Here is a 50,657-nt window from a genome sequence, read left to right on the forward strand (position 1 = left end):
CATCTGACGACGTTTACCGGTATTTTTACCCGCATCGCCTTTTTTGGCTTTTTCGCGCGCGGTTTTCCCTTCATTACGCGGCGCACGTTCGCTGGAGATCAAGCTGAAGTCGATCTTACGCTCGTCCATGTTGACTGCTTCCACGCGAACTTCCACGCGATCGCCCAGGCGATACATCTGGCCGCTGGATTCCCCCGTCAGGCGCTGCCCAACCTGGTCGAAACGATAGTAGTCGTTATCCAGAGAGGAGACATGCACCAGACCGTCGATAAACAGTTCATCAAGACGGACAAAGAAACCAAATCCGGTCACGCTGGCAATCACGCCTTTGAAGACATTACCCACCTGGTCCAGCATGAAGTCGCACTTCAGCCAGTCAGAGACATCACGCGTGGCTTCATCAGCACGGCGCTCGGCCATCGAACAGTGCTGACCCAGTTGCAGCATCTCTTCCATCGAATAATGGTAGCCACCGGTTTCCGTGGTGTTGCCCTTATGGCCCTGCTCCTGCGCCAGCAGATACTTAATCGCCCGGTGCAAGGAGAGATCCGGGTAACGACGGATCGGTGAAGTAAAGTGTGCATAAGATTGCAGCGCCAGGCCAAAGTGACCACGGTTTTCCGGATCATAAATCGCCTGCTTCATCGAACGCAGCAGCATGGTTTGCAGCATTTCTGCGTCAGGACGGTCAGCAATCGACTCCAGCAGTTCAGCGTAATCACGCGGCTCAGGTTTGTTGCCACCAGGCAGCTCCAGCCCCAGCTCTGACAGGACGGAACGGAACGAGTTAATCGCTTCGGTCGTCGGCTTATCGTGAATACGGAACAGCGCTGGCTCTTTGGCTTTCTCAACGAATCGTGCCGCGGAGATGTTCGCCATGATCATGCACTCTTCAATCAGCTTGTGCGCGTCGTTACGCTGCGTCTGCTCGATACGCTCAATACGGCGTTCAGCATTGAAGATAAACTTCGCCTCTTCACTTTCAAACGAGATACCGCCACGCTCTTCACGGGCCTTATCCAGCACTTTGTAGAGGTTATGCAGCTCTTCAATGTGTTTAACCAGCGGTGCGTACTGCTCACGCAGCTCCTGGTCGCCTTGCAGCATATGCCAGACCTTGGTGTAGGTCAGACGTGCGTGGGAACTCATGACCGCTTCGTAGAATTTAAAGCCGGTTAAACGGCCTTTCGACGAAATGGTCATTTCACAGACCATACACAACCTGTCCACCTGCGGGTTGAGTGAACACAATCCGTTGGACAGCACTTCCGGCAGCATCGGAACAACCTGCGACGGGAAGTAAACGGATGTGCCACGGCTACGCGCTTCCTGGTCCAGCGGAGTCGGCGGGCGAACGTAATAGCTTACGTCAGCAATCGCCACCCATAAACGCCAACCACCGCCGCGTTTCTTCTCGCAATAAACCGCATCGTCGAAGTCACGCGCATCTTCGCCATCGATAGTCACCAGCGGCAGGGAGCGCAGATCGACACGTCCTACTTTCGCCTCTTCCGGCACTTCTTCTTTCAGCCCGGCGACCTGTTTCTCAACCGCCTGCGGCCAGATATATGGGATTTCATGAGTACGCAGGGCCATATCAACGGCCATGCTGGTTCCCATGTTGTCACCCAGCACTTCAACAATTTTACCCACCGCTTTAGTGCGGCGAGTTGGACGCTGGGTCAGTTCAACGACAACCACAAAGCCCATACGAGCGCCCATTACCTCTTCCGGCGGGATCAGAATATCGAAGCTCAGGCGGCTGTCGTCTGGGACGACAAATCCAACACCAGCGTCGGTGAAGTAGCGGCCGACAATCTGGCTGGTTTTCGGCACCAGTACGCGCACAATACGCGCTTCGCGGCGACCTTTACGGTCCGCGCCCAACGGCTGCGCCAGCACCTGATCGCCATGAATGCAGGTTTTCATTTGCTCGCTGGACAGATACAGGTCATCTTTGCGGCCTTCAACGCGCAGAAAGCCGTAGCCATCACGGTGGCCAATAACGGTACCTTTCAGCAGGTCGAGACGCTCCGGCAGCGCATAGCATTGACGACGGGTGAAGACCAGTTGTCCGTCACGCTCCATCGCGCGCAGGCGACGACGCAGCGCTTCTTGCTGCTCTTCACCTTCAATATTGAGTTCAGCGGCCAGCTCATCGCGGTTGGCCGGCTTTTCACGTTTAGTTAAATGTTCGAGGATAAATTCCCGGCTCGGGATAGGATTCGCGTATTTTTCTGCTTCGCGTTCCTGGAAAGGATCTTGTGACATGTCGGTTCCTCCGTCATCATCGCTGCTGGCGGGAGTCGTTACTCCACCAGCAATAATTTATAAAGCGGTTGATTCTTTTCAACCAAATCAGCAAGTGTGTAGTTGTCCAGTTCCGTGAGAAAACTTTGCACTGCTTTAGAAAGCGCCTGTTTGAGTCGACAGGCCGGGGTAATATGGCAAAACTCGCTGCTACAGTTGACCAACGATAAGGGTTCCAGCTCGCGAACCACATCACCAATACCAATATCCTTAGCGGGTTTACCCAGGCGGATACCGCCATTTTTTCCTCGAATAGCAGTAACAAAGCCCGCCCGGCTAAGTTGATTGATTATTTTGACCATATGATTACGGGACACGCCGTAGACTTCTGTCACCTCAGAAATACTGGTCATACGTCCTTCGGGAAGTGACGCCATGTAGATTAGCGCACGTAATCCGTAATCGGTGAAACTTGTTAACTGCACATCAACCTCAGGAAAAGGGATAAAACGGATATACCTGGTAGTATTAATTACATTGATGATAAACCAGCCACCAGCCAGGTCGCTAATTTATTTCAGTTCGGGAAGGAAAAAAGCGAGGAACTTACGTGATTTTAAGCCGGATTCTGATGCAAAGCACCTTATCCGGCATAAATTAGTGCAAGCGCAGCGCCGTTTGACGCTACGCTATAACCAGAATTATGCGTCGAACGGGTCGCGCAGGATCATGGTTTCAGTACGGTCTGGGCCAGTTGAGATAATATCAATCGGCACACCGGTCAGTTCTTCAATACGCTTGATGTAGTTCAGCGCTGCCTGCGGCAGACCGCTACGTTCCTTCACGCCGAAGGTGGATTCAGACCAACCCGGCATGGTTTCGTAAATCGGCTCGATACCTTTCCAGTCGTCAGCTGCCAGCGGAGTAGTCGTTACTTCGCGGCCGTCCGGCATACGGTAAGCAACACAGATTTTCACCTCTTTCAAACCGTCCAGTACGTCCAGTTTGGTCAGGCAGAAGCCAGACAGGGAGTTAATCTGTACTGCACGGCGTACAGCAACGGAATCCAGCCAACCGGTACGACGACGACGACCGGTGGTCGCGCCATACTCGTTACCTTGTTTGCACAGGAACTCGCCAACGTCATCAAACAGCTCAGTCGGGAACGGACCCGCACCTACACGAGTAGAGTAAGCTTTGATGATACCCAGAACGTAGTCCACATAACGTGGGCCCAGGCCGGAGCCGGTTGCCACGCCACCTGCGGTGGTGTTGGAGGACGTTACGTACGGATAGGTACCGTGGTCGATATCCAGCAGCGTACCCTGCGCACCTTCAAACATGACGAAATCGCCACGCTTACGCGCCTGGTCCAGCAGATCGGAAACATCAACAACCATTGAGGTCAGGATGTCGGCGATAGCCATCACATCATCCAGCACTTTCTGGTAGTCAACTGCTTCAACTTTATAGAAATTCACCAGCTGGAAGTTGTGATATTCCATCACTTCTTTCAGTTTTTCAGCGAAAGTTGCTTTATCAAACAGATCGCCAACACGCAGACCGCGACGAGCTACTTTGTCTTCATAAGCCGGACCGATACCACGACCGGTAGTACCGATCGCTTTCTCGCCACGCGCTTTCTCACGAGCGTTATCCAACGCAACGTGATAATCAAGGATCAGCGGACAAGCTTCAGACAGCAGCAGGCGCTCGCGAACCGGGATACCACGATCTTCCAGTCCTTTCATTTCTTTCATCAGCGCGGACGGAGACAGAACAACACCGTTACCGATGATGCTGATTACGTTTTCGCGAAGAATGCCTGATGGAATAAGATGGAGGACGGTTTTTTCACCGTTGATTACGAGAGTATGGCCTGCGTTGTGACCACCCTGGTAGCGCACAACATATTTAGCCCGTTCAGTCAGAAGATCGACGATCTTCCCTTTACCTTCGTCACCCCATTGGGTGCCCAGTACGACGACGTTGTTACCCATTTTTCAAAATCACCGTTTGCTTAAAAATGGATTCTACCACCGCTTTTTCAGATATACAGCACTTTTTGCATGCGAAAATCCGCAAATTAGTCTACTTAATGATCAGCCAATCGTTTTCCTCAACATGTAGTAGACCACAACGCCCGCAACCACAAGACCTCCACCAAAACGACGCAAAATATTTTCGGGAAGTTGCGCCATTGCAGAGATCATTTTCTTCCATGCGCTGGGATAAAGCATCGGACCCAGCCCTTCCAGCACCAAAACCAGCGCGAGCGCCAGCAAAATTGTTGAATTCATCCATCGCCCTTATATAAAAAGAAAACCACCGCATCCCTGGAGATGCCGGTGGTTTTGCTGCTTTAAAACCGCTGGAACGCGATTAGCGTGTCGCGGTATTTGGTGTCTTCATGTAGCGGAAGAAATCGCTGTCCGGGCTCATGACCATCACGTCCTGATTCCCTTCAAAGCTCTTCTCGTAAGCACGCAGGCTACGGATAAAGGCGTAGAAGTCCGGATCCTGACTGAACGCATCGGCAAACAGCTTAGCGGCTTCTGCATCGCCTTCACCGCGCATAATACGGCCCTGACGCTCAGATTCTGCCAGCGTTTTAGTGACTTCATAGTCAGCCGTTGCACGCAGTTTTTCCGCCTCTTCCTGGCCTTGTGAACGATGGCGACGCGCTACCGCTTCACGCTCAGCGCGCATACGGTTGTAGATAGCCTCGGACACTTCAGCAGGCAGGTTGATTTGCTTAATACGCACGTCAACTACTTCGATGCCCAATGCTGCCATACTGTTCGGGTTGATGACCGGTACTTTACCGTTCGTTTCAGCCTGAACACGTTCAGCCGCTTCGGCAATCGCGCTATCTGCTGCCGGAGTCGCCACTTCATCTTCCGTGCCAGCAGAACCGGAGTTCAGCGCGTCACGAACTTCCAGGGTCAGACGACCGCGGGAATCGGTAACGATGTCCTTCACGTCCAGACGACCAATTTCAGAACGCAGACGGTCAGAGAACTTACGTTTCAGCAGGACTTCCGCCTGAGAAACATCGCCACCGCCCGTTGCCAGGTAGTAACGGCTAAAGTCACTGATGCGCCACTTGATGTAGGAGTCAACGATCAGGTCTTTCTTCTCTTTGGTAACAAAGCGATCGGCCTGGTTGTCCATGGTCTGAATACGCGCATCCAGCATCTTCACAGATTCAATAAACGGAATCTTGAAGTGCAGGCCTGGTGCAACGACCAGCGGCTTGTTTTCATCGTCACGCAGAACTTTACCAAAGCGCAGAGTAATACCGCGCTCGCCTTCTTTGACCACAAAGACAGACATGAACAGAACTACCAGAACGATGATGATAATCGCAATAACTGACTTACGCATCGTTATTCCCCCTGACGCTGGTAGTCGTTACGCTGCGCATTCGCGCGGCGTTGGTCCATAATATCGCCCTGACTGGTGGACGATGTGTTGCTTGCTCCAGTGCTGGAAGTCGTTGCTGGCGGCAGACGCAGCAGGTTTGAACTGCTGTCAGTCTTTGCTGCTGGTGCACTACCACCTTTCAGCATTTGATCCAGCGGCAGAACCATCAAATTGCTGCCTTTATCGTTAACCAGGACTTTGCGGGTATTGCTCAGCACTTTTTCCATGGTTTCGATATACAGACGCTCGCGGGTAATTTGCGGTGCGGCTTTATATTCCGGCAGAATTTTTGCGAAGCGAGCCACTTCACCCTGTGCTTCCAGGATTGTCTGAGTCTTATACGCACGCGCTTCTTCCAGAATACGCTGCGCCTGGCCGTTTGCACGCGGCTGAACTTCGTTGGTGTACGCTTCCGCTTCACGGATGTACTGCTGTTCGTTTTCACGTGCTGCGATAGCATCGTCAAACGCGGCTTTTACTTCTTCCGGCGGACGTGCAGCCTGGAAGTTGACGTCCAGCAGAGTGATACCCATGTTGTACGGACGGATCGTTTCTTCCAGTTCGCGTTGGGTATCGCTACGAATAACGGTACGACCTTCGGTCAAGATACGGTCCATGGTGTATTTACCGATAACCCCACGCAGGGCACTGTCGGTAGCCTGACGCAGACTGTCATCCGCGCTGGTTACGCTAAACAGGTAACGCTGCGGATCGGTCACGCGGTACTGTACGTTCATTTCGACGCGCACGACGTTTTCGTCAGAGGTCAGCATGACGCCGGATGCGGCAAGTTCACGCACGGCTTCAACGTTGACCGGTGTCACTTCGTCGACAAAGGTCGGTTTCCAGTTCAGACCCGGTTCAACCAAATGGCTGAATTTACCGAAGCGTGTCACCACGCCGCGTTCCGCTTCTTTAATGGTATAGAAACCGCTGGCCGCCCAGATAATGACGATAGCGGCCGCTGCGATAGTAAAGACTCGACCGCCCAGTTGCGGACGCGGGCCTTGCGATGAACTACCGCCGCCAGAGCCAGTACCTTTACCGCCACCCAGACCACCGAGCTTTTTACTCAGTTTGCGGAAGATATCGTCCAGATCGGGAGGTCCCTGCTCGCGACCACCTTTGTTTCCATTTCCCTCAGGGTTGCCGCCAGGTTTGCTGCTTCCCCAGGGGTCGCGGTCTTGTCCGTTATTACCGGGCTGATTCCACGCCATTTTTGTGCTCCATATTTGTTATGCGATGCTATACCTGCGTCTTTTGCGCTGCCGTTGCGTTGGCTGCGTCCCTCAACGCCAGTCACATAGTTGACTATGCTCCTGGAGATTTCAGGACTTGCCGCCTTCCTGCCGCACAAAATCCACAAGGTATAGAGGCGAAAAAATCTTCAGGCCATATCCGTCAGATCAGACAACATAGTCTTCCAGTGCCGGTTCTTGTTTACAGAGGCGACGCCAGTCTACGATCGGCATACGAACCTGCAGACCTACGCTGCCGTCCTCCTCCATCCACTCTTTTTCTATTGCCTGAAGTTGATAAAACCGGCTTCTCAAACGCCCTTCCTGCGGCGGCAAACGCAACGTATGCTGCGCCACCTCACCGGAAAGTCGCTCAGTCAAAGCCTGAAAAAGTTGTGGTATACCAATCCCCGTTTGCGCTGATACCCAAACGCGAATGGGTTTATTCTCTTCATCTCTGTCGATACGCGGCTCAAAGTCATCCAACATATCGATTTTATTCATCACCAGCAGGGTCGGGATCTCATGCGCATCGATCTCTTCGAGCACCGTGTCGACGGCCTCAATGTTTTCCTGCACACGAAAATCTGCTGCATCAATAACGTGCAGCAACAATGTCGCCTGACGTGTTTCCTGCAAGGTGGCCTTAAACGCCGCCACCAGGTCGTGCGGCAAATGACGGATAAACCCAACGGTATCCGCCAGCACGGTCTCACCCACGTCCGCCACGTCTATTCTGCGTAGCGTCGGGTCCAGGGTCGCAAACAGCTGATCCGCTGCGTAGACCCGGGCTTCGGTGATCTGGTTGAACAGGGTGGATTTTCCGGCGTTGGTATATCCCACCAGTGATACGGTTGGGACATCCGCTTTCTTGCGCGACTGTCGCCCCTGCTCACGTTGCTTTTCAACTTTTTCCAGGCGCGACTGTATCTGCAAAATGCGATTACGCAGCAAACGACGGTCGGTTTCGAGCTGGGTTTCACCCGGACCGCGCAAACCAATCCCGCCCTTTTGCCGTTCAAGGTGAGTCCAGCCACGGACCAGACGCGTAGCCATATGGCGCAACTGCGCCAGCTCAACCTGCAACTTACCCTCATGGGTTCGCGCACGCTGGGCAAAAATATCTAAAATGAGACCAGTCCTGTCGATAACAAGACACTGGCACAACTGTTCCAGGTTACGTTCCTGGGCAGGGCTTAGAGCATGATCAAAAATCACCACCGCAGCGCCAGTCGCTTTTACGGCTTCGGCAATTTCGATTGCCTTACCTTCACCAACAAAATACTTCGGGTGCGGTGCTTTACGGCTCCCGGTAATCACCTGCATTGCTTCGACACCGGCGGAAGAAACCAGAGATTCAAACTCCTGGAGGTCTTCCATATCTTTGTCTTGCGAAAAATAGATGTGTACCAGTACCGCCTGCTCACCGGCATCATAACGGTCAAACAAGCGTCAACCCCTTAATATAAATCAACGGGGAACACAGGATCGCTGGCTCCCCGTATGTAAAACAGCTAATAACCTTATTCGGTTTCTTCGCTGTCCTGTTGCGCAGATGAACCTTGCGCGTTGCTACCGTGATGGTAGTTGCTGCCTGTGCCGCCGGTGGCATTATTGCTGTGATGAGAAACCGGACGAGACGGGACAACAGTAGAAATCGCGTGCTTATAAACCATCTGGCTGACCGTGTTTTTCAACAGGATCACGAACTGATCAAAAGACTCGATTTGACCTTGCAGCTTAATACCATTCACCAAATAAATAGAAACTGGAACACGTTCCCGACGCAGTGCGTTCAGGAACGGATCTTGTAAAGATTGCCCCTTAGCCATTCTCTCTTTTCCTTATATGCTTATTTGTACTTTGAACCTTTCGATTCTGAAAAATTGCGCACGATACGTTTCAATTGTACACATTCAGTTCGCGATAGCACCAACAACCTGTAATACTTCGTTTCGCGCCTGGTCAGGCTTTTCACTGTCAAGCCAGTGCACCCCTTCCCAACCACGCAACCAGGTTACCTGTCGCTTCGCCAACTGCCTCGTGGCGCAAACACCTCTATAAACCATTTCATCGTATGAAATTTCACCTTCAATGTATGACCACATCTGGCGATACCCTACACAACGAATGGAAGGCAAATCCGTATGCAAATCTCCACGGGCAAAAAGCGCCCGGACTTCTGCTTCAAAACCTGAAGCTAACATCTGATGAAAACGCTGCTCAATTCGCTGATGGAGCAGTTCACGGCTCGCCGGGGCGATTGCAAACTGATGCACCTGATACGGCAAAGCATCTCCTGACGTTTGCGTCAGCTCCGTTAAAGTTTTACCCGAAATGAAAAAAACTTCCAGTGCCCGGGAAAGTCTTTGCGGATCATTTGGATGAATACGCGCCGCTGCCACGGGATCGATGTCCTGAAGCTGTCGGTGTAACGCGTCCCAACCCTGCTCTGCCGCCTGCTGCTCAATTCTGGCCCTGACTTCCGGGTCCGCCGACGGTAACGGCGACAGTCCTTCAAGCAAGGCTTTGAAATATAACATTGTGCCGCCCACCAGCAACGGGATACGGCCCGCGGCGGTGATGTCGGCCATCTCGGCTAACGCATCGCGACGAAAATCCGCAGCGGAGTACGCCTGCGATGGATCGCGGATATCCAGCAATCGGTGCGGTGCGGCCTGTAATTCAGCTGCATCAGGCTTAGCTGTACCGATATCCATCCCCTTGTAAATAAGGGCGGAATCAACGCTTATCAACTCTATGGGCAAAACTTTACGCAATTCAATTGCTAATGCCGTTTTACCGGAGGCCGTTGGCCCCATCAAAAAAATCGCCTTTGGCAGGCTCGCCTTACGGGTATCACTCATGTTTCAGGGCATTCATTACCGAATGTAAATCAACAGGTTGTAACAGACCACCCGGCGGTGCCTTCACGAGTTGTGGGCAGAGCCGCTCAACATCCGCTAACAGCGTAATCGCCTGTGCCATGCTCCACTGTGGATGCTCGCTCATCAGGTTACGTGCGATCCACTGTGCAATATTGCCCGGCTCGAATACGGATTGCTGCGCCAGGTAGCCTATCAGTTCAGGAATCAAGATTTGTAAATTTTGTTGGCGTAAGGGTAAAGGCACCGCCCGGATGGTCACATGCTGCGCATCCAGCTGAAATTCAATGCCCAACTCAGCCAGTTGGCTCTGTCCTTTTTGCAGTGCCGCTTTTTCATCAGCGGTCACTTTTAGACGTAAAGGGATCAGTAACGGTTGAGCACAAACCGCTCCCTGATCCGGCGTTAACTGCGCCTGACGCAGCCAACGCTCAGCCACCGGTAATGCCAACAACCGAATATGGCCATCGCACTCGAGTAACGCGCAGTCTGCACCAACTATCGTTAGCACCCGGCCAAAGCCCTGACTGCTGCCAGTCAGAGGCGTCGATGGCGTTTCAGAGACCGGCGTTTTACGCGTTGGAGCAGGCGTCTGCATCAGTTGCTGATAAATTTCGCCCTGCTGCTTTTGGTATCCGGGTTGAGCACGAGGCCAACTGGCTCCCGCCTGACGGCCACCGCCACCACTATTGCCACTTCCAGTGCCAGCGGATGCTGAGTACCGCGGTGTCGCAGGTTCACGCGCGGGAGCCGGCTCGGCAAAATGGTTGCGTCCAGCAGCAACGCGGTTTTCCGGAATGTGCCTTGGGGCGGGTTCGTCGTCATCAGCCAACGGCAGCGGCGTTTCAAGCTGCTGTTGCAGGACACTCAACACGCCCTGGTAAATAAAATCGTGCACCAGCCGGGATTGATGGAAACGGACCTCATGTTTAGCAGGGTGTACGTTGACATCCACTTGATGCGGATCGATTTCCAGATACAACACAAAAGCGGGCTGTTGATCGGCTCCCAGCTTATCTTCACAGGCCTGGCGGATAGCATGGTTGATCAGCCGGTCGCGCATCATCCGACCATTCACGTAGCAGTACTGGATTTCTGCCAGTGCTGCCGTTGTGTGGTTAGGATCGGCCACCCAGCCGCGCAATGTTAAATCGCCATGCTGCCATTCGATCGTCAGCGCATGCTCCAGAAACGGCGTGCCGCAAATCGCGCCCAGTCGGCGCTCTTTCTGCCCATCCGCGGCCACTGCCCGGTACTGACGCACCACTTTGCCGTTGTGCGACAAATTTATCGTCACATCAAAACGCGCCAGCGCAATGCGGCGAATAATCTCGTCGATATGATTAAATTCGGTTTTCTCGGTGCGCATAAATTTGCGCCGCGCCGGGGTGTTGTAGAACAGATCTAGCACCTCCAGCGTGGTTCCCACCGGATGCGCAGCGGGTTTAACTGTGACATCCATGTCACGCCCTTCGGCATACGCCTGCCAGGCTTCGGGTTGTTCTTGCGTACGCGATGTAAGGGTTAAGCGAGACACGGAGCTGATACTGGCCAGCGCTTCGCCGCGAAATCCGAGGCTCACGATGGCTTCAAGATCGTCAAGCGAGGCTATTTTACTGGTGGCATGACGCGCCAACGCCAACGCCAGCTCGTCTTTTTTAATCCCGCAGCCGTTGTCACGAATACGGATAAGCTTCGCGCCGCCGCGTTCAATATCGATATCAATGCGCGTCGCACCGGCATCGATGCTGTTTTCCACCAGCTCTTTCACCACAGACGCAGGCCGTTCTACCACCTCGCCTGCGGCAATCTGGTTCGCCAGCTGTGGCGGTAGAACCTGAATCGGCATGGCTAATCCTTAATTTGTTAACGTGTTACCCGGCGATATGGCGCTGGCGGTTTGCGCCGGTGCGCCCTGCGGCCCGGTTTGCATCGGGTGCGCCTGGAAATAGTTACGCAATCCTTTGTATATCGCCTCAGCCAGTTGCTGCTGATAATCATCGCTCGCCAACAAGCGCTCTTCGCTGTTGTTACTGATAAAGCCAGTTTCAACCAGCACTGACGGGATATCAGGCGAACGCAGTACGCCAAGACTGGCGTGTTCTGGACGACGCTTATGCATCGAACCAATACGTTCTAACTGGCCGATCATGCTGGTCGCCACATCATACCCGACGCGCTGCGAATGACCGAACTGCAGATCCAGTACGGCCTGGCTGAGATAAGGATCGGACTGGCTGTTTGCCAGCACATCGCCCGCGCCGCCCAACAGCTCCGATTGCTTCTCGTGCTGTTCCAGCCAGCCGGCCATCTCACTGTTCGCCCGACGGTTTGACAGCACCCAAACGGAAGCACCTGTGGCATCACGATTTGGCGCGGCATCCGCGTGAATAGAAACCAGGAAATTGGCGTTTTGTTTACGCGCGACGTCTGAACGCCCCATCACCGAGATAAAGTAATCACCATCACGGGTGAGTACACCTTTAAACATCGGGTCATCATTGAGCAAACTGCGCAGCTTGCGCGCCACGGCAATCGTGACGTTTTTCTCACGCGTGCCGCCAGGACCAATAGCGCCAGGATCCTGTCCACCGTGTCCGGCATCAATGGCAATCACCACTTTATCGCCGTTGCTGGTGCTGGCGCGCGCCGCAGGGCGCGTGGAGGTATTGCTGTTAGTCACAGCCGTAGTGCGATCGTTTTCTGCTTTAAACGGATTGCGCGCTGGCTCGACAGGACGTGGGGCAACAATCGGCGCTTCAACACGCTTTGCAACCACGGGAGGTGGAGGCGGCGGCGGCGCATCAGCGTTGATGGTAAACACGACGGTATAATTGCCGCCGTTCTGGCGTTTTACTGCTTCGGCTTTACCGTTCTCGGTTAAATCCACCACCAGGCGCAGAGACTGCGCATCTTTTGGCGTGCCGGAACGGATAGATTTCACCAGATTATTGCCGCTAAACAGCAGCGGTAACCCCTGAATCACACCGGTTTGTTTAATATCCAGCGCGACGGTTCGTTTCCCGTCCTGCGAAACGGCATATTCAGGATCGCCAATAAAGCTCAGCGTAATCCGCGCCTGTTGATCGCCATTGGACACCTGAAGATCGGAGAGGCTGGCGGCCCCTGCCTGCGCGCACAGCAGGACCAGGGTTGCCATCAGCCAGTTTCTGATGCGATAAATCATCCCGCCACCCTTAAGGTTAATCGGCTAAACGCGCCAGCAATAAATCACCTGATGAGGAGACTGCGCTTACACGCGCCTCTCGACCTTGCGCCTGGTATTCAATGTGTATTTCGACGTCCGGGTCTGGCAGTACACCTTTACCTTGTTGCGGCCATTCCACCAGGCAGATGGCATCATTGGCAAAATAATCGCGGATCCCCATAAATTCCAGCTCCTCTGGGTCCGCAAGTCGGTATAAATCGAAGTGATATACCATCAAGTTATCGAGTGAATAGGGTTCAACCAGCGTGTAGGTGGGGCTTTTTACATTACCTTTATGACCTAACGCCTGCAGAAATCCCCGGCTGAAGGTGGTTTTACCCGCCCCCAGGTCGCCGTACAAATATATAACCGTCGCGCCGTCACAGGCTTTGGCTACCCGCAGTCCCAGGTCTAAAGTCGCCTGCTCATCAGGTAGTGGAATTACTCGATTCATCATGATAAACGTCAATCACATCAGGGTTAACAATACGCTGTAGCGTGGTAAAGAGATCTGTCGCCAGCATGCCGCGCGTACCAAAACGCGCCGCCAGCACATCCGCCGCCGCTCCGTGCGCAACACATCCCGCACATGCTGCATCATACGGGGTAAGCTTCTGTCCGAGCAATGCGCCAATAATACCGGAAAGCACATCCCCCATTCCGCCGCTGGCCATCCCGGCATTGCCGGTATCAATAATACCCAACTCCGCCTGTTCAGCAGCAATAACCGTACCCGCGCCTTTCAGCACCACCACGCCTCCGTACCGTTTTACCAGACGTTGTGCACAAAGTAAGCGATCGTCTTCAATTTCTGCAATGGAACAGCCCAGCAGTCGCGCGGCTTCTCCCGGATGCGGCGTGATCACGCGATTGTGACGTTTATCGGGGTTGATTGCCAGCAGGTTCAGCGCATCCGCATCCCAGAGCATCGGTTTGCGAAAATTCTCCACTTTTTGCAGCGCTTTTTTGCCCCACTCCTGCTGACCAAGCCCGGGGCCTATCACCACTACATCCGCCCACGCCAGGCTCTCTTCCAGCGTCTGCGGCGTCAGCGCATCGACCATCAGTTCCGGTCTGGCTGTCAAAATAGGCGCAATGTTTTCACTGCGCGTCAGCACTTTGACCAGCCCGGCACCTGCTCGCAGCGCGGCTTCCCCGGCCATGCGTATTGCGCCTGCCGTACCGTGGTCACCGCCGATAATCACCAGTCGACCGTGGGAACCCTTGTGCGAGGTGGGTCGACGCGGCGTTAGCCAGTGCGCAAGCTGTTGAACATCAAAACGTTGAATTGGCGCATTCTGTCCCGCCAGCCAGTCGTCCAGCCCAAGTGCGTTAACATGCAGACGCCCGGTGACATCGCGCGCTTTACCGGTGAGCAGGCCCGGCTTGAGTGCAATAAAGGTAATGGTATGCGCTGCGTTGATGACCGCGCCCGGCGTCGCTCCCGTCTGCGCCAGCAGGCCGGAGGGAATATCTATCGCCACGGTGGGGGCTGGGTGAGAATTGGCACGTTCAATCAATACCGAGAGAGACTCACGCGGCGCATGTTTTAAGCCAGTGCCTGACAGCGCATCAATAATGACGTCCACGTTATTTGGCCAATTGATATCCGCCGCGTGAATGACGCCACCAGCGTTAAGCCAGGCATCACGCGCCTGCTGCGCCTCCTCGGGGAGCGGTTTGTCACTTTCCTGCGCCAGCAACGTAACTTCAAGACCCAGCGCTTTGGCAAGTCTTGCCACTACGTAACCATCACCGCCGTTGTTGCCATGACCACATAGCACCAGCCAGTGCCGGGCGTTCGGATAAGCCTCACGAGTGACCTGAAACGCCGCCTCTCCCGCCCGTTGCATCAGTTCGTACAGCGTCAGCCCTGAACTGTCTGCCGCCTCTCGCTCCATCCGCCTGATGTCATCGGCGTGCCAGATGGAGTGTGGTATACTTGCGGGGTTTTTCTTCATTGTATGGTCCGTCATGTCAGAGCCCCTCGATCTCAATCAGTTAGCGCAAAATATTAAGCAGTGGGGGCTGGAGCTTGGCTTTCAGCAGGTCGGGATTGCCGATACCGACCTCAGCGAAGCGGAACCCAAACTGCAGGCCTGGCTGGATAAACAATACCACGGCGAGATGGACTGGATGGCCCGTCACGGCATGATGCGCGCCCGACCTCACGAATTATTGCCCGGTACGCTACGTGTCATCAGCGTACGTATGAACTATCTTCCTGCCAATGCGGCCTTCGCCAGCACGTTGAAGAATCCTTCTCTGGGTTACGTCAGCCGTTACGCGCTGGGGCGCGACTACCATAAGCTGCTACGTAACCGCTTAAAAAAGCTGGGAGAGATGATTCAACAGCACTGCGTTTCGCTGAATTTTAGACCTTTTGTCGATTCTGCGCCCATTCTTGAGCGTCCGTTAGCGGAAAAAGCCGGGCTTGGCTGGACAGGTAAGCACTCACTTATCCTCAATCGTGAAGCTGGATCATTTTTCTTCCTCGGGGAATTACTGATCGATTTACCCTTGCCGATCGACCAACCAGTAGAAGAAGGATGCGGGAAATGCGTCGCCTGCATGACCATCTGTCCCACCGGGGCCATTGTTGAACCCTATACGGTGGATGCGCGCCGCTGTATCTCTTATCTCACTATCGAACTGGAAGGCGCGATCCCGGAAGAATTTCGTCCCTTGATGGGGAATCGAATTTATGGCTGCGATGATTGCCAGCTTATTTGCCCGTGGAACCGCTATTCACAGTTGACGGCAGAGGATGACTTCAACCCGCGCAAGCAGCTTCATGCTCCGGAGTTAATAGAGCTGTTTAGCTGGAGCGAAGCGTGGTTTTTAAAAGTCACGGAGGGGTCTGCCATTCGTCGTATTGGCCACCTGCGCTGGCTGCGAAATATCGCCGTTGCGTTGGGCAATGCTCCCTGGGATGAAGCCATTCTTCACGCACTGGAAAGTCGCAGAGGTGAGCACCCACTTCTCGACGAACACATAGAGTGGGCGGTTGCTCAGCAAATCGAGAAGCGAAATGCCTGCGTAGTTGAGGTGCAGCTACCGCAGAAACAACGTTTGGTCAGGGTCATTGAGAAGGGTCTGCCGCGCGACGCTTAAGTCATCCACAGCTTGTGTATAAAAATAAAAACACATTGATATTCAAGAGGGAAAAAATCGTCAAGTGATCGCATTAACAATTTGCAATGATAATTAAATTAATAATTTCAAATAGTTAAAATGATACTATTCACCCGGCGAAGTTTTTTGCATTCCAGGAATAATACCCGAAGCTGTGGATAAGTCTGTTTACAAGAGTATGTCAATGACGAAACAAAACGTCCCCAACGCGATTATTCGTTGTGGATATTTTTATTGAGGTAAGAATTTGGAGCGGGAAACGAGACTCGAACTCGCGACCCCGACCTTGGCAAGGTCGTGCTCTACCAACTGAGCTATTCCCGCTTAATCTTCGTCTTTCGAACCACTACTGCGTTGGCTGCCTTCATTCGCCTGAGTCACTTACTTCAGTAAGCTCCTAAGGACTCATTCAGTTGCCGCCTTGTCGCAATTCGAAATCCTGCGATTTGGTGGTCTGTGCTTAACAAGCACTTTCAAATTTTGGAGCGGGAAACGAGACTCGAACTCGCGACCCCGACCTTGGCAAGGTCGTGCTCTACCAACTGAGCTATTCCCGCATAATCTTCGTCTTTCGAACCGCTACAGCGTTGGCTGCCTTCATTCGCCTGAGTCACTTACTTCAGTAAGCTCCTAAGGACTCATTCAGTTGCCGTCTTGTCGCAATTCGAAATCCTGCGATTGGTGGTCTGTGCTTTACAAGCATTTTCAAATTTTGGAGCGGGAAACGAGACTCGAACTCGCGACCCCGACCTTGGCAAGGTCGTGCTCTACCAACTGAGCTATTCCCGCAAATCTGTACTGCTTTTGTTGCTGTCGTAATTCGCATTTCTGCGTCGTTACGGGAGGCGCATTATACGAGAAATCCGTTTAGCTGCAACCCCCCTGAAAGCGTTTTTTTCGAAAATTCGTTCAAGTGATTAATTTACAATCAAGCTGAACAATTTAGCGTCAAAAAACCGGTGACGCAAGCCACCGGAGAACAAAATCAAAGATTAATAAAATGTTCGCGATAGTAAGCAAGCTCAGCAACAGATTCACGAATGTCGTCCATCGCCTGATGTGTTCCCTGCTTGGTGAAGCCCGCGAGGATTTCCGGCTTCCAACGACGCGCCAGCTCTTTGAGCGTGCTGACGTCCAGATAGCGATAATGGAAATACGCCTCCAGCTCCGGCATGTATTTAAACAGGAAACGACGATCCTGCCCGATGCTGTTGCCGCAGATAGGTGATTTCCCTTCCGGAACCCACTCTTTCAAAAAAGCCAGCGTGGCCAGTTCAGCTTCACGATCGCCCATGGTGCTCGCCTTCACGCGCTCCACCAGCCCGCTACCGGTATGCGTACGTACGTTCCAGTCATCCATTAATGCCAGCTGTTCGTCGGACTGGTGCACCGCAATTGTCGGTCCTTCAGCCAGAATATTCAGGTTGGCATCCGTCACCAGCGTGGCGATCTCAATAATGCGATCGCGCTCGGGATCCAGACCTGTCATCTCCAGATCGATCCAAATCAGGTTGTTTTCATTGGCACTCATGCTATTTTCCACCCTTCAGCGTCACATTCAGTGTGACTACATTGATCTAAAATTGTGTGTATCATAAATGTTTTGCCCATCATGGGCGACCAGGAGCCAGTCCGATTGAGTAAGAATAAACTCTCCAAAGGCCAACAGCGCCGTGTGAACGCCAATCACCAGCGTCGTCTTAAAACGTCCACGGAGAAGCCCGACTACGACGACAACCTGTTTGGCGAAACCGCTGAAGGCATCGTTATCAGCCGTTTTGGCATGCATGCCGACGTAGAGTCTGCTGACGGTGAAATTCACCGTTGCAACATCCGCCGTACAATTCGCTCGCTGGTTACTGGCGATCGCGTAGTCTGGCGCCCGGGTAAAGCGGCAGCTGAAGGCGTGAATGTCAAAGGTATCGTTGAAGCGGTACACGATCGTACTTCGGTACTGACACGCCCCGACTTTTACGACGGGGTAAAGCCTATTGCCGCCAACATCGACCAGATCGTTATTGTCTCAGCCATCTTACCCGAGCTGTCACTCAATATTATCGACCGGTATCTGGTAGCCTGCGAAACGCTACACATTGAACCGATTATCGTGCTGAATAAGATCGATCTGCTGGATGATGAAGGCATGGCCTTCGTTAACGAACAGATGGATATCTATCGCAACATTGGCTATCGGGTGTTGATGGTATCAAGCCGCACAAAAGACGGCCTGAAACCGCTTGAAGAAGCATTAACCGATCGCATCAGCATTTTTGCCGGTCAATCGGGCGTAGGTAAATCCAGCCTGCTCAATAACCTCCTCGGCCTGCAGGAAGAGATCCTGACCAATGATGTCTCTGACAACTCCGGCCTTGGACAGCACACCACCACGGCCTCTCGCCTGTATCACTTCCCGCACGGCGGCGACGTTATCGACTCCCCTGGCGTACGTGAGTTTGGACTGTGGCATCTGGAACCGGAACAAATCACGCATGGCTTTGTCGAATTTCATGACTACCTGGGCCATTGCAAATACCGCGACTGCAAGCATGATACCGATCCAGGCTGCGCTATCCGTGAGGCTGTAGAAAAAGGGGCCATAGCCGAAACCCGGTTTGAAAATTATCACCGCATCCTGGAAAGCATGGCGCAGGTAAAAACGCGTAAAAACTTTTCTGATACAGACAACTGACAACTAAGCTAAGCATCGCTAGAATCGTCCCCCTTTTTTCAGGATCCGGCCCGTATGCCGGATCGGGAACAAATTATGGCCTGGAGGCTACCTTGTTAAACTCATTTAAGCTTTCGCTACAATACATTCTGCCGAAACTATGGCTCACTCGCCTGGCGGGTTGGGGTGCGAGCAAACGAGCGGGATGGCTGACCAAACTGGTTATCGATCTGTTCGTGAAATATTACAAGGTCGATATGAAAGAGGCGCAAAAGCCGGACACCGCCAGCTATCGCACCTTCAACGACTTCTTTGTTCGCCCGCTGCGCGATGATGCTCGCCCGATTAATACCGATCCAAACGTACTGGTCATGCCCGCTGACGGTGTGATTAACCAGTTAGGCAACATCGAGGAAGACAAACTGCTGCAGGCTAAAGGGCACAGTTATACCCTTGAAGCGCTGCTGGCTGGCAACTATCAGATGGCGGACAAATTCCGCAACGGTACGTTTGTGACCACTTACTTGTCTCCACGCGATTACCACCGTGTACACATGCCGTGTAACGGTATCCTGCGTGAAATGATGTACGTGCCGGGCGATCTCTTCTCTGTAAACATCCTGACTGCGCAAAACGTACCGAACCTGTTTGCCCGCAACGAACGTGTAATCTGTCTGTTTGATACCGAATTTGGCCCGATGGTGCAGATTCTGGTCGGCGCGACCATCGTCGGCAGTATTGAAACCGCATGGGCTGGCACCATTACTCCACCGCGTGAAGGCGTCATCAAGCGCTGGACCTGGCCGGAAGGCGAAAGCGAAGGGTCGGTGGCGCTGCTGAAAGGTCAGGAAATGGGCCGCTTTAAGCTCGGTTCCACCGTCATCAACCTGTTCGCACCTGGCAAAGTTAACCTGGTTGAGCAGTTGCAGGATCTGTCCGTGACCAAAATCGGCCAACCAATGGCCATCTCGACCGAGACTTTCGTGACGCCAGAGGCAGAACCGGCCCCACTGGCGAAAGAAGAGATCGAAGCAGAACACGATGCCAGCCCGCTGGTTGACGACAAAAAAGACGAAAGTTAAACATAGGAATCGCTGCTGTGCGCCTGATTATCACTTTTCTGATGGCCTGGTGCCTCAGCCTGGGGGCGTACGCTGCGACGGCCCCCGATGCCAAACAACTCACCCAGGAACTGGAGCAGGCAAAAGCGGCAAAACCCGCTCAGCCAGAAACCGTCGAGGCGCTCCAGTCCGCGCTGAATGCCCTTGAGGAGCGTAAAGGCTCTCTCGAGCGCGCCCAACAATATCAGCAGGTTATTGATAACTTCCCCAAGCTGTCCGCAACGTTACGCGCGCAGCTTAGTAACCTGCGTGATGAACCGCGCAATGTGCCAACCGGACTCACTACCGATGCGTTAAACCAGGAGATCCTCCAGGTTAGCAGCCAACTGCTGGAAAAGAGTCGTCAAGCCCAGCAGGAGCAGGATCGCGCCCGGGAAATCGCCGACTCGTTAAGCCAGCTTCCTCAACAGCAAACCGATGCCCGCCGCCAGCTCAATGAGCTTGAGCGACGCATTGGTACGGCCAACGGCAATTCCGCACAGAATCAGGCGATGCAGGCTGAATCCGCCAAACTTAAAGCCCAGGTCGATGAACTGGAGCTGGCGCAGCTTTCCGCCAATAACCGTCAGGAACTGGCGCGTATGCGCTCCGAACTGGCGGAAAAACAGAGTCAACAACTCGACGCTTACCTGCAGGCTTTGCGCAACCAGCTTAACAGTCAACGTCAGCGTGAAGCTGAGCGAGCGCTGGAAAGCACTGAACTGCTGGCGGAAAACAGCGCGGGACTGCCGGAAGGCATTGTCGACCAGTTCAAGGTAAACCGCGAGCTGTCTCAGGCCTTAAACCAGCAAGCACAGCGTATGGACCTGGTCGCTTCGCAGCAGCGTCAGGCCGCCAGCCAAACGCTGCAGGTGCGTCAGGCATTGAATACGCTGCGAGAGCAGTCTCAGTGGCTTGGGGTTTCAAATATGCTGGGAGAAGCGCTGCGAGCGCAGGTATCCCGTCTGCCGGAAATGCCTAAACCTCAGCAGTTGGATACCGAAATGGCGCAGCTTCGCGTACACCGCATGCGCTATGAGGATCTCCTCAACAAACAGCCGCAGCTGCGTCAAATTCATCAGGCCGATGGACAACCTCTGACCGCTGAACAGAGCAGCATCCTCAACGCCCAGCTACGCACCCAGCGTGAGTTGCTGAACTCATTGTTACAGGGCGGCGATACGCTGATCCTTGAGCTGACCAAGCTCAAAGTTTCCAACAGCCAACTGGAAGATGCGCTAAAAGAGGTCAATGAAGCGACACACCGCTACCTGTTCTGGACGTCAGACGTTAGCCCTATCTCCCTCTCCTGGCCTGTCGACATCGTTCAGGATCTGCGGCGTCTGATCTCATTAGATACGTTTAATCAGTTGGGCAAAGCCAGCATCATGATGCTGACCAGCAAAGAAACGCTGCTACCGCTGTTCGCGGCGTTGGTGTTAGTTGGCTTTAGCCTCTCTTCGCGCAAGCACTTCACCCGTTTCCTTGAACGCTCGTCCGCGCGGGTCGGGAAAGTCACCCAGGACCACTTCTGGCTGACAATACGCACGGTATTCTGGTCAATACTCGTCGCTTCACCATTGCCAGTGCTGTGGGCAACGCTCGGTTACGGATTGCAGGAAGCCTGGCCTTATCCGTTGGCTGTCGCGATCGGCGATGGCGTTACCGCCACGGTGCCCATGCTGTGGGCGGTAATGATCTGCGCCACCTTTGCACGTCCTAACGGTCTGTTCATTGCCCACTTTGGCTGGCCGCGGAACCGCGTCGCGAAAGCCATGCACTATTACCTGATGAGCATCGGGCTGATTGTCCCGTTGATCATGGCGGTGATTATGTTTGATAACCTCAATGACCGGGAATTCTCCGCCTCACTGGGACGTCTGTGCTTTATTCTGATTTGCGGTGCGCTGGCGGTCGTAACCCTGAGCCTGAAACGCGCCGGGATACCGCTGTACCTCGATAAAGAGGGCAACAGCGATAACATGGTTAACAGCATGCTGTGGAATATGCTGATGGGTGCGCCGCTGATTGCCATTCTCGCCGCGGCAGTAGGCTACCTCGCCACGTCACAAGCCCTGCTGGCTCGTCTGGAAACGTCCGTAGCGATTTGGTTCTTATTACTGGTGGTGTATCACGTTATCCGCCGTTGGATGCTGATCCAGCGCCGCCGCCTGGCGTTCGACCGCGCCAAGCATCGACGCGCTGAAATGCTGGCGCAGCGCGCGCGGGGCGAAGAAGAACCACCGCATTCCACCAGCCTTGAAGGCGCGATTGACGTTGATGAAAGCGAAGTGGATCTGGATGCTATCAGCGCGCAATCGCTGCGCCTGGTGCGTTCTATCCTGATGCTTATCGCCCTGCTCTCGGTCATTGTACTGTGGTCAGAAATTCATTCCGCTTTCGGCTTCCTGGAAAACATCTCATTGTGGGATGTCACCTCCACGGTTCAGGGCGTGGAAAGCTTAGAACCGATAACGCTGGGCGCGGTGCTTATCGCGATTCTGGTATTCATCATCACCACCCAGTTAGTGCGCAACCTACCCGCACTGCTGGAGCTGGCACTACTGCAACATCTGGATTTAACCCCCGGCACCGGTTATGCCATCACCACCATTACCAAGTATCTGCTGATGCTGATTGGCGGTCTGGTTGGCTTCTCGATGATCGGTATTGAATGGTCCAAACTGCAATGGCTGGTGGCGGCTCTCGGTGTCGGTCTGGGCTTTGGTTTGCAGGAGATCTTCGCCAACTTTATTTCCGGCCTAATTATCCTGTTTGAAAAACCAATCCGCATTGGCGACACGGTGACGATTCGCGATCTTACCGGTAGCGTGACGAAAATTAATACCCGCGCCACCACTATCAGCGACTGGGACCGCAAAGAGATCATCGTGCCCAACAAAGCCTTTATCACTGAACAGTTTATCAACTGGTCGTTATCCGATTCCGTTACCCGTGTGGTGTTAACCATCCCGGCACCGTCGGAGGCTAATAGCGAGGAGGTTACGCAGATCCTGCTGACTGCCGCGCAGCGCTGTTCGCTGGTTATCGATAATCCGGCACCTGAAGTCTTCCTGGTTGACCTGCAGCAGGGGATTCAAATCTTCGAACTGCGTATTTATGCCGCAGAGATGGGACATCGCATGCCGCTGCGCCATGAAATCCATCAACTGATTCTGGCAGGCTTCCGCGAGCACGGTATTGATATGCCGTTCCCTCCGTTCCAGATGCGTCTGGAGAGCCTCGGCGGTAAGCAAACAGGGAGAACATTAAGTTCTGCAGGAAGAGGCAGTCGCCCGGCAGGGAGTTTGTAACGCACAATGCAGGCAAGAAATGCCGGATGGCGACCCGTTGGGTCTTATCCGGCCTACGGGTCTGCAATTAACCTGTAGGCCCGATAAGCTTGCACCATCGGGCATTTCATCGCCGAGCACAGACATTTTCGGGCTTAATATGCGTCCGGATCGGCAACAGGCAATAAACGCCAGATGGCCTTTATTCCACCGCCCACTCAGGCTCGTTGGTCGTGCGACGGCTGTAGTTCTGATAAATCGCCATCGCCAGCAGTGAGAAGAAGATCGGACCGCCGGTCATCCACAGTGCGCTGTTCCAGTCCCCGGCTTCAATTACCGGCTGGATGATGGTGAACACGTTGGCAAACGTCACCACCAGCACGACCACTCCCGTTGCCAGCAGCGTCGCCGCTCGGGTTTTAAAGACAACAAACGGCCTTTCCAGACCCGGACGGGATTTAAAGAACGGAAACGCCAGCGCCAGGAACAGATACGGCAGCGTCATTGAGACGTTCGCCATCAGCGTCAGTTTGTTATAGAACGCTGAAGCCGTATCGCCACCAAATGAAACCAACAGGATAAACAGGCTCACCAGCAGGCACTGTAACCACATTGCCGTCGTCGGCATCCCTACGGCATTCAGTTTGGTCATCGGCGCGGGCCACAACGCCTTCGGCGTGCCCTGAATAATCGCTTTCAGCGGTGAGTAGCTGAGGGTGAAAAAAGCGCCGGTGTAGGCAAGGAACATGGAAAGCCCGGTAATACGTGCAAACCATACGCCCATCACCATTGCGGCATCAGGGGAAAGATGTAGCGCGTTACCCAACGTCATTCCGAGGCTTTTCATCAGGATATAGGTAATATTCCCGAGGTTAACTGAGCTATTACTTAATACCTGCTGCCAGTTGGTGCTAACGCCCCATAAAAAGATGGCCAGTGAATAACCAACAGAAATGACAATAGCGGCAAAGACAATGCCTTTTGCAAAGTTCTTTTCTGGTTTTTCTGTTTTATCAACCAGTCCCCCCACAGCTTCAATTCCGCCGTAAGCAAAAATGGCAAACACAACAAATGACAACATTGCCAGTCCAGACTGATATCCTGGATTAGGCGAAGAGATGAAATTAATATCCTGTGCAAAGTGGCCACCAGTTAATAACAAAATAGCGACACTCACTAACAACAGAACTAAATTAAGACACATTACGGCAATTCCACCTACAGCCGTAATACGCGCAATCTTATTAATACCCCGGGATGCCACGCAGGTCACCAGGATCATCCAACCGACTGCGAGCAGCCCGACAACCTGCGTAGGCTCAAGCCCTGCAATACGCCAGTGCTGCGTCATATCTGCGCCAAACAAGAAGGTTGAAAAAGGTACCCAGACTTTCGCCGCAGTACTAACCATCCAGATCACATAAGAAGAAAACCACATAAACGTGCCGATAAACGCATAGCGTGGTCCAACGCTATTATTCATCCACGAATAGATTCCCCCCTCTTCTTTCCGATAGGCAGAACCCATTTCCGCCATCATTAAAGCAAATGGAATAAAGAATAATAATGCAGAAAATATATACCACGGTATTGCACTATACCCCATTAAATAGAACGCGGAGGGGCTATTAGCAAAACCGAAAACTGACGTAAATATCATGAGAATGAGACCTATCAGGCTCATCTTTTTTATTGTTTGGGTCATTAAACCATCCCTTACTCTGGCAAGCGTTTAACAAACGCCGCTCACCGGTTGGCACTGCTCTCTTTGCAGAGTTCAGCGATAAAAAAATCAACACAGAATTGATACCTAAACGATATCAAATATCCAGGTGTAAATTGTGGCTATTAGAGGGGAAATGAAAAAATATGCTACAAAGTGGCGATTAAGCCACCACTTTGTATTGCGGAAGAGTAAGTTATGCGCGATCGACGGTAAATGCGATTACCTCGGCCAGGCTCTCTGCGCCCAGCGCCAGCATCACCAGACGGTCAACGCCCAGCGCCACGCCTGAGCAATCCGGCATGCCGACTTTCAGCGCTTCCAGCAGGTTGGTATCGATAGGTTGCTGTGGTAAGCCTCGTGCGGCACGTTTGCGGTTATCCTGTTCAAACCGCTGCTGCTGTTCGCGCGCGTCGGTTAATTCATGGAAACCATTCGCCAGCTCAATACCTTTGAAATAAACCTCGAAACGTTCAGCCACGCGATGATCTTCGGTACTGATTTGCGCCAGTGATGCCTGGCTGGCCGGGAAATGATACACAAACGTCGGCTTGTCTTTACCAATATGCGGTTCAACACCCATCGTAAACAGCAGTTGCAGTAAGGTATCCCGGTCTTCTTCGGTATCAGCGATATTGCTGAGATCCAATTTCGCCGCCACTTCCCGCAGTTGGGTTTTATCCGCAGACAGCGGGTCAATCTCCAGATGGCGCTGGAAGGCCTGCTGGTAAGAAAGGCTTTCCGCAGGTGAGCAGTCCAGCACCTGCTGGAGCAAATCATCCACTTCATTCATCAGGCGATACATATCGTAGTGCGGACGATACCACTCAAGCATGGTGAATTCAGGGTTATGATGGCGCCCCATCTCTTCATTACGGAAGCTGCGGCACAGTTGATACACCGGGCCGCATCCTGCCACCAGCAGGCGCTTCATATGGTATTCAGGGCTGGTCATTAAATAGAGATTCATTCCCTGGGAGTGTCCAGGGCCAACGAAACGCGTTTCGAACGGGAACAGGTGGATATCCGTTACCGTTGCCTGACTCATACAAGGGGTCTCAACCTCAAGCACGCCACGATCGGCAAAAAAGCGGCGAATCTCCGCTATAATTGCTGCACGTTTTAACAGATTGGGGATGGACGCGCTCGGCTGCCAGGTTGCCGTTTCGCTCATGGTTGTTTCTCCGATTTATGACAAGGGCACGAAGTCTACTCGTATCGCGCTAACGAGACAAATTTCAGGCAGCACTAATCATCACTGGCAATTGGATAAAAAAAGCGACTTAGGGTGGTTTAGTAATTAAATTAATCAAATTCAATGATAATTCCCCCCTATGACACGCTAAAAAAATCGAACACGTCAAATTTCCCGCACATCCCTAAGACTATACTATTGTACCTATAAAGGAGCAGTGGAAACGCGTTCATAACCTGTTTGAAGCCGATGAAGCATCTGATTTCAGGCAGGGATGAAATAACAACAATCTGGAGGAATGTCGTGCAAACCTTTCAAGCCGATCTTGCCATTATAGGCGCCGGTGGCGCGGGATTACGTGCTGCAATTGCTGCCGCACAAGCAAATCCCAACGCTAAAATCGCACTGATCTCAAAAGTGTACCCAATGCGCAGCCATACCGTTGCTGCCGAAGGCGGCTCTGCTGCTGTCGCGCAGGATCATGACAGCTTTGACTACCATTTTCACGATACGGTAGCAGGCGGAGACTGGCTGTGTGAGCAGGATGTCGTGGATTACTTTGTCCACCACTGCCCAACTGAAATGACGCAACTGGAACAATGGGGCTGCCCATGGAGCCGTCGTGAAGACGGTAGCGTCAACGTACGTCGCTTCGGCGGTATGAAAATCGAGCGTACCTGGTTTGCCGCGGATAAGACCGGCTTCCACATGCTGCATACGCTGTTCCAAACATCTTTGCAGTTCCCGCAGATTCAGCGCTTTGACGAACACTTCGTTCTGGATATCCTGGTTGACGACGGTCATGCTCGCGGCCTGGTTGCCATGAACATGATGGAAGGCACGCTGGTGCAAATCCGTGCTAACGCTGTCGTGATGGCAACGGGCGGCGCAGGTCGTGTCTACCGTTACAACACCAACGGCGGCATCGTAACCGGCGACGGTATGGGCATGGCGCTGAGCCACGGCGTTCCGCTGCGTGATATGGAATTCGTTCAGTATCACCCAACAGGTCTGCCAGGATCCGGTATCCTGATGACTGAAGGCTGCCGTGGTGAAGGCGGTATTCTGGTCAACAAAAACGGCTACCGTTATCTGCAAGACTACGGCATGGGTCCGGAAACCCCGCTGGGCGAGCCAAAAAACAAATACATGGAACTCGGTCCGCGCGACAAAGTTTCTCAGGCGTTCTGGCACGAATGGCGCAAAGGCAACACCATTTCAACTCCGCGTGGCGATGTGGTTCACCTCGACCTGCGTCACCTCGGCGAGAAAAAACTGCTCGAACGTTTACCGTTCATCTGCGAACTGGCGAAAGCTTACGTGGGTGTCGATCCGGTTAAAGAACCGATCCCGGTACGTCCGACCGCGCACTACACCATGGGCGGTATCGAAACCGATCAGCACTGTGAAACCCGCATTAAAGGTCTGTTCGCTGTCGGCGAATGTTCCTCTGTTGGTCTGCATGGCGCTAACCGTCTGGGCTCTAACTCCCTGGCAGAACTGGTGGTCTTCGGCCGTATGGCCGGTGAGCAGGCAGCAGAACGCGCTGCAACGGCTGGCGCTGCAAACAGTGCCGCTCTTGATGCACAGGTTGCTGGCGTTGAAAAACGTCTGAAAGATCTGGTTAATCAGGAAGGTAACGAAAACTGGTCTAAGATCCGTGACGAAATGGGCCTGTCCATGGAAGAAGGTTGCGGTATCTACCGTACGCCGGAACTCATGCAGAAAACCGTTGATAAGCTGGCGGAACTGCAGGAACGCTTCAAGCGCGTACGTATCACTGATACCTCCAGCGTCTTCAACACCGACCTGCTGTATACCATCGAACTGGGTCACGGTCTGAACGTTGCTGAATGTATGGCGCACTCTGCTCTGGCGCGTAAAGAATCCCGCGGCGCGCACCAGCGTCTGGATGAAGGCTGCACCGAGCGTGACGATGTGAACTTCCTCAAACACACCCTCGCCTTCCGCGATGCTGACGGCACGACTCGCCTGGAATATAGCGACGTGAAAATCACCACTCTGCCACCGGCTAAACGTGTTTACGGTGGCGAAGCGGAAGCAGCCGATAAGAAGGAGAAGGCGAATGGCTGAGATGAAAAACCTGAAAGTTGAGGTGGTGCGCTATAACCCGGAAACCGATACCGCGCCGCACAGTGCTTTCTACGAAGTTCCTTATGATGAAACCACGTCACTGCTGGATGCGCTGGGCTACATCAAGGATAACCTGGCACCGGACCTGAGCTACCGCTGGTCCTGCCGTATGGCGATCTGCGGCTCCTGCGGCATGATGGTCAACAATGTACCGAAACTGGCATGCAAAACCTTCCTGCGTGATTACACCAACGGCATGAAGGTTGAAGCGCTGGGCAACTTCCCGATTGAGCGCGATCTGATCGTCGACATGACGCACTTTATCGAAAGCCTGGAAGCAATCAAACCGTACATTATCGGTAACCCGCGTACACCGGATCAGGGTCCAAACACCCAGACTCCGGCGCAGATGGCGAAGTATCATCAGTTCTCCGGTTGCATCAACTGTGGTCTGTGCTATGCCGCGTGTCCGCAGTTCGGCCTGAACCCTGAGTTCATTGGACCGGCTGCGATTACGCTGGCGCATCGTTACAACGAAGATAGCCGCGACCACGGTAAGAAGGAGCGTATGGCTCAGTTGAACAGCCCGAACGGCGTCTGGACCTGTACTTTCGTGGGCTACTGCTCCGAAGTCTGCCCGAAACACGTCGATCCGGCTGCGGCCATTCAGCAGGGTAAAGTTGAAAGTTCAAAAGACTTTCTTATCGCTACCCTGAAACCACGCTAAGGAGTGCACGATGACGACTAAACGTAAAGCCTATGTGCGGCCAATGACGTCCACCTGGTGGAAAAAGCTGCCATTTTATCGTTTTTACATGCTGCGTGAAGGCACGGCAGTTCCGGCAGTCTGGTTCAGCATTGAACTGATTATCGGTCTGTTTGCACTCAAGCATGGTGCAGAGTCCTGGATGGGCTTTGTCGCCTTTTTGCAAAACCCGGTGGTGGTAATCCTTAACATTATCGCCCTGGCAGCAGCGCTGCTGCATACCAAAACCTGGTTTGAGCTGGCGCCAAAAGCAGCCAACATCATCGTAAAAGACGAAAAAATGGGGCCAGAGCCGATCATCAAAGGTCTCTGGGCAGTTACTGTGGTTGCGACAGTAGTCATACTGTTTGTTGCCCTGTTCTGGTAAGGAGTCCGGAATGATTAATCCAAATCCAAAACGCTCTGACGAACCCGTATTCTGGGGCCTGTTTGGTGCAGGCGGTATGTGGAGCGCAATCATTGCGCCAGTAATGATCCTGCTGGTAGGCATTATGCTGCCGCTGGGCTTTGTTCCTGATGCTTTCAGCTATGAACGCGTACTGGCATTCGCTCAGAGCTTCATCGGACGTGCGTTTCTGTTCCTGATGATCGTTCTGCCGCTGTGGTGTGGTTTACACCGTATGCACCACGCGATGCATGACCTGAAAATCCACGTGCCTGCTGGCAAATGGGTCTTCTACGGACTGGCAGCAATCCTGACCGTCGTAACGGCTATTGGCATTCTGACCATCTAAGTACATGCGTTAATTATCAGGCCCGCCATTGGCGGGCCTTTTTATTTGTGCAGCATTCCTGTCAACCAACGGGAAAATTCACGCATCGCGGGTGTCTCCGGACGCGATTGCAAACGCGTTATCCAGTAACTTCCCAAATCAATCTGCGTTAAAAACGGTTGAACGATTCGTTCCCTACTGAGTAAATGCGTGAACATTCTGACTGGTGCAATTGCCACACCGATCCCCGCCTGCGCGGCTTCCAGCATGGTGACGGACGAATCAAACACCACCACGTTGTGCGTCGGTGACGGGGGCGCCTCTCCGGCGGCCTGCATCCAAAGCGTCCATTCATCCCGCCGATACGATCGTAATAACGGAAATTTCAGGATGTCCGCAGGCGTTTGAATCTGCGAAGCCAATGTTGGCGAACACAGTGGAGACATCAACGCGCTACATAAATATTGCGCGTCGGTATCGTGCCAGGCTCCCCCTCCGTAGCGAATGGTATAATCCAGCCCTTCGGCAGCGGGATCCACGCGGTTATTATGGGTAGAAATATGCAAATCAATATGCGGGTAACTGCGCTTAAAATCGCCCAGTAGAGGGAACAGACACCCAACCGCAAAGGTCCCCACCACGCCAATTTTAAGTTTTTCCTGGGTCTGTTTGGTGGCAAAACGATCCAACATCCCCGCCATACGATCGAAAGAGTCATTAAGTACAGGTAACAGACTTTCCCCTTCAGTCGTCAACATTAATCCACGAGAACCGCGCACAAAAAGCTGACAATTTAGCTGCTGCTCCAGCGCTTTTACATGCTGACTGATGGCAGAATGCGTCACGTTGAGCTCAATCGCGGCGCGGGTAAAACTGAGATGTCTGGCCGCGGCTTCAAAAGCCCGCAGCGAGTTAAGAGGGATATAGCTACGCGTCATCATCCGGCCTGTTAGAAAAACTTATATCTGCTGCTAAATTTAACCGTTTGTCAACACGGTGAAAATCAAACACACTGATTGCGTCTGACGGGCCCGGACATCTTTTTGCTTTTAATTACGGAACTGATTTCATGATGAAAAAATCGTTATGCTGCGCTCTGCTGCTGACAGCCTCATACTCCACGTTTGCCGCCGCCAAAACAGAACAACAGATTGCCGATATCGTTAATCGCACCATCACCCCGTTGATGCAGGAGCAGGCTATTCCGGGTATGGCCGTTGCCGTTATCTACCAGGGAAAACCCTATTATTTCACCTGGGGTAAAGCCGATATCGCCAATAACCACCCAGTCACGCAGCAAACGCTGTTTGAGCTAGGGTCGGTCAGTAAGACGTTTAACGGCGTGTTGGGCGGCGATGCTATCGCCCGCGGCGAAATTAAGCTCAGCGATCCGGTCACGAAATACTGGCCAGAACTGACAGGCAAACAGTGGCAGGGTATCAGCCTGCTGCACTTAGCCACCTATACGGCAGGCGGCCTACCGCTGCAGATCCCCGATGACGTTACAGATAAAGCCGCATTACTGCGTTTTTATCAAAACTGGCAGCCGCAATGGACTCCGGGCGCTAAGCGTCTTTACGCTAACTCCAGCATTGGTCTGTTTGGCGCGCTGGCGGTGAAACCCTCAGGAATGAGTTACGAAGAGGCAATGACCAGACGCGTCCTGCAACCATTAAAACTGGCGCATACCTGGATTACAGTTCCGCAGAACGAACAAAAAGATTATGCCTGGGGCTATCGCGAAGGGAAGCCTGTACACGTTACTCCTGGACAACTTGACGCCGAAGCCTATGGCGTGAAATCCAACGTTACCGATATGGCCCGTTGGATTCAGGTCAACATGGACGCCAGCCGCGTTCAGGAGAAAACGCTCCAGCAGGGCATTGCGCTTGCGCAGTCTCGCTACTGGCGTATTGGCGATATGTACCAGGGATTAGGCTGGGAGATGCTGAACTGGCCGCTGAAAGCTGATTCGATCATCAACGGCAGTGACAGCAAAGTGGCATTGGCAGCGCTTCCCGCCGTTGAGGTAAACCCGCCCGCCCCGGCAGTGAAAACCTCATGGGTGCATAAAACGGGATCCACTGGTGGATTTGGCAGCTACGTTGCCTTCGTTCCAGAAAAAAACCTTGGCATCGTGATGCTGGCAAACAAAAGCTATCCTAACCCTGTCCGTGTCGAGGCGGCCTGGCGCATTCTTGAAAAGCTGCAATAACTGACGATGAGGCCCAGGATATTGGGCCTCCTTTCTTTCTCTTTTTTTCCTGTTGTCATCTACACTTAACAAAAATACAGCAAGGAAAATCCCATGCGCATTTTGCCCGTCGTTGCTGCAGTTACGGCTGCATTCCTGGTTGTCGCGTGTAGCTCCCCGACACCGCCGAAAGGCGTTACCGTGGTAAATAACTTTGATGCCAAACGCTATCTGGGAACCTGGTATGAAATTGCGCGCTTCGACCATCGTTTCGAGCGCGGGTTGGATAAAGTGACCGCAACATACAGCTTGCGCGACGACGGCGGCATCAACGTTATTAACAAGGGCTATAACCCTGACAGGGAGATGTGGCAGAAAACGGAAGGGAAAGCCTATTTCACCGGCGACCCAAGCAGAGCCGCGCTTAAGGTTTCTTTTTTCGGCCCCTTCTATGGCGGGTATAACATAATTGCACTCGACCGGGAATATCGTCACGCGCTGGTTTGTGGTCCGGATCGCGACTACCTGTGGATCCTTTCACGGACCCCGACTATTTCAGATGAAATGAAACAGCAAATGTTAGCCATCGCGACCCGAGAAGGGTTTGAAGTGAATAAACTGATTTGGGTGAAACAGCCTGGCGCTTAGTGAGTGCTCAGCTTCAGACCAATAATGCCAGCAACGATCAGCCCAAGGCTCAGCAAACGTGCCGGGCTGGCAGACTCACCCAGCAGCAAAATCCCTGTAATGGCCGCCCCAACAGCGCCAATACCGGTCCAGACCGCATAAGCGGTTCCTACAGGCAACGTGCGCATTGCCCAGGAGAGCATGGCGATGCTGACGATCATCGCCGCAATAGTGATAATGCTTGGCGTAAGACGCGTAAAACCGTGGGTGTATTTCAGGCCAATCGCCCAGACAACTTCGAGCAAACCTGCAATTAATAAAACGATCCAGGACATATCAGGCTCCAGAACAATGGGGCCGTCCCCGGTGAATGAAGCGTTTGCAGGTCGTCCTGCAAAGCTGATGTGTGAAATGGCATTTTTGCCCGGAAGAAAATGAATTTCAACCTTTTTATTCACTGCCTGCTAAAAGCAAGAATTAAGCATAATTAGCGGCGTAGTTCCCGCATTTGGCACTCATCGGAGTTCTCTATGATGAAGGGCTTTCTGAAACCAGAAAGTCGATTGCCCCTCTTCTGAATGCGAAACGTTTATGCTTAAAATTTTAGTGATTGACCGGTGCCACTTTACCCGCACAGGGATAGAGGCCTTGCTTAATCATTCTGGCAGGTTCAGCTCCTCATTTCTGGTATCAGGAATCAATAATCTCCTGTTAGCAAAAGAGCATATTTTGCAATGGAAACCGCATCTGGTGATCGCGGATTTATACAGTTTTATTAGCGAGACGCACTCCAGTCCGCCAATTAAACCTTTTTTTATGAGTTGTGGCGTCATCCCACTGATTTTACTGCAATCAGCAGACAGACAGCATGCCCCCATCGTGCCCTCTCAATCCGTAGCCCATTCGGTCTTGACCAAGCACACCACGCTGAACACACTCTCCAACACAATTCAGGAAGCGCTTCAGGTTCGCCCTGCATTAGAAATAGCCAAAAACGCCACGCCTTTGCTTACGCCGCAGGAGGAGAAAGTATTATCAATGTGGATGGATGGTGTGAGTAACAATGCCATTGCCGCCGCGCTCAGCATTCATGGCAAAACGGTCTACACCTATAAGCGGAATATCCGTATGAAACTGCACCTGGGGAACCGCTTCTCGCCGTTCCTTTCACTCCCAGGGAAGGGAGATTAACGGTACGACACGTACGTCGTACCGTTCTTCATTATTGCTGAGCTTTTGTCGCTGCACCAGAGATTGCGCTACCGCCTTCAGAGATATCCTGTCCTACGCCTCGTGTGGTATTACACGCGGTTAAAACGGAAGAAAGTACCAACACAGAAAAGATCGCAGCAATTGTCTTCTTAACCATAACGTCTTCCTTTTCTAGCCAATATTGTTTGTGTATAGCTACTTAATAATAGACAAGATCCGGGAGTGTGATGGATAAACACCCGTTTTTAAGACTATATGAAAGGATTAGCTGGCGGCGTGAGAAATTGAATTGCCAAGATGTTTGATGTCTTCACCGAAGCCGCGCGCGGTATTGCATCCTGTCAGGAGGGTGCTGGTGAAAAGGAGTAGCATTACAAGACCGAGAAGACGTTTCATCATTCCTGCCCTGGAAAAAGTATGGCGCAGCAACCTGCGCCATAAGATCAAATGGAAGACTTATTTTACGCGAGAAACGTATTCGCCGGAGCGGGTATCCACTTTGATCACTTCGCCGATCTGTACGAACAGCGGAACTTTAACAACTGCGCCGGTAGACAGGGTAGCCGGTTTGCCGCCAGTACCAGCGGTATCGCCTTTCAGACCTGGGTCGGTTTCAACAACTTCCAGCTCAACGAAGTTCGGCGGAGTTACGGAGATCGGCTGACCGTTCCACAGGGTCACGATGCATTCAGCCTGGTCCAGCAGCCATTTAGCGTTATCGCCTACCGCTTTCTCGTCTGCAGCCAGCTGTTCGAAAGTGGTGTTATTCATAAAGTGCCAGAACTCACCGTCGCTATACAGGAAGGTCAGGTTCATGTCGGCTACGTCTGCGCCTTCAGCGGAGTCAGTAGACTTGAAGGTTTTCTCTACGCGAGTACCGGTCAGCAGGCGACGCAGCTTAACGCGCGCAAACGCCTGGCCTTTACCTGGTTTAACGAATTCGCTGGCTTCAACCGCATAAGGTTCGCCGTCCAACATGATTTTAAGACCAGCACGAAAATCGTTGCTATAGTACGTTGCCATAAGGCCCTCTGAAAATTGTTAACTGGTAGCTAAGCCACAAAATGGCGCATATTGTAACCCTAAATACCCCATCCAGAGAAGATTGGTTATCGCAACTTGCCGATGTTGTGACCGATCCCGATGAACTTCTGCATCTTTTAAACATAGATGCAGATGAAAAACTGTTGGCCGGACGCGACGCGAGACGGCTTTTCGCCCTGCGCGTGCCGCGTGCGTTTATTGCCCGCATGGAGAAAGGCAACCCGGACGATCCGCTTTTACGTCAGGTACTGACTGCCCAGGAAGAGTTTGTGGCCGCGCCAGGCTACTCAACCGACCCACTGGAAGAACAGCACAGCGTGGTTCCCGGTCTGCTGCATAAATATCGCAATCGGGCACTGCTGCTGGTTAAAGGCGGTTGCGCGGTAAATTGTCGCTATTGCTTCCGCCGGCATTTCCCATACGCCGAAAATCAGGGCAATAAGCGCAACTGGCAGGTCGCCCTCGACTACATTACCGCGCACCCTGAGCTGGATGAAATCATCTTCTCTGGTGGCGATCCGTTAATGGCCAAGGACCACGAACTGGACTGGTTGCTCACGCAACTGGAAGCTATCCCGCACATTAAGCGTCTGCGTATTCACAGCCGTTTGCCGATAGTGATCCCGGCGCGCATTACAGAAGGACTGGTCGAGCGTTTTGCGCACTCCTCCTTGCAGATTCTGCTGGTCAATCACATTAACCATGCCAATGAAATTGATCAGACGTTTCGCCAGGCGATGAGCAGTCTGCGCGCCGCGGGCGTTACGTTACTCAACCAAAGCGTATTGCTGCGTGGCGTGAACGATAACGCGCAAACCCTGGCTAACCTTAGCAACGCACTGTTTGATGCCGGTGTGATGCCCTATTACCTGCACGTGCTGGATAAAGTGCAGGGTGCCGCACACTTTATGGTCAGCGACGATGAAGCGCGTCGCATTATGCGTGAGCTTCTGACGCTAGTTTCCGGCTATATGGTCCCCAAACTGGCGCGTGAAATTGGTGGAGAGCCAAGTAAAACACCGCTGGATCTGCAGTTACGTCAACAATAGCTATTACTGAGTGTCCGATTCCGGACACTCACCACGATTACTTATTATTTAAACCCCCACAAGTGGAGCCTCGCTTTTAATCTGTGCTATTTTAATTAGCGCAGTTCAATCATTCATTCGTAAATTTTATCAATAGTTTCAAATGCAGAATATTAATAAATATATGGTTAGGGAGAACCTTTTATGGCTATAAGTATTAAGGGCGTTAATACTGGCATTATTCGCCAAAAGAATGAATTTGTTGCCATGGCATTAAAAATAAAAGAACCAAGAAACAAAGAATCTCTCTTTTTTCTCTCTCCACTTGGACTTAGAGACCTGCTTATCGCGCTGGAGAGCCGGCTGTACGCCATTTCACAGCTAAACACAGACGAGCGTATGCAATATGAAAAGACATGTGATAAAGCCAGCAAAAAAATGCACGAGAATATTCCGTCAATTCAGGAAGATGAACTAAAAAATGCGGATATTAACCGTCGCATAAATTCGCTGATGTTAGTGGATGACAAAGGCGAGAATTTAACATTTTCTCTGACGTTACATGACGGACAAACATGCGAATTACTGGTTAATGAATTACAGATTCAGGTGTTGGCGCATGCAATTATTCACGCAATAAATAATTCTGGCATGAGAGAACTCGCGCTACGAATAACATCGCTGCTGGATTTCCTGCCGCTGTACGATGTTGATTGTCAGCAAAACGACAATCTGGAATACGACTCTTATACACAACCCGAATGGAAACATAACCTGTTTAATCATTATCTGGCGATTATTTACCGCTATACAGACAATAAAGGAAAAGCCCAGTTCTGTGGTTCGGTAGTGAAAACTCGCGCCCTTTCCGGTAGCAAAGAAGCCGAAGCCATTACTCGCCGTCTTCTCGACTTCAGCCCGCGGCTGAAAAAACTTGCCGGTGTACCGTGCCAGGTGTTTGTCAGAACGTTGACGGGTGATAAGACGCAAAAGCTCAATCAGGATCAGTGCCTGCGCGCATTGCATCATTTACGCGTTCAGTCTGCGCATAAGACTCAGAATGCCTGATGGCGCTGCGCTTATCAGGCCTACGATCATTCGTACCGTAGGCCGGATAAGACGCTTTAGCGTCGCCATCCGGCATCAGCAGCAGTTCTCAATTAGGGCACTTATAAACCTGTCCAATCATCTCGCTGGCGGTAGGAACAAAGCTGGACAGCATTCCCTGCGATGGGCTGCTGACGCCATAAATCACGTTACCGCCCATTGCCGCAGCCTGATTACGCAGATCGTTTGCTGCGCCACGCATTGAGCCGCCCTCTTCGCCGTGCTGGCCTGAAAGCCAGTTGCTTTGCTTACCGGTTGCGGTGCCTATCAGTTGGCACTCTGCGCCAGGCTTGTCTTCAACAAAACGTACGCTTTGCCCGGCAGAACTCAGTTCGTTGCTGGAGCTACAACCCGCCATCAGTAGCGCGGCACCAACGATCCCTGCTAAATATTTCACGTGCATGTCATTCCCCATAATCAATTAGTTGGACGTTATGTCCGTAGCTGAATCATATACTAAAAAGATGACCAAAAGAAAAACCCCCAGACATTTCTGCCCGAGGGTTTCTCATTTTTCGCGAGATGCGTATTTAATCAAATAATTCAAGTTGCAGGCAGGCGGCAAGTTCATGAATCCCAAGGAGCTTACATGAGTAAGTGACTGGGGTGAACGAACGCGGCCAACGAACCTGCGGCTTGAAGTATGAAGATTAAATTACATCATGCCGCCCATTCCACCCATGCCACCCATACCGGCAGCACCTAAGTCAGGCGCATCGCCTTTCGGCAGGTCGGTAACCATGCACTCGGTGGTGATCATCAGACCCGCAACAGAAGCCGCGTACTGCAGAGCAGAACGAGTTACTTTGGTTGGATCCAGGATACCCATGTCGATCATGTTGCCGTATTCTTCAGTTGCAGCGTTGTAACCGTAGTTACCGTCACCAGCTTTCACGGTGTTAGCCACTACAGACGGCTCTTCGCCGCAGTTCAGTACGATTTGACGCAGTGGGGATTCCATTGCGCGCAGCGCAACTTTGATACCTACGTTCTGGTCTTCGTTCTGACCTTTCAGGCCGGCAATTTTAGACGCTACGCGAATCAGCGCAACACCACCACCAGCAACCACGCCTTCTTCTACAGCAGCACGGGTAGCGTGCAGGGCATCTTCAACGCGGGCTTTCTTCTCTTTCATTTCAACTTCAGTCGCAGCACCAACTTTGATAACCGCAACGCCGCCTGCCAGTTTCGCTACGCGCTCCTGCAGTTTTTCACGGTCATAGTCAGAAGTTGCTTCTTCGATCTGCTGACGAATCTGAGTCACGCGACCCTGGATTGCAGCTTCGTCGCCCACGCCATCGATGATGGTGGTGGTATCTTTGTTGATAACAACGCGTTTCGCCTGACCCAGATCTTCCAGAGTTGCTTTTTCCAGCTCCATACCGATCTCTTCAGAGATAACGGTACCACCGGTCAGGGTAGCGATATCCTGCAGCATTGCTTTACGACGATCGCCGAAGCCAGGTGCTTTAACCGCAGCGACTTTCACGATACCGCGCATGGTGTTAACAACCAGAGTTGCCAGCGCTTCGCCTTCAACATCTTCAGCGATGATCAGCAGCGGTTTGCCTGCTTTCGCTACAGCTTCCAGAACCGGCAGCATTTCGCGGATGTTGGAGATTTTCTTGTCAGCCAGCAGGATGAACGGGCTTTCCAGTTCTACTGCGCCAGTTTCCGGCTTGTTGATGAAGTAAGGAGACAGGTAGCCACGGTCGAACTGCATACCTTCAACCACGTCCAGTTCGTCCTGCAGACCGGTACCGTCTTCAACGGTGATCACGCCTTCTTTACCGACTTTGTCCATCGCTTCAGCGATCAGTTTACCTACGGTTTCGTCGGAGTTAGCGGAGATGGTACCAACCTGAGCAATAGCTTTAGAGTCGGAGCACGGTACGGACAGTGCTTTCAGTTCTTCAACAGCAGCAGCGACAGCTTTGTCGATACCACGTTTCAGATCCATCGGGTTCATGCCCGCAGCAACGGCTTTCAGACCTTCAGTGATGATGGACTGAGCCAGTACGGTTGCGGTGGTGGTACCGTCACCTGCAGCGTCGTTCGCTTTAGAGGCAACTTCTTTCACCATCTGCGCACCCATGTTTTCGAACTTGTCTTCCAGTTCGATTTCACGTGCTACGGAAACACCATCTTTAGTGATGGTCGGTGCACCGAAAGATTTATCCAGAACTACGTTACGGCCTTTTGGACCGAGGGTAACTTTCACTGCATCTGCCAGTACGTTTACGCCGCGCAGCATTTTCACACGAGCGTCGTTACCGAATTTTACGTCTTTAGCTGCCATTTTCTCTTTCCCTTAAATTCGTATGTTCAGTGTCGTTCGCGGATTAGGCTTCAACAATCGCCAGGATGTCGCTTTCAGACATGATCAACACTTCTTCATTGTCGATCTTCTCAGATTTAACACCGTAGCCATCGTTGAAAATAACGATATCGCCGACTTTCACGTCCAGCGGCTGTACGGTACCGTTGTCCAGGATGCGACCCTTACCGACAGCGATGATTTCGCCACGAGTTGATTTACCTGCTGCAGAACCAGTCAGTACGATGCCGCCAGCAGATTTGGATTCAACTTCTTTACGTTTGACGATCACACGATCATGTAACGGACGAATACTCATTGATAGCTCTCCTTTGAGAAAGTCTTTATCAGTTATGGGTGACGCCGGCCCGTAAACGGTTTCCCGGCTAGTGACCAGAGAGATGGGGATGGGGTTTTGTGCCTTCAAGGGGGCAAGCGAAAAAAATTTTTTATCAGCAGAAAATCCCGTCAAAACGCCGACGCACCTCACATTTCATAACGATTTCAGTCACGTCGTCATAAGCAAATCTGATTGTGATACCATCAAAAATCTGCGCTGTAGCCCGGTCAATGGGCATAACCGGATAACAACTTATGAGCGGACTGAAACAAGAGCTGGGACTGGCTCAGGGCGTTGGCCTGTTGTCGACATCATTGTTAGGTACAGGCGTTTTTGCCGTCCCCGCGCTGGCCGCACTGGTTGCGGGCAACAACAGCCTGTGGGCATGGCCGGTGCTGATTGTTTTGGTCTTTCCCGTAGCGATTGTCTTCGCCGTACTGGGTCGTCATTTTCCCAGCGCAGGCGGTGTGGCGCATTTTGTCGGCATGGCCTTTGGTTCACGCCTGGAGCGCGTCACCGGATGGCTATTTTTGTCGGTCATTCCTGTCGGTTTGCCTGCGGCATTGCATATCGCCGCCGGATTCGGTCAGGCGATGTTTGGCTGGCATGACGAGCAGCTTTTGCTGGCTGAGCTCGGTACGCTGGCATTGGTTTGGTACATCGGCTCTCGCGGCGCAAGCTCCAGCGCGAATCTACAAACGGTCATTGCAGGACTGATTGTTGCCCTGATTGTTGCTATCTGGTGGGCGGGCGATCTGACACTTGGCGAAATCCCCTTCCCTGCGATTACCGATATTGAGCTTCCCGGCCTGTTCGCCGCGTTGTCGGTCATGTTCTGGTGCTTTGTCGGCCTTGAAGCGTTTGCTCACCTGGCGTCTGAATTCAAAAATCCGGAGCGAGACTTCCCACGCGCACTGATGATCGGCCTGCTGCTGGCAGGGTCTGTTTATTGGGCATGCACCGTTGTCGTTCTCCATTTTGGTGCCTACGGCGAGCAAATGGCGGCCGCAGCGTCGCTGCCAGAGATCGTCGTGCAACTGTTTGGCGTACAAGCTCTGTGGGTCGCCTGCATCATTGGTTATCTAGCCTGTTTTGCCAGCCTCAACATTTATATACAAAGCTTCGCCCGGCTGGTCTGGTCGCAAGCGCAGTATAAGCCGGAGAGTTATCTGGCTCGTCTGTCCCCCCGACACCTTCCGCGCAATGCGCTAAACGCCGTATTGGGCTGCTGCGTAATCAGTACTCTGTGCATCTATATGCTGCAAATCAATCTCGATGCGTTAATCGTCTACGCCAACGGCATCTTTATTATGATTTATTTGCTGTGCATGTTGGCGGGGTGTCGATTACTGAAAGGGCATTATCGCGCACTGGCGATCATTGGCGGTCTGCTGTGCCTACTGCTACTGGCGATGGTCGGCTGGAAGAGTCTGTACGCGTTGATTATGCTGGCAGGACTGTGGCTGTTTTTACCCCGCAGGCCGGATAAGGCAACGTTGACGCCATCATCCGGCCTATAAACACTTTTGCCGGATGACGCTAACGCTTATCCGGCCTACAAACTGATGCTTAATCCCGACGATCGTCTTTATGTTCGATGCTGTCGCGCTTGTCATCCTTGCGCTGAAATTCACCATCAAAAGTCTCACCGCTACCCGTTCCGGCGCTAAAACCACCGCCAGGCATACGCGAAAAACGCAAATGTGGCAGCAGTTTCATCGTCAGATGTTTTTGCACCGGGGGTAATAAAAGAAGAAGACCGAGGAAATCGGTGAAAAATCCGGGCAGCACCAACAGCAGACCGGCAATAATCAGCGATACGCTTTTGATCATTTCTGCAGCCGGACTTTCACCTGCCGCCATTTTCTGTTGCATCAGTAAAAAGTTCTTAAATCCCTGATTACGAACCAGAGACATACCGATAACCGATGTAAAAATAACCAAAATCAGCGTCATCAGGACGCCCATCACATGGGCAACCTGAATAAAAATAGATATCTCTATGTAAACATAGAGAAAAATGGCAAGTAATGGTATCCAGCGCAAAGGGATCTCCTGTTAATAACAGCCGTTTTGTTCAACTTCTGTTCGAAAAATTATGTTAATCGCATCGATTTGATATTGTGGTGGTTAGCAAAATTTCAAGTGGCTTGTACACTAATATTTGGGGTTAATCACAAAGGGGTGATCCATTTCACAGAATAATAAATAAGGGGTAAATTCCACGCTTTAAGTGATCCAGATTACGGTAGAAATCCTGAACCAGCATATGATCTCGGGTATCAGACCGATGCAGGGGATAATCGTCGGTCGAGAAACAATCGAAATCACATATATCCTGTGTGTTTAGTCAAATCATTGGCAGCTTGAAAAAGAAGGTTCACATGTTAAACAACATTCGTATCGAAGAAGACTTGTTGGGTACCAGGGAAGTTCCAGCGGACGCCTACTACGGTGTCCACACTCTGAGAGCGATTGAAAACTTCTACATTAGCAACAACAAAATCAGCGATATTCCTGAATTTGTTCGCGGTATGGTAATGGTTAAAAAGGCAGCGGCTATGGCCAACAAAGAGCTGCAAACCATTCCTAAGAGTGTGGCAAATGCCATCATCGCGGCGTGTGATGAAGTCCTGAATAACGGAAAATGCATGGATCAGTTCCCGGTAGACGTTTACCAGGGTGGTGCGGGTACCTCCGTCAACATGAACACCAACGAAGTTCTGGCCAATATCGGTCTGGAACTGATGGGTCACCAGAAAGGTGAATATCAGTACCTGAACCCGAACGACCACGTTAACAAATGTCAGTCTACCAACGACGCATACCCAACTGGCTTCCGTATCGCTGTATACGCATCCATCATCAAACTGGTTGATGCACTGAACCAGCTGCGCGAAGGCTTCGAGAAAAAAGCTGTTGAATTCCAGGACATCCTGAAAATGGGTCGTACCCAGCTGCAGGATGCTGTACCGATGACCCTCGGTCAGGAATTCCATGCTTTTAGCGTACTGTTGAAAGAAGAAGTGAAAAACATTAGCCGTACCGCTGAGCTGCTGCTGGAAGTTAACCTCGGCGCGACAGCAATCGGTACTGGTCTGAACACACCGAAAGAGTACTCTCCGCTGGCAGTACAGAAACTGGCTGAAGTCACCGGCTTCGCCTGTGTTCCGGCAGAAGATCTGATTGAAGCAACTTCTGACTGTGGCGCATACGTTATGGTGCACGGCGCACTGAAACGTCTGGCTGTGAAGATGTCCAAAATCTGTAACGACCTGCGTTTGCTCTCCTCTGGTCCGCGTGCGGGTCTGAACGAGATCAACCTGCCGGAATTGCAAGCTGGTTCTTCTATCATGCCAGCTAAAGTGAACCCGGTTGTTCCGGAAGTCGTAAACCAGGTGTGCTTCAAAGTCATCGGTAACGACATCACTGTAACCATGGCATCTGAAGCTGGTCAGCTGCAGCTGAACGTAATGGAGCCGGTCATTGGTCAGGCAATGTTTGAATCCATTCACATTCTGAGCAATGCTTGCTACAACCTGCTGGAAAAATGCGTTAGTGGTATCACTGCTAACAAAGAAGTCTGTGAAGCGTTTGTATTCAACTCCATCGGCATCGTTACTTACCTCAACCCGTTCATTGGTCACCACAACGGCGACATCGTCGGTAAAATTTGTGCCGAAACCGGTAAGAGCGTACGTGAAGTTGTCCTGGAGCGCGGTCTGTTGACCGAGTCTGAACTGGACGATATCTTCTCTGCACAGAACCTGATGCACCCTGCTTATAAAGCAAAACGTTATACTGATGAAAGCGAACAGTAATCGTGTAGGGTAGTACCGGAGAAGGCACGTCATGATGACGTGCCTTTTTTCTTACTCGAAGTTACTTAAAAACAACAATTTAATATCAACTTGTTAAACAACAAGGAAGGCTAATATGATAGTTTTAGAACTTATCATCGTTTTGCTGGCAATCTTTTTAGGTGCCAGACTTGGGGGTATCGGTATTGGATTTGCAGGTGGGCTGGGTGTTCTGGTTCTCGCCGCTATCGGCGTAAAACCCGGTAATATCCCGTTCGATGTTATTTCCATCATCATGGCGGTTATCGCTGCCATTTCAGCTATGCAGATTGCAGGTGGTCTGGACTATCTGGTTCATCAAACTGAAAAACTGCTGCGTAAAAACCCGAAATACATCACGATCCTTGCACCTATCGTGACCTATTTCCTGACTATCTTCGCAGGTACCGGCAACATCTCTCTGGCAACGCTGCCAGTTATCGCTGAAGTTGCGAAAGAACAAGGGATCAAACCTTGCCGTCCGCTCTCTACTGCAGTGGTTTCTGCACAGATTGCGATTACGGCGTCTCCAATCTCCGCAGCCGTGGTTTACATGTCTTCCGTAATGGAAGGTCATGGCATCAGCTACATTCACCTGCTGTCCGTGGTCATTCCGTCCACCCTGCTGGCTGTTCTGGTCATGTCCTTCCTGGTAACTGCGCTGTTCAACTCCAAACTGTCTGACGATCCGATTTATCGTAAGCGTCTGGAAGAAGGCCTGGTTGAACTGCGTGGTGAAAGACAAGTTGAAATCAAAGCGGGCGCAAAAACTTCTGTTTGGTTGTTCCTGCTGGGCGTGGTTTGTGTCGTCGTATATGCGATCGTCAACAGCCCAAGCCTCGGTCTGGTCGCTAAACCGCTGATGAACACCACCAACGCAATCCTGATCATCATGCTGAGCATCGCGACGCTGACCACGATCATCTGCCGCGTTGAAACTGACTCCATCCTGAACTCCAGCACTTTCAAAGCCGGTATGAGCGCCTGTATTTGTATCCTGGGTGTTGCATGGCTGGGTGATACCTTCGTATCTCACAACATTGACTGGATCAAAGATACTGCAGGTAGCGTAATTCAGGGTCATCCGTGGCTGCTGGCTGTCATCTTCTTCTTTGCTTCTGCACTGCTGTACTCTCAGGCTGCAACCGCTAAAGCACTGATGCCGATGGCTCTGGCCCTGAACGTTTCCCCACTGACTGCTGTTGCGTCTTTCGCCGCGGTTTCTGGCCTGTTCATTCTGCCAACCTACCCAACTCTGGTTGCGGCAGTTCAGATGGATGACACCGGTACAACTCGCATCGGTAAATTCGTCTTTAACCATCCGTTCTTCATCCCGGGTACTCTGGGTGTGGTTCTGGCTGTCTGCTTCGGCTTCTTGCTGGGCAGCTTCATGCTGTAAGTTTTTCCTGCAGGGTGCCTGGGCGCCCTGCAGTTCCTCCTCCCCACCCCGCTTTAACTAACATCCTTCCCTCGTCCGTTGTATAGTGACCATTCTTTTGCTGGTTACTCTGTTCTTTCGAGGTGTTTATGCTTGATGTAAAGAGTCAGGATATTTCCATCCCCGATACCGTTGTGGTGCTCTGTACCGCCCCGGATGAAGCAACCGCCCAGGATCTCGCCGCCAAAGTGCTGGCGGAAAAGCTGGCTGCTTGCGTGACCCTGCTACCCGGTGCGACCTCCCTCTACTATTGGGAAGGCAAACTGGAACAGGAATATGAAGTCCAGATGATTTTAAAAACCACCGTCACACACCAGCAAGCCCTTCTCGATTGCCTGAAGTCACATCATCCATATCAAACACCTGAACTTCTGGTTTTACCCGTCACTCACGGAGACTTTGATTACCGCTCATGGCTCAACGCATCCTTACGCTGATCCTGCTGCTGTGCAGCACATCTACCTTTGCCGGATTATTTGACGCGCCTGGCCGCTCGCAGTTTGTTCCTGCCGATCGGGCGTTTGTTTTTGATTTTCAGCAAAACCAACACGATCTGAACCTCACATGGCAGGTTAAAGATGGCTACTATCTGTATCGCAAACAGATAAGCATTACGCCATCTCAGGCCGATATTGCTGAGGTAAAACTGCCGCCAGGCGTCTGGCATGAAGATGAGTTTTACGGCAAAAGTGAGATTTACCGTAAACAGCTGACTGTCCCGATCACGGTCAATCAGGCTAAGTCTGGCGCAACATTAACGGTCACATATCAGGGCTGCGCCGACGCTGGATTTTGCTATCCACCAGAAACAAAAACGGTGCCATTAAGTGAAGTGTCTTCTGGTTCCGCGGCGGCCCCTGCACCAGCCCCAGCCACTGCAGATCCGCAAGAAAAACCGCAGCCCACGGCCCAACTCCCCTTCTCCGCGCTATGGGCATTGCTGATCGGAATTGGTATCGCGTTTACGCCTTGCGTATTGCCGATGTATCCGTTGATTTCCGGTATCGTACTGGGTGGCAAGCAACGCTTATCAACCGGACGGGCACTGTTGCTGACGTTTATCTACGTTCAAGGTATGGCGCTCACCTATACCGCGCTGGGTTTGGTTGTTGCAGCCGCCGGTTTGCAGTTCCAGGCTGCGCTTCAGCATCCCTACGTCCTGATTGGTCTTGCCGTCATCTTTACGCTGTTGGCTCTGTCGATGTTTGGCTTGTTCACGCTGCAATTGCCTTCATCACTGCAAACGCGTCTCACGCTAATGAGTAACCGCCAGCAAGGCGGATCTCCCGGCAGCGTCTTTGCGATGGGGGCGATTGCTGGCCTCATCTGTTCTCCTTGCACAACGGCCCCGCTAAGCGCGATTTTGCTGTATATCGCTCAGAGCGGGAACATGTGGCTGGGAGGCGGCACACTGTATCTGTATGCGTTGGGGATGGGATTACCCCTGATGCTGATTACCGTATTTGGCAACCGCTTGCTGCCTAAAAGTGGCCCATGGATGGAACATGTCAAAACCGCTTTTGGCTTTGTCATTCTGGCGCTTCCCGTCTTCTTGCTCGAACGTATCGTTGGCGACGAGTGGAGCGTTCGCTTATGGTCACTGCTAGGCGTCGCGTTCTTTGGCTGGGCGTTCATCACCAGCCTACAGGCAAAGCACGCCTGGATGCGTATCGTGCAGATTGTCCTGTTAGCCGCAGCACTGGTAAGCGTGCGTCCATTGCAAGACTGGGCGTTCGGCGCGCCACATGCTCAAACCCAGGCACATCTTAACTTCACGCCGGTGGCATCGATAGATGCGTTAAATCAAGCACTGGCGCAAGCTAAAGGCAGGCCAGTCATGCTGGATCTGTATGCCGACTGGTGTGTAGCCTGTAAGGAATTTGAAAAATACACGTTCAGTAATCCGCAGGTTCAGCAAGCGCTAGGCAACACAGTGCTATTGCAGGCGGATGTGACAGCAAACAATGCACAGGATGTCGCACTCCTGAAACATCTACAGGTTTTAGGTTTGCCGACTATCTTGTTCTTTGATGCCGAGGGGAAAGAGCACCCGGAAGCTCGGGTTACGGGCTTTATGGATGCCGCGACCTTCAGCGCACATTTGCGCGATCGCCAACCGTGAGCGACACTTGCAACAGGAAATACGGAGGAGAATACCGTGCAACGTGAAGATGTCCTGGGAGAAGCCCTGAAATTACTTGAGGTGCAAGGGATAGCCAATACCACGCTGGAAATGGTGGCCGAACGCATCGATTATCCTCTGGATGAACTGCAGCGCTTTTGGCCCGATAAAGAGGCCATTCTGTACGATGCGCTACGTTACCTCAGCCAGCGGGTGGATATCTGGCGGCGTCAGCTTTTACTGGATGACACGCTGAGCGCTGAGCAGAAATTACTGGCGCGCTACACTGCGCTGTCCGAATGCGTGAGCAATAATCGCTATCCCGGCTGTCTGTTCATCGCCGCCTGTACGTTTTACCCCGATCCCGGGCATCCGATCCATCAGTTAGCCGATCAGCAAAAAAAGGCGGCACATGACTTCACCCATGAGCTGCTGACGACGCTGGAAGTTGACGACCCGGCAATGGTCGCCAAACAGATGGAACTGGTGCTGGAAGGCTGCCTGAGCCGCATGCTGGTTAATCGTAGCCATGCTGATGTCGAAACGGCACACCGCCTGGCTGAAGATATCCTGCGCTTTGCCCAGTGCCGAATGGGCGGTGCGCTGACCTAAGCGAGCATTATCTGTTTTCGTCGCCTCTGTCGGAAATATTTGTGCAAACTTCAGGCATAACCATGCAGATTGCCGCAATATTAAGCGGTTGAACAATGTTTCCAGAAATTTGATTGACTGACAGACGTGAATACGGTTTAATGCGCCCCGTTGCCCGGATAGCTCAGTCGGTAGAGCAGGGGATTGAAAATCCCCGTGTCCTTGGTTCGATTCCGAGTCCGGGCACCAAATTCATATCAACGGACCTCCACGGAGGTCCGTTTTTGCATTCTGAGCCCGCAAAAATCAACACTTCTACAATTCCTTAACTCCACCCAATTCAATCAACTTCAACCCGCATCAAGTCCCTTGCGAGGGTACAACTGAGGGTATAGTCTGATTCGATAAAATTTATACCCCTTTTACTATCAGGAGACCCCGCCAATGGCGCTCACTGACGCGAAAATCCGAGCAGCAAAGCCGGATGAAAAACCTTATAAACTTGCCGACAGCGGCAACATGTTTTTACTCGTTCACCCTAACGGCTCGCGCTACTGGCGGCTCCGCTACCGGTTTCTGGGCAAAGAGAAAACGCTCGCTCTGGGTGTCTATCCTGAAGTCTCGTTATCAGAAGCAAGGGAAAAACGCGATACGGCGAGGAAGCTGATAGCTGAGGGAACTGACCCGTGCGAACAGAAACGGATCAAAAAGTCAGTACCCGAAGCAGCTCAGACATTTGAAGGCATCGCAAGGCAGTGGCATAAGAGTAACAAAAAATGGTCAGCCTCACATAGTGAGAAGATACTGAAAAGCCTCGAAACTCATGCGTTTCCCTTTATTGGCTCACGTGATATTACCACCCTCAGGACTCCCGATTTACTTGTTCCAGTAAAGGCTGCCGAAGCCAAAGAGATCTATGAAATTGCAGCGCGCCTTCAGCAGCGTATCACTGCAATCATGCGCTATGCTGCCCAGTCAGGCATTATCACCTATAACCCTGCCGTGGATATGGCTGGCGCGTTAACCACGGTGAAACGCCAGCACCGCCCTGCCCTCGCCTTAAATCGCATTTCAGAGCTTCTTGAACGACTGGATGGATACAGAGGACAACCTCTCACCCGACTGGCAACTAAACTCACTCTGCTTATCTTCATCCGTTCCAGTGAACTACGCTTTGCCAGGTGGTCTGAGATCGACTTTAAGAAAGCCATGTGGACCATTCCTCCTGAGCGGAAACCTATTGAAGGGGTCAAGTATTCCCATCGTGGCTCAAAAATGCGAACAGAGCATCTTGTGCCACTATCTACTCAGGCGGTGAATATACTGAAGCAGATCCACACTATCAGCGGAGAACATGAACTGATTTTCACCGGCGATCACAATCCATGGAAACCCATGAGTGAGAACACTGTAAATAACGCACTGCGTCTGATGGGCTATGATACAAAGGTCGATGTCTGTGGTCACGGCTTCCGGGCAATGGCCTGTAGTTCGTTGATTGAGTCAGGTCTTTGGTCCAGGGATGCGGTCGAACGTCAGATGAGCCATATGGAACGTAACACAGTGCGGGCTGCGTATATCCATAAAGCGGAACATCTGGATGAGCGAAAGCTGATGTTGCAGTGGTGGGCTGATTTTCTGGATGCTAACAGGGAACAGAGTGTCAGCCCTTTTGACTATGCAAAAATTAATAATCCTTTGAGAAGGTGACAGAACTCCATACACACACATGCTCTTCCCTCACAGGGGAAGAGCACTCATTGATAAAATACTGGCGTACAACCCCGAAGATAATCAGGGAGCACGCTGATTGATAGGACCGGAATTGTTACGCTCATGGCGACCATGAGGGGCAGTCCATGTACTGATGGTGCATGTAGTTGAATTTTCACCTTACTGGTATGAACTTAGTCTTCTGTATTTTCTGAATGGAGAATACATTAAAGGTGCGATAGCTTTTCGCCACGGTTTTACCACAAAATCTTACACCGCGGAAATTTACATCCCTTTCCACTTGCTGTGCGGCATAATCTTTCTGGCGGACCCGATACCGCTGAAGATTATTATGTAACATACAACTCGTTATGGGGACAATATCCAGAAACATTGATGTTTGTAAACTGACTGTATAATCACTCATCTGTAATGCGTGAACTGGAAGAAATAATTAAATGTGTCGAAATGCTGATGCAGAAAGATGTTTTTGAATATGCGAAAGTATTTTAAGACAGAAGAAGAATCGACGAGCGACTTTCTGAGAAAATTGTACAGAAATATAGAAGAAATGAAGGGGGAATATGTTTTGCCTTGGATATTTCCGTTTTCAGTAGAGATGAAGGGTAATGACTCCAACTTATTGATAGTGTTTTATGTTCAGATAATGCCCGATGACTTTGTCATGCAGCTCCACCGATTTTGAGAGCGACAGCGACTTCCGTCCCAGCCGTGCCAGGTGCTGCCTCAGATTCAGGTTATGCCGCTCAATTCGCTGCGTATATCGCTTGCTGATTACGTGCAGCTTTCCCTTCAGGCGGGATTCATACAGCGGCCAGCCATCCGTCATCCATATCACCACGTCAAAGGGTGACAGCAGGCTCATAAGACGCCCCAGCGTCGCCATAGTGCGTTCACCGAATACGTGCGCAAACCGTCTTCCGGAGCCTGTCATACGCGTAAAACAGCCAGCGCTGGCGCGATTTAGCCCCGACATAGCCCCACTGTTCGTCCATTTCCGCGCAGACGATGACGTCACTGCCCGGCTGTATGCGCGAGGTTACCGACTGCGGCCTGAGTTTTTTAAGTGACGTAAAATCGTGTTGAGGCCAACGCCCATAATGCGGGCGGTTGCCCGGCATCCAACACCATTCATGGCCATATCAATGATTTTCTGGTGCGTACCGGGTTGAGAAGCGGTGTAAGTGAACTGCAGTTGCCATGTTTTACGGCAGTGAGAGCAGAGATAGCGCTGATGTCCGGCAGTGCTTTTGCCGTTACGCACCACCCCGTCAGTAGCTGAACAGGAGGGACAGCTGATAGAAACAGAAGCCACTGGAGCACCTCAAAAACACCATCATACACTAAATCAGTAAGTTGGCAGCATCACC

Annotated in this window: 46 protein-coding genes, 4 tRNA genes and 2 pseudogenes (1 of these 52 cut by a window edge); 22 read left to right on the forward strand and 30 right to left on the reverse strand. The window is 52.0% G+C overall.

Going from position 1 to position 50,657, the window contains the following annotated elements; translation table 11 throughout:
* From rnr to nnr, 13 genes are all read right to left on the reverse strand, one after another.
* Positions 1-2,271, reverse strand: partial view of a ribonuclease R gene (gene rnr / locus OGY08_RS15075; RefSeq protein ID WP_008786007.1) — the 5' portion only. It extends 192 nt beyond the left edge of the window; only the first 2,271 of its 2,463 coding nucleotides appear in the window; the start codon lies at positions 2,269-2,271; its stop codon lies off the left edge, out of view.
* Between the two features lie 38 nt (positions 2,272-2,309).
* Complete coding sequence (gene nsrR, locus OGY08_RS15080; RefSeq protein WP_003830485.1) at positions 2,310-2,735, reverse strand: nitric oxide-sensing transcriptional repressor NsrR; 426 nt, start codon at positions 2,733-2,735, stop codon at positions 2,310-2,312.
* A gap of 216 nt (positions 2,736-2,951) precedes the next feature.
* Complete coding sequence (purA, locus tag OGY08_RS15085; RefSeq protein ID WP_003025606.1) at positions 2,952-4,250, reverse strand: adenylosuccinate synthase; 1,299 nt, start codon at positions 4,248-4,250, stop codon at positions 2,952-2,954.
* A 102-nt stretch (positions 4,251-4,352) separates the two neighbouring features.
* Positions 4,353-4,550: a DUF2065 domain-containing protein gene (locus OGY08_RS15090; RefSeq protein WP_003025602.1), complete on the reverse strand. Its 198-nt coding sequence runs from the start codon at positions 4,548-4,550 to the stop codon at positions 4,353-4,355.
* Positions 4,551-4,632: 82 nt separating this feature from the next.
* Positions 4,633-5,637: a protease modulator HflC gene (hflC, locus tag OGY08_RS15095; protein WP_003830491.1), complete on the reverse strand. Its 1,005-nt coding sequence runs from the start codon at positions 5,635-5,637 to the stop codon at positions 4,633-4,635.
* 2 nt (positions 5,638-5,639) lie between these two features.
* Positions 5,640-6,893: an FtsH protease activity modulator HflK gene (hflK, locus tag OGY08_RS15100; protein WP_008786005.1), complete on the reverse strand. Its 1,254-nt coding sequence runs from the start codon at positions 6,891-6,893 to the stop codon at positions 5,640-5,642.
* A 189-nt stretch (positions 6,894-7,082) separates the two neighbouring features.
* Entirely contained in the window at positions 7,083-8,363 is a 1,281-nt protein-coding gene (gene hflX, locus OGY08_RS15105) for a ribosome rescue GTPase HflX (RefSeq protein ID WP_003025589.1), read from the reverse strand.
* Positions 8,364-8,437: 74 nt separating this feature from the next.
* The gene (gene hfq / locus OGY08_RS15110) at positions 8,438-8,746 is read right to left on the reverse strand and encodes an RNA chaperone Hfq (protein ID WP_003025584.1); all 309 of its coding nucleotides are present in this window, start codon (positions 8,744-8,746) and stop codon (positions 8,438-8,440) included.
* 84 nt (positions 8,747-8,830) lie between these two features.
* Positions 8,831-9,781, reverse strand: a complete 951-nt coding sequence (miaA, locus tag OGY08_RS15115; RefSeq protein ID WP_008786004.1) for a tRNA (adenosine(37)-N6)-dimethylallyltransferase MiaA — start codon at positions 9,779-9,781, stop codon at positions 8,831-8,833.
* Positions 9,774-11,648 carry a DNA mismatch repair endonuclease MutL gene (gene mutL, locus OGY08_RS15120; RefSeq protein ID WP_125363001.1) on the reverse strand — a complete coding sequence of 625 codons (1,875 nt, stop codon included), beginning with the start codon at positions 11,646-11,648 and terminating at the stop codon, positions 9,774-9,776. Before mutL ends, miaA begins: the two co-directional genes overlap by 8 nt.
* Before the next feature lie 9 nt (positions 11,649-11,657).
* Complete coding sequence (gene amiB / locus OGY08_RS15125) at positions 11,658-12,986, reverse strand: N-acetylmuramoyl-L-alanine amidase AmiB (protein ID WP_048215090.1); 1,329 nt, start codon at positions 12,984-12,986, stop codon at positions 11,658-11,660.
* Between the two features lie 16 nt (positions 12,987-13,002).
* On the reverse strand, positions 13,003-13,464 hold the full coding sequence (tsaE, locus tag OGY08_RS15130; RefSeq protein ID WP_008786002.1) for a tRNA (adenosine(37)-N6)-threonylcarbamoyltransferase complex ATPase subunit type 1 TsaE: 462 nt from the start codon (positions 13,462-13,464) through the stop codon (positions 13,003-13,005).
* Entirely contained in the window at positions 13,436-14,983 is a 1,548-nt protein-coding gene (gene nnr, locus OGY08_RS15135) for a bifunctional ADP-dependent NAD(P)H-hydrate dehydratase/NAD(P)H-hydrate epimerase (RefSeq protein ID WP_079934477.1), read from the reverse strand. The genes tsaE and nnr overlap by 29 nt, the downstream gene beginning before the upstream one ends.
* On the opposite strand from nnr, the gene queG reads away from it, so the two are divergent.
* On the forward strand, positions 14,982-16,121 hold the full coding sequence (queG, locus tag OGY08_RS15140) for a tRNA epoxyqueuosine(34) reductase QueG (protein ID WP_079934478.1): 1,140 nt from the start codon (positions 14,982-14,984) through the stop codon (positions 16,119-16,121). The two genes, nnr and queG, sit on opposite strands and share 2 nt — an antisense overlap.
* Before the next feature lie 269 nt (positions 16,122-16,390).
* On the opposite strand, the gene OGY08_RS15145 is transcribed toward queG, so the two are convergent.
* The 4 genes from OGY08_RS15145 to orn form a co-directional block, all read right to left on the reverse strand.
* A tRNA-Gly gene (locus tag OGY08_RS15145) sits at positions 16,391-16,466 on the reverse strand.
* A gap of 157 nt (positions 16,467-16,623) precedes the next feature.
* A tRNA-Gly gene (locus OGY08_RS15150) sits at positions 16,624-16,699 on the reverse strand.
* A 156-nt stretch (positions 16,700-16,855) separates the two neighbouring features.
* Positions 16,856-16,931, reverse strand: a tRNA-Gly gene (locus OGY08_RS15155).
* A 196-nt stretch (positions 16,932-17,127) separates the two neighbouring features.
* On the reverse strand, positions 17,128-17,673 hold the full coding sequence (orn, locus tag OGY08_RS15160; protein WP_020996267.1) for an oligoribonuclease: 546 nt from the start codon (positions 17,671-17,673) through the stop codon (positions 17,128-17,130).
* A gap of 105 nt (positions 17,674-17,778) precedes the next feature.
* Here orn and rsgA point away from each other — a divergent pair, with 105 nt between their 5' ends.
* The 3 genes from rsgA to mscM all read left to right on the forward strand — a co-directional run bounded on the left by rsgA (position 17,779) and on the right by mscM (position 23,224).
* Positions 17,779-18,831, forward strand: coding sequence for a small ribosomal subunit biogenesis GTPase RsgA (gene rsgA / locus OGY08_RS15165; RefSeq protein WP_286566003.1), 1,053 nt, complete (start codon positions 17,779-17,781; stop codon positions 18,829-18,831).
* Positions 18,832-18,923: 92 nt separating this feature from the next.
* The gene (asd, locus tag OGY08_RS15170; RefSeq protein WP_008785997.1) at positions 18,924-19,892 is read left to right on the forward strand and encodes an archaetidylserine decarboxylase; all 969 of its coding nucleotides are present in this window, start codon (positions 18,924-18,926) and stop codon (positions 19,890-19,892) included.
* 17 nt (positions 19,893-19,909) lie between these two features.
* Positions 19,910-23,224, forward strand: a complete 3,315-nt coding sequence (mscM, locus tag OGY08_RS15175; protein ID WP_008785996.1) for a miniconductance mechanosensitive channel MscM — start codon at positions 19,910-19,912, stop codon at positions 23,222-23,224.
* A 181-nt stretch (positions 23,225-23,405) separates the two neighbouring features.
* Here mscM and yjeM read toward each other — a convergent pair whose 3' ends face one another.
* Both yjeM and epmA read right to left on the reverse strand, forming a co-directional pair.
* Positions 23,406-24,908 carry a glutamate/gamma-aminobutyrate family transporter YjeM gene (gene yjeM, locus OGY08_RS15180; protein ID WP_008785995.1) on the reverse strand — a complete coding sequence of 501 codons (1,503 nt, stop codon included), beginning with the start codon at positions 24,906-24,908 and terminating at the stop codon, positions 23,406-23,408.
* Between the two features lie 214 nt (positions 24,909-25,122).
* Positions 25,123-26,100, reverse strand: coding sequence for an elongation factor P--(R)-beta-lysine ligase (gene epmA, locus OGY08_RS15185; protein ID WP_048215093.1), 978 nt, complete (start codon positions 26,098-26,100; stop codon positions 25,123-25,125).
* A gap of 324 nt (positions 26,101-26,424) precedes the next feature.
* Between epmA and frdA the strand changes: the two genes are divergently transcribed.
* The 4 genes from frdA to frdD are packed head-to-tail and all read left to right on the forward strand — an operon-like array spanning position 26,425 to position 29,715.
* Positions 26,425-28,215, forward strand: coding sequence for a fumarate reductase (quinol) flavoprotein subunit (gene frdA, locus OGY08_RS15190; protein WP_003830519.1), 1,791 nt, complete (start codon positions 26,425-26,427; stop codon positions 28,213-28,215).
* Positions 28,208-28,942, forward strand: coding sequence for a fumarate reductase iron-sulfur protein (gene frdB / locus OGY08_RS15195; RefSeq protein ID WP_008785993.1), 735 nt, complete (start codon positions 28,208-28,210; stop codon positions 28,940-28,942). The genes frdA and frdB overlap by 8 nt, the downstream gene beginning before the upstream one ends.
* Positions 28,943-28,952: 10 nt before the next feature.
* A complete protein-coding gene (frdC, locus tag OGY08_RS15200) occupies positions 28,953-29,348 on the forward strand; it encodes a fumarate reductase subunit FrdC (RefSeq protein WP_003025537.1) in 396 nt (131 codons plus the stop codon).
* 10 nt (positions 29,349-29,358) lie between these two features.
* Positions 29,359-29,715: a fumarate reductase subunit FrdD gene (gene frdD / locus OGY08_RS15205; protein ID WP_003025535.1), complete on the forward strand. Its 357-nt coding sequence runs from the start codon at positions 29,359-29,361 to the stop codon at positions 29,713-29,715.
* 41 nt (positions 29,716-29,756) lie between these two features.
* Here frdD and ampR read toward each other — a convergent pair whose 3' ends face one another.
* Positions 29,757-30,632: a LysR family transcriptional regulator AmpR gene (gene ampR / locus OGY08_RS15210; protein ID WP_020996269.1), complete on the reverse strand. Its 876-nt coding sequence runs from the start codon at positions 30,630-30,632 to the stop codon at positions 29,757-29,759.
* Between the two features lie 131 nt (positions 30,633-30,763).
* Between ampR and blaCMY the strand changes: the two genes are divergently transcribed.
* Together blaCMY and OGY08_RS15220 are read left to right on the forward strand one after the other, a co-directional pair.
* A complete protein-coding gene (gene blaCMY / locus OGY08_RS15215; protein WP_125363695.1) occupies positions 30,764-31,909 on the forward strand; it encodes a CMY-2 family class C beta-lactamase in 1,146 nt (381 codons plus the stop codon).
* 93 nt (positions 31,910-32,002) lie between these two features.
* Positions 32,003-32,536, forward strand: a complete 534-nt coding sequence (locus OGY08_RS15220) for a lipocalin family protein (RefSeq protein ID WP_125363696.1) — start codon at positions 32,003-32,005, stop codon at positions 32,534-32,536.
* Here the strand turns inward: OGY08_RS15220 and sugE are convergent.
* Entirely contained in the window at positions 32,533-32,850 is a 318-nt protein-coding gene (sugE, locus tag OGY08_RS15225; protein WP_000118520.1) for a quaternary ammonium compound efflux SMR transporter SugE, read from the reverse strand. The two genes, OGY08_RS15220 and sugE, sit on opposite strands and share 4 nt — an antisense overlap.
* A gap of 256 nt (positions 32,851-33,106) precedes the next feature.
* Here sugE and OGY08_RS15230 point away from each other — a divergent pair, with 256 nt between their 5' ends.
* A complete protein-coding gene (locus OGY08_RS15230) occupies positions 33,107-33,706 on the forward strand; it encodes a helix-turn-helix transcriptional regulator (protein ID WP_032942159.1) in 600 nt (199 codons plus the stop codon).
* 31 nt (positions 33,707-33,737) lie between these two features.
* Here OGY08_RS15230 and ecnB read toward each other — a convergent pair whose 3' ends face one another.
* The 3 genes from ecnB to efp all read right to left on the reverse strand — a co-directional run bounded on the left by ecnB (position 33,738) and on the right by efp (position 34,750).
* Positions 33,738-33,884 carry a lipoprotein toxin entericidin B gene (gene ecnB / locus OGY08_RS15235; RefSeq protein ID WP_003025482.1) on the reverse strand — a complete coding sequence of 49 codons (147 nt, stop codon included), beginning with the start codon at positions 33,882-33,884 and terminating at the stop codon, positions 33,738-33,740.
* A gap of 107 nt (positions 33,885-33,991) precedes the next feature.
* Positions 33,992-34,126: a lipoprotein antitoxin entericidin A gene (gene ecnA, locus OGY08_RS15240; protein ID WP_003830568.1), complete on the reverse strand. Its 135-nt coding sequence runs from the start codon at positions 34,124-34,126 to the stop codon at positions 33,992-33,994.
* 57 nt (positions 34,127-34,183) lie between these two features.
* Positions 34,184-34,750 (reverse strand): elongation factor P, encoded by a 567-nt coding sequence (gene efp, locus OGY08_RS15245; protein ID WP_003025478.1) that lies wholly within the window; start codon positions 34,748-34,750, stop codon positions 34,184-34,186.
* A 41-nt stretch (positions 34,751-34,791) separates the two neighbouring features.
* On the opposite strand from efp, the gene epmB reads away from it, so the two are divergent.
* Positions 34,792-35,820: an EF-P beta-lysylation protein EpmB gene (gene epmB / locus OGY08_RS15250; RefSeq protein WP_125363697.1), complete on the forward strand. Its 1,029-nt coding sequence runs from the start codon at positions 34,792-34,794 to the stop codon at positions 35,818-35,820.
* Positions 35,821-36,003: 183 nt separating this feature from the next.
* The gene (gene yjeJ / locus OGY08_RS15255) at positions 36,004-36,867 is read left to right on the forward strand and encodes a YjeJ family protein (RefSeq protein ID WP_125363698.1); all 864 of its coding nucleotides are present in this window, start codon (positions 36,004-36,006) and stop codon (positions 36,865-36,867) included.
* A gap of 88 nt (positions 36,868-36,955) precedes the next feature.
* Here the strand turns inward: yjeJ and OGY08_RS15260 are convergent, their stop codons facing one another.
* The 3 genes from OGY08_RS15260 to OGY08_RS15270 all read right to left on the reverse strand — a co-directional run bounded on the left by OGY08_RS15260 (position 36,956) and on the right by OGY08_RS15270 (position 39,542).
* Positions 36,956-37,309 carry a DUF4156 domain-containing protein gene (locus OGY08_RS15260; RefSeq protein WP_003025468.1) on the reverse strand — a complete coding sequence of 118 codons (354 nt, stop codon included), beginning with the start codon at positions 37,307-37,309 and terminating at the stop codon, positions 36,956-36,958.
* Between the two features lie 252 nt (positions 37,310-37,561).
* Positions 37,562-39,205 (reverse strand): chaperonin GroEL, encoded by a 1,644-nt coding sequence (gene groL, locus OGY08_RS15265; RefSeq protein ID WP_003830576.1) that lies wholly within the window; start codon positions 39,203-39,205, stop codon positions 37,562-37,564.
* Between the two features lie 43 nt (positions 39,206-39,248).
* Entirely contained in the window at positions 39,249-39,542 is a 294-nt protein-coding gene (locus OGY08_RS15270; RefSeq protein WP_000027827.1) for a co-chaperone GroES, read from the reverse strand.
* Between the two features lie 275 nt (positions 39,543-39,817).
* On the opposite strand from OGY08_RS15270, the gene yjeH reads away from it, so the two are divergent.
* Positions 39,818-41,083, forward strand: coding sequence for an L-methionine/branched-chain amino acid transporter (gene yjeH / locus OGY08_RS15275; protein WP_125363699.1), 1,266 nt, complete (start codon positions 39,818-39,820; stop codon positions 41,081-41,083).
* A 49-nt stretch (positions 41,084-41,132) separates the two neighbouring features.
* On the opposite strand, the gene OGY08_RS15280 is transcribed toward yjeH, so the two are convergent.
* Positions 41,133-41,609 carry an FxsA family protein gene (locus OGY08_RS15280; RefSeq protein WP_125363700.1) on the reverse strand — a complete coding sequence of 159 codons (477 nt, stop codon included), beginning with the start codon at positions 41,607-41,609 and terminating at the stop codon, positions 41,133-41,135.
* Positions 41,610-41,947: 338 nt separating this feature from the next.
* Between OGY08_RS15280 and aspA the strand changes: the two genes are divergently transcribed.
* The 8 genes and pseudogenes from aspA to OGY08_RS15320 form a co-directional block, all read left to right on the forward strand.
* The gene (gene aspA / locus OGY08_RS15285) at positions 41,948-43,384 is read left to right on the forward strand and encodes an aspartate ammonia-lyase (RefSeq protein ID WP_003830668.1); all 1,437 of its coding nucleotides are present in this window, start codon (positions 41,948-41,950) and stop codon (positions 43,382-43,384) included.
* A gap of 115 nt (positions 43,385-43,499) precedes the next feature.
* Complete coding sequence (gene dcuA / locus OGY08_RS15290) at positions 43,500-44,801, forward strand: anaerobic C4-dicarboxylate transporter DcuA (RefSeq protein WP_003830670.1); 1,302 nt, start codon at positions 43,500-43,502, stop codon at positions 44,799-44,801.
* Between the two features lie 128 nt (positions 44,802-44,929).
* Entirely contained in the window at positions 44,930-45,277 is a 348-nt protein-coding gene (gene cutA / locus OGY08_RS15295) for a divalent cation tolerance protein CutA (protein ID WP_003025447.1), read from the forward strand.
* Positions 45,253-46,962 (forward strand): protein-disulfide reductase DsbD, encoded by a 1,710-nt coding sequence (locus OGY08_RS15300; RefSeq protein ID WP_125363701.1) that lies wholly within the window; start codon positions 45,253-45,255, stop codon positions 46,960-46,962. Before cutA ends, OGY08_RS15300 begins: the two co-directional genes overlap by 25 nt.
* Before the next feature lie 36 nt (positions 46,963-46,998).
* Positions 46,999-47,574, forward strand: coding sequence for a transcriptional regulator (locus OGY08_RS15305; RefSeq protein ID WP_008785982.1), 576 nt, complete (start codon positions 46,999-47,001; stop codon positions 47,572-47,574).
* Between the two features lie 152 nt (positions 47,575-47,726).
* A tRNA-Phe gene (locus OGY08_RS15310) sits at positions 47,727-47,802 on the forward strand.
* Between the two features lie 195 nt (positions 47,803-47,997).
* A complete protein-coding gene (locus OGY08_RS15315; RefSeq protein WP_171278910.1) occupies positions 47,998-49,263 on the forward strand; it encodes a tyrosine-type recombinase/integrase in 1,266 nt (421 codons plus the stop codon).
* 46 nt (positions 49,264-49,309) lie between these two features.
* Positions 49,310-49,972 (forward strand): annotated as a pseudogene (locus OGY08_RS15320) (hypothetical protein); the annotation flags it as partial.
* On the opposite strand, the pseudogene OGY08_RS15325 reads toward OGY08_RS15320, so the two are convergent.
* Positions 49,907-50,408 (reverse strand): annotated as a pseudogene (locus OGY08_RS15325) (IS1 family transposase). The pseudogenes OGY08_RS15320 and OGY08_RS15325 sit on opposite strands and share 66 nt — an antisense overlap.
* The gene (locus OGY08_RS15330; RefSeq protein ID WP_000179213.1) at positions 50,327-50,602 is read right to left on the reverse strand and encodes an IS1-like element transposase; all 276 of its coding nucleotides are present in this window, start codon (positions 50,600-50,602) and stop codon (positions 50,327-50,329) included. Before OGY08_RS15330 ends, OGY08_RS15325 begins: the two are co-directional and overlap by 82 nt.
* Between the last annotated feature and the right edge of the window lie 55 nt (positions 50,603-50,657).

It is taken from the genome of Citrobacter sp. Cpo069 (genome assembly GCF_030332785.1).
Taxonomy (GTDB): Bacteria; Pseudomonadota; Gammaproteobacteria; order Enterobacterales; family Enterobacteriaceae; genus Citrobacter; species Citrobacter portucalensis.

Excerpts from the sequence above, each read along its gene's own strand:
- orn (WP_020996267.1), bottom strand. The coding sequence starts at position 17,673 with ATGAGTGCCAATGAAAACAACCTGATTTGGATCGATCTGGAGATGACA.
- OGY08_RS15090 (WP_003025602.1), bottom strand. The coding sequence starts at position 4,550 with ATGAATTCAACAATTTTGCTGGCGCTCGCGCTGGTTTTGGTGCTGGAA.
- queG (WP_079934478.1), top strand. The coding sequence starts at position 14,982 with ATGTCAGAGCCCCTCGATCTCAATCAGTTAGCGCAAAATATTAAGCAG.
- OGY08_RS15260 (WP_003025468.1), bottom strand. The coding sequence starts at position 37,309 with ATGCACGTGAAATATTTAGCAGGGATCGTTGGTGCCGCGCTACTGATG.
- OGY08_RS15300 (WP_125363701.1), top strand. The coding sequence starts at position 45,253 with ATGGCTCAACGCATCCTTACGCTGATCCTGCTGCTGTGCAGCACATCT.
- groL (WP_003830576.1), bottom strand. The coding sequence starts at position 39,205 with ATGGCAGCTAAAGACGTAAAATTCGGTAACGACGCTCGTGTGAAAATG.
- amiB (WP_048215090.1), bottom strand. The coding sequence starts at position 12,986 with ATGATTTATCGCATCAGAAACTGGCTGATGGCAACCCTGGTCCTGCTG.
- OGY08_RS15220 (WP_125363696.1), top strand. The coding sequence starts at position 32,003 with ATGCGCATTTTGCCCGTCGTTGCTGCAGTTACGGCTGCATTCCTGGTT.
- aspA (WP_003830668.1), top strand. The coding sequence starts at position 41,948 with ATGTTAAACAACATTCGTATCGAAGAAGACTTGTTGGGTACCAGGGAA.
- dcuA (WP_003830670.1), top strand. The coding sequence starts at position 43,500 with ATGATAGTTTTAGAACTTATCATCGTTTTGCTGGCAATCTTTTTAGGT.
- tsaE (WP_008786002.1), bottom strand. The coding sequence starts at position 13,464 with ATGATGAATCGAGTAATTCCACTACCTGATGAGCAGGCGACTTTAGAC.
- OGY08_RS15230 (WP_032942159.1), top strand. The coding sequence starts at position 33,107 with ATGCTTAAAATTTTAGTGATTGACCGGTGCCACTTTACCCGCACAGGG.
- miaA (WP_008786004.1), bottom strand. The coding sequence starts at position 9,781 with ATGAGTGATACCCGTAAGGCGAGCCTGCCAAAGGCGATTTTTTTGATG.
- frdC (WP_003025537.1), top strand. The coding sequence starts at position 28,953 with ATGACGACTAAACGTAAAGCCTATGTGCGGCCAATGACGTCCACCTGG.
- frdB (WP_008785993.1), top strand. The coding sequence starts at position 28,208 with ATGGCTGAGATGAAAAACCTGAAAGTTGAGGTGGTGCGCTATAACCCG.
- mutL (WP_125363001.1), bottom strand. The coding sequence starts at position 11,648 with ATGCCGATTCAGGTTCTACCGCCACAGCTGGCGAACCAGATTGCCGCA.
- ampR (WP_020996269.1), bottom strand. The coding sequence starts at position 30,632 with ATGACGCGTAGCTATATCCCTCTTAACTCGCTGCGGGCTTTTGAAGCC.
- OGY08_RS15315 (WP_171278910.1), top strand. The coding sequence starts at position 47,998 with ATGGCGCTCACTGACGCGAAAATCCGAGCAGCAAAGCCGGATGAAAAA.
- hflK (WP_008786005.1), bottom strand. The coding sequence starts at position 6,893 with ATGGCGTGGAATCAGCCCGGTAATAACGGACAAGACCGCGACCCCTGG.
- ecnA (WP_003830568.1), bottom strand. The coding sequence starts at position 34,126 with ATGATGAAACGTCTTCTCGGTCTTGTAATGCTACTCCTTTTCACCAGC.
- hfq (WP_003025584.1), bottom strand. The coding sequence starts at position 8,746 with ATGGCTAAGGGGCAATCTTTACAAGATCCGTTCCTGAACGCACTGCGT.
- nnr (WP_079934477.1), bottom strand. The coding sequence starts at position 14,983 with ATGACGGACCATACAATGAAGAAAAACCCCGCAAGTATACCACACTCC.
- efp (WP_003025478.1), bottom strand. The coding sequence starts at position 34,750 with ATGGCAACGTACTATAGCAACGATTTTCGTGCTGGTCTTAAAATCATG.
- hflC (WP_003830491.1), bottom strand. The coding sequence starts at position 5,637 with ATGCGTAAGTCAGTTATTGCGATTATCATCATCGTTCTGGTAGTTCTG.
- sugE (WP_000118520.1), bottom strand. The coding sequence starts at position 32,850 with ATGTCCTGGATCGTTTTATTAATTGCAGGTTTGCTCGAAGTTGTCTGG.
- purA (WP_003025606.1), bottom strand. The coding sequence starts at position 4,250 with ATGGGTAACAACGTCGTCGTACTGGGCACCCAATGGGGTGACGAAGGT.
- yjeH (WP_125363699.1), top strand. The coding sequence starts at position 39,818 with ATGAGCGGACTGAAACAAGAGCTGGGACTGGCTCAGGGCGTTGGCCTG.
- epmB (WP_125363697.1), top strand. The coding sequence starts at position 34,792 with ATGGCGCATATTGTAACCCTAAATACCCCATCCAGAGAAGATTGGTTA.
- yjeJ (WP_125363698.1), top strand. The coding sequence starts at position 36,004 with ATGGCTATAAGTATTAAGGGCGTTAATACTGGCATTATTCGCCAAAAG.
- OGY08_RS15270 (WP_000027827.1), bottom strand. The coding sequence starts at position 39,542 with ATGAGTATTCGTCCGTTACATGATCGTGTGATCGTCAAACGTAAAGAA.
- frdD (WP_003025535.1), top strand. The coding sequence starts at position 29,359 with ATGATTAATCCAAATCCAAAACGCTCTGACGAACCCGTATTCTGGGGC.
- ecnB (WP_003025482.1), bottom strand. The coding sequence starts at position 33,884 with ATGGTTAAGAAGACAATTGCTGCGATCTTTTCTGTGTTGGTACTTTCT.
- cutA (WP_003025447.1), top strand. The coding sequence starts at position 44,930 with ATGCTTGATGTAAAGAGTCAGGATATTTCCATCCCCGATACCGTTGTG.
- blaCMY (WP_125363695.1), top strand. The coding sequence starts at position 30,764 with ATGATGAAAAAATCGTTATGCTGCGCTCTGCTGCTGACAGCCTCATAC.
- epmA (WP_048215093.1), bottom strand. The coding sequence starts at position 26,100 with ATGAGCGAAACGGCAACCTGGCAGCCGAGCGCGTCCATCCCCAATCTG.
- yjeM (WP_008785995.1), bottom strand. The coding sequence starts at position 24,908 with ATGACCCAAACAATAAAAAAGATGAGCCTGATAGGTCTCATTCTCATG.